Here is a 57,671-nt window from a genome sequence, read left to right as displayed (position 1 = left end):
CAAGCGGACAGTGCGGCGCCAGCGCCACATCGTAAGCTTCTGCCATTCCGGCAATTTTGTAGCATTCGGTGATGCCACCCGCGTGGGAGAGGTCCGGTTGCAGGATCGCAATGCCGCCCGCTTCCAGTACGCGTTTAAACTCGAAGCGCGAGAACATACGTTCCCCCGCCGCGATGGGAATGTGCGTCTGTTCAGCCAGTTTCGGATAGTATTCCGCCTGCTCGGCCAGCACCGGCTCTTCGATAAACAGCGGGCGATACGGCTCCAGCTCTTTGATCAGCACTTTGGCCATCGGCGCGCTGACGCGGCCATGGAAATCCAGGCCAAACTCGATCTCGTTGCCGAAAGCCTCGCGGATTTGCGCCACGGTATTCACCGCGCGGTCTACCGCACGTGAGTTGTCGATAACGCCCATCTCTTCGCAGCCGTTGAGCTTGAAGGTGTCAAAGCCGATGTTGCGCAGTTGCCGGATACCGTCGATCACTTCCGCAGGACGGTCGCCACCGACCCAGCTGTAGGCTTTGATTTTGTCACGCACCAGGCCGCCCATTAATTGCCAGACCGGGGCATTCAGCACTTTGCCTTTGATATCCCACAGCGCCTGGTCGATGCCAGCGATGGCGCTCATCAGGATCGGGCCGCCGCGGTAAAATCCCGCCCGGTACATCACCTGCCACAGGTCGTTGATGCGTGCCGGATCCTGACCAATCAGGTACTCGCCCAGCTCGTGCACCGCGGCTTCAACGGTGCGCGCACGTCCTTCAATCACCGGCTCGCCCCAGCCAACCACGCCTTCGTCGGTTTCGATTTTCAGGAACATCCAACGCGGGGGTAAACGGTACGTGGTGAGTTTGGTTATTTTCATTGCACTGCCTCTCGATACGCTTTCACAAATGCTGCCGCCTGCTGTGCGGTACGCTCTACGGGCTGCCCGGCACGATAGAGATCGCTGCCCAGCCCCGCGCCCACACAACCCGCGTTCATCCACTGCACCAGGTTTTCCGGCGTGACGCCGCCCACGGCAAAGACCGGCACGCTGGCGGGCAAGACCGCTTTCAGCGCTTTGATGTAATCCGGACCAAAGGCCGAGGACGGGAAAATTTTGAGCGACTGTGCGCCCGCATCGAGGGCAGTAAAGGCTTCTGTGGCGGTGGCGCAGCCCGGGCAGACTGTCATGCCGTAACCCACCGCGCGGCGGATCACCTCGGGGTTGATATTCGGTGTGACGATAAGCTTGCAGCCCATCTTCGCCAGTTCATCCACCTGCTCCGGCTGTAATACGGTGCCAGCGCCAATCAGCGCCTTATCACCGAACGCCTTCACAACTGCCGGAATGCTTTTTTCCCACTCCGGGGAGTTGAGCGGGATTTCCACCGCGTCGAACCCGGCGTCGATCACCGCGCCAACGTGCGCTATCGCCTCATCGGGGGTAATACCGCGCAAAATCGCGATCAGGGGAAGATCAGTTTGCCACTGCATGAGCGATGCTCCTTATGCCTGCCTGAAATGCCGTGTCGCCTTCCACCGCAGCAACATCCCGTCCGATAGCGTGGAACGCCTGGCGGTAACGAGACGTCAGCGATGAACCCGCGACGAGCGTGATGGTCTGCTGACCGGCGAACGTGTCGCTCAGGGTGGCGACTTCTGCGCCAATCAGCTGGCCGGACAGAAATTCGCTGACCTGTTCGCGCGGAAGGTTTCCCAGCACGTGCGAGGCGCGAACCTCAAAAAGTTGCGGCAAAATGGCAGGGGAGGCGATCCCGCGCTCAAGCCCGGCGGCAAACGCCTCCGGCGAAGGGGTCTGCTCCGGCAAACCGGCCCCCACCAGCGAATGCTTAAGCAGCAAATGGTGCAGTTCACCGGTCATCACGGTGCGAAAATCATGAATTTGCTCCGCATCCGCCTGGACCCATTTACAGTGCGTCCCGGGCATGACGTAGACAGCAGAAGGAGAAAGGGTGCGCGCCCCGAGCAGTTGCGTCTCTTCGCCGCGCATCACGTTATGGTTATCGTCGCGAGAGACGCATAAACCGGGAATAATCCAGACATTGTCGCCAACGGACGTTAACTGCTCGCCAATGGCAGTGAAATGTACCGGAACCGACAGATAAGGCGCGACCTTCCAGCCCACATTACTGCCAACCATTCCGGCCATGACCACCGGCGTGGTACCGTCGCGCCAGTTTTGTGTCACCTCTGCTAACACCGCTGCGGGGGATTTACCGTTCAGGCGCGTCACGCCTGCTTCTGATTGCCTGCTTTCCAGGCACTGCTCACCCTGGTAGAGCCAGGCGCGCAGATTGGTCGATCCCCAGTCAATTGCGATGTAGCGTGATGTCATGTGATTTCCTTCAACCTTCGTGTCGAGCTGGCGATCATGGTTAGCGCCGCCTGCTCTGCCGCATCGCCGTCCTGATGCCGTATCGCATCGAACAGCGCTTTATGTTCCTGAAGCGTTTTCGGCATGTTGGCCTCATCGCCCATCCAGGTACGTTCAAATACCGCTCGCTGTAGCGAGCTGATCGCTACGCTAAGCTGCTGTAAAACCGGGTTATGCACCGACTGCAATACCGCCTCGTGGTAGCGAATGTCCGCTTCGTTGAACGCCTCCCGGTTCTGGTTATTGGCGATCATGTCGTTTAAAGCCGACTCAATCTGTGCCAGGTCACCGGAGGTCGCGCGTTCCGCCGCCCAGCGGGCGATGGCCGGTTCCACCAGATTTCGCACCTCGCTCATCGCGCCGATAAGCCGTGGGTCGTAGTCGTTTTCCAGTACCCATTGCAGAACATCGGTATCGAGGTAGTTCCACTGGTTACGCGGGGCAACAAACGCGCCGCGATAGCGCTTCATTTCAATCAGCCGCTTCGCCATCAGCGAGCGGAACACTTCCCGGATGATGTTGCGCGAGGTTTCAAACTCTTCGCACAGTTCCGCCTCTGCGGGCAGCGGCGAACCGGGAACGTATTTGCCACCCACAATCTGAGTGCCCAGCGTGATGACAATGCGATCGGTTTTATTGAGTGTCATGGAGAGTCCTTGTGCTCTGTAAGTCCATCACTACTTTACCGCGACCGCTGAATTTCGCCTCACTTTTGCAGTACAAACGTGAGGCCTTTCGTCTTTGCCGTGCTGATAATGTAGTACAATCAATTAATGTTGTACTACAATCCAGATCACAAAAAGAACAATTTGATAAATTCAGGGCCAAAAAAAGCCCCGGTTAATAACCGGGGCTAATCTTTCAAAGCACTTGTTACGACAGAACGAATTTCTCGATCGCCCAAGCAACGCCGTCTTCCAGGTTAGATTTAGTCACGAAGTTCGCCACTTCTTTTACCGACGGGATAGCGTTATCCATCGCCACGCCCATGCCCGCATATTCGATCATCGCAATATCATTTTCCTGGTCGCCCAGCGCCATGATCTCCTCAGGCTTGATGCCCAGCGCATCGGCAAGCGATTTGACGCCCGTGCCTTTATTGACGCGTTTATCAAGGATTTCGAGGAAGTACGGCGCACTTTTCAGCACGGTGTATTTCTCTTTTACCTCAGCCGGAATGCGTGAGATGGCTTTGTCGAGAACCGCAGGTTCATCAATCATCATCACTTTCAGGAACTGGGTCGCCGGGTCCATTTTCTCCGCTTCGCAGAACACCAGTGGAATGGTTGCAACGTAGGACTCGTGCACCGTGTAGTAGCTGATATCGCGGTTGGCGGTGTAAAGCGTATTGCGATCGAGCGCGTGGAAGTGAGAGCCCACGTCGCGGGAGAGTTTTTCCAGGAAACGGTAGTCATCATAGCTCAGTGCAGTTTGCGCCACCGTGCTGCCATCGGCTGCCTTTTGCACCAGCGCGCCGTTATAGGTGATGCAGTAATCGCCAGGCTGGTTCATGTGCAGCTCTTTCAGGTAACTGTGCACCCCGGCATACGGGCGTCCGGTGGTGAGCACCACGTTCACGCCTTTTTCGCGTGCGGCGGCGATCGCATTTTTAACGGCAGGAGAGATAGTGTGGTCTGGCAGCAGCAGCGTGCCGTCCATATCGATTGCAATGAGTTTGATGGCCATGAGGTCCCCGGGATAAATGAGTGCTACCTCATGCTAACGCGATTAAGCACACAAAAATAGAGCTACCTTGCGCAACAAAAAGCCCCTTTTACGTTTATCCCGGGAACGGGAACTCACTCGCGGGTGAGAACGATTTTGCCAAACGCACCGCGATCCAGATGTTCAAGCGCCTGTTCCAGCTCGTCAAAGCGGTAGCGATGCTCAATCACCGGTTTTAACTCCGTGACATCAACAGCACGGACAAAATCTTCCAGCGCCCGGCGGTGTCCAACCCCAATCCCCTGAATGACGGGAGATTTCAGCAACAGCTCGCTTGCAGGCAGAGAAATTTCTGTCCCGGCCAGCACGCCAATGACCGATATCCGCCCATGAACGGCAACGGCGCGCAGGGAATGTCTCAGGTTCTCCCCACCCACCGTTTCGATAATATGGTCGATGCCGCGATCCTGCGTCAGTGCCAGCGTATTTTCAGCCCAGTCGCCTTTCAGTCGGTTGATGCCCTGGCTGGCCCCCAGCTTTTTGGCCCGCGCCAGTTTTTCATCACTCCCCGACGTAACAATAACCTCTGCGCCGTGCGCTTTTGCTATCTGCAAAGCGAATAGCGCCACACCGCCCGTCCCTTGTACCAGCACCGATTGCCCGGCGCGTAAATGACCGCGCTCCACCAACGCGAACCATGCGGTAAGCCCCGCGCAAGGAAGCGTGCTGGCCTCAGCGTCATCCAGGCTTTCCGGGGACGCCACCAGCGCGTTTTCACTCACAATCACATATTCGGCCAGCATGCCCTGGAAGTATCCACCGGACGTTTTATAGGGCAAATCGCGCGCGTCTGCCTGCGGCTTGCCGTCGATCCATTCCGGGAAGAAGGTTGAGATGACGCGTGCGCCGGGCTTGAAACGCGTAACGCCTTCGCCGATGCTGTCCACCACGCCTGCCATGTCAGATGCTGGGGTAAACGGGAAGGAAAGCGGAATCGGCATCGTGCCTTCAATCACCATTTTATCCCGGTAGTTGAGCGCAACGGCATTAACCCTTACGCGAACCTCCCCCGGGCCTGGCTGTGGAACAGGCTCCTGAACGAGCCTGAGGCTTTCACGACCAAGGGCATCCATTGACCAGCGTTGCATTGTTTCAGTCATTTTTTTCTCCTGTCATCAGATGATTTTCAGTTCTGACAGTCTATCGTTGACTCAGCGTCGCCAGTGGCGATAAGTTTTCCCTTCATTGATGACCAAATTGACACAATCCGTCCATGACCGATACGCTGAAAGATATTCCCGTTTTCGTTGCCTCCGTTGAGGCAGGAAGTTTTGCCCAGGCCGCCGTCCGTCTGCATTTGTCGCGCTCGGCGGTAGGAAAAAGCATTGCTCGTCTTGAAGAGAGGCTGGGGGTTCGTCTGTTTCATCGGACCACCCGCAGTCAGAGGCTGACCGATAACGGCGCGCTTTTTTATGAACGCTGCCTGCGCGCGCTGGAGGAGATCCGTGGCGCTGAATCGCAGCTTGAAACCGGAAAACATCAGGTCAACGGTCGGCTGCGTGTTGCCGTGCCGGTGCTGTTTGGTCGCCAGTGTATCGCCCCGCTGCTAATAGAGCTGGCGCAGGAGCATCCCGGGCTTGAGCTTGAAATGTCCTTCAGCGACCGCGTCGTGGATCTCGTGGAAGAAGGGTTTGATATGGCGGTGCGCAATGGCGCTCTGGCTGACAGCAGCGTGCTGGTCGCCAGAAGGCTGGGGGAGCACCGGATGGTGCTGTGCGCCGCGCCGGATTACCTGTTTAAGAATGGCCAGCCGCAAACCGTTGATGATCTACGCCAGCATACGGCCATTAACTACACGCGTGCGGGCAGAGTCCTACCCTGGCAGCTGATGGATTACGATGGCACGTCGCGCACGTTTATTCCCCGCTCATCGCTCAATATGGATGATTTGCAGGCGATCTGCGACGCGGCACTGGCCGGCCACGGCCTTGCATGGTTACCCTGCTGGATGGTCATTAAAGAAATTCAGCAGGGAGATCTTGTCCCGCTCTTAAAGCAGGCTCCGGATGTACGCTTCGACGTTCATGCCGTCTGGCAGCAGACGCCACACCTGCCGCTAAGGGTAAGAATTGCCATAGATATGCTGGTCAAACGTTTACCGGCAGTGATGTCGCTGGAGTTTCCTGCGTCCATAAAAAAGCCGCGCTGAAGCGCGGCCAGTTATGCTGTCGTAAAGCGACGATTAAATATCGATATTCGCCGCCTTCAGGGCGTTCTCTTCGATGAAGGCGCGACGTGGTTCAACCGCATCACCCATCAGGGTCGTGAACAGCTGATCCGCTGCGATTGCGTCTTTCACGGTGACGCGCAGCATGCGACGGCTTTCCGGATCCATGGTGGTTTCCCACAGCTGATCCGGGTTCATTTCGCCCAGACCTTTATAACGCTGAATAGAGAGACCACGACGGGACTCTTTCACCAGCCACTCCAGCGCCTGTTCGAAGCTGGCTACCGGCTGACGACGCTCGCCACGTTCGATGAACGCATCGTCTTCGATCAGGCCGCGCAGCTTCTCACCGAGGGTGCAGATACGGCGGTATTCCGGGCCGGTCACGAATTCGTGCTCCAGCGGGTAGTCGGTATCGACGCCGTGGGTACGGACGCGAACAATCGGCTCAAACTGCTGTGCCGCATTCTGCTGAACGTCGAACTTCCACTGGCTGCCGTGCTGCTCTTTCTCGTTCAGCTCGCTCACCAGGGTGTTCACCCAGCGGGTCACGGTCTGCTCGTTGCTCAGATCGGCTTCGGTCAGGGTCGGCTGGTAGATCAGCGCTTTCAGCAGCGCTTTCGGATAGCGACGCTCCATTCGGCCAATCATTTTCTGCGTGGCGTTGAATTCGGAAACCAGACGCTCCAGCGGCTCACCGGCCAGCGCTGGTGCGCTGGAGTTTGCGTGCAGGGTCGCACCATCAAGCGCGATCGCGATTTGGTACTGATCCATCGCGTCGTCATCTTTAATGTACTGTTCCTGCTTGCCTTTCTTCACTTTATACAGCGGTGGCTGGGCAATGTAGACGTGACCGCGTTCAACGATTTCCGGCATCTGACGATAGAAGAAGGTCAACAGCAGCGTACGAATGTGCGAGCCGTCGACGTCCGCATCGGTCATGATGATGATGCTGTGATAGCGCAGTTTGTCCGGGTTGTACTCGTCGCGACCGATACCGCAGCCGAGTGCGGTGATGAGCGTTGCCACTTCCTGAGAAGAGAGCATCTTGTCGAAGCGCGCTTTCTCAACGTTAAGGATTTTACCCTTCAGCGGCAGAATCGCCTGGTTCTTGCGGTTACGGCCCTGCTTCGCAGAACCGCCCGCGGAGTCCCCTTCCACAAGGTACAGTTCAGACAGCGCCGGGTCGCGTTCCTGACAGTCAGCCAGTTTGCCCGGCAGACCAGCAAGGTCCAGCGCGCCTTTACGACGGGTCATTTCACGGGCTTTACGCGCCGCTTCACGGGCACGCGCCGCATCGATAATTTTACCGACAACGATTTTCGCGTCGGACGGGTTTTCCAGCAGGTATTCGCTCAGCAGTTCGTTCATCTGCTGCTCAACCGCCGATTTCACCTCAGAAGAGACCAGCTTGTCTTTGGTCTGCGAGGAGAACTTCGGATCCGGCACCTTCACGGAGACCACGGCAATCAGGCCTTCACGGGCATCGTCACCGGTGGCGCTGACTTTCGCTTTTTTGCTGTAGCCTTCTTTGTCCATGTAGGCGTTCAGGGTACGGGTCATCGCCGCACGGAAGCCCGCAAGGTGAGTACCGCCGTCGCGCTGTGGAATGTTGTTGGTGAAGCAGTAGATGTTTTCCTGGAAACCGTCGTTCCACTGCAAGGCCACTTCCACGCCGATACCGTCTTTTTCGGTGGAGAAGTAGAAAATATTCGGGTGAATTGGCGTTTTGTTCTTGTTCAGATACTCAACGAACGCCTTGATACCGCCTTCGTAGTGGAAGTGGTCTTCTTTGTTGTCGCGTTTGTCGCGCAGACGAATCGACACGCCGGAGTTCAGGAACGACAGTTCACGCAGGCGTTTCGCCAGAATGTCGTACTCGAATTCGGTGACGTTAGTGAAGGTTTCAAGGCTCGGCCAGAAACGCACCATGGTACCGGTTTTGTCGGTATCACCCGTAACGGCCAGCGGGGCGTCAGGCACACCGTGCTGGTAGATCTGACGGTGAATTTTGCCTTCGCGCTGGATAACCAGCTCCAGCTTCTGCGACAGGGCGTTTACTACAGATACGCCTACGCCGTGCAGACCGCCGGAAACTTTATAGGAGTTATCATCGAACTTACCGCCTGCGTGCAGAACGGTCATGATCACTTCCGCAGCAGAGACGCCCTCTTCCGGGTGAATACCGGTTGGGATGCCACGGCCATCATCGGTAACGGAGACGGAGTTGTCCGCATGAATGGTGACCACGATGTCTTTACAGTGACCCGCGAGCGCTTCGTCGATAGCGTTATCTACCACCTCGAATACCATGTGGTGCAGACCGGTGCCGTCATCCGTGTCGCCGATATACATACCCGGGCGCTTACGCACCGCATCCAGCCCTTTCAGGACTTTGATACTGGAGGAGTCATAAGAATTCGACATCAACGTTTCTCGCTCATTTCAACTTGGGTTAATCCGTTATTTTACCCTTTTCCACGGTAAACATCTTCGAATTTTCGTCCGACATGTCTATAACGTGTTCAGCGCTAATGGCGCTGACGAAAACCTGCGACTGCGTGGCTTTTAAGCGGCTGGCAAGCAGCCCGCGCCGCGCGTCGTCAAGTTCCGAGGCAAAATCATCTATCAGGTACAGGCAGCGTCGCCCGCTCTCGCGAGTGAGGAACTCCCCCTGCGCCAGGCGCAGCGCGCACATCAGGAGCTTGAGCTGCCCACGCGACAGCGTGTCTTCTACCGGCGCACCGTCGGCACGAATGCGGAAATCCGCCTTGTGCGGGCCGTGCGCGGTGTAGGTCAACATGCGGTCGCGCTCGAAGCTTCTCTCTAACACCTCGGCATAATCCGTCTCTTTTTCCCAGCCACGCTGGAAAGAGAAGGTGAGAGAGAACTCGGGTAAAAACTGTTTGCAGGTGTCGGCCATGTCTTCGGCGATACCTGCGCTGTATTCGGCACGCCAGTTGCTGATCTGTTCCGCGAGAGGGATTAACTCCATGTCCCACGGACGCAGCTGGGCGTAACGGGTAACCTGGCGCAATGCGGCGTTACGCTGTTTAAGCAGACGCTTCAGGTTGCTCCAGGCGTTAAAGAAACCGGCTTCATTGTGAAAGCATCCCCAGTCAAGGAACGCTCTTCTGTATTTGGGGCCGCCGTTGAGTAAAGTAAACCCCTCGGGCGTAATCAGCTGCATCGGCATCAGCAGCGCCAGCTCCGCCACCTTGTGGCCATCGGTGCCGTCGATGCGCACCTTGCTGTCGCCCTGCTTGTCTTTGGTCAGGCCGATGGCGGTTTCCCGCTCTGTGCCCTGCAAACGCCCGTGCAGAACAAAGGATTCCTGCTCGTGGCGAATCACGCGACCAATCTGCAAACTGCGAAACGCCCGGCCATGGCCGAGCGTATAGATGGCTTCCAGCACGCTGGTTTTGCCGCTGCCGTTCGCGCCAACCAGGAAATTAAAGCCAGGGGATAAAGCGAGATCCGCGCTTTCGATATTACGAAAGTCGCGGATCAACAGACGGGTGAGCGACATTACAGTCTCATTGGCATGACAACATAAGCAGCCGACTGTGATGCGGCATCTTCAATCTGTACGCTTGAAACGGAGTCGGTCAGCAGGATGCGAACGTTCTCGCATTTCAGTGCATTCAGCACATCCAGCACATAGCTGACGTTGAAGCCGATTTCCATCTCAGCCCCGGCGTAGGTGACGTCCAGAATCTCTTCTGCCTCTTCCTGCTCCGGGTTGTTGGCGGTGATTTTGATCTGGTTTTCACTCACGTACAGACGTACACCGCGGAATTTCTCGTTAGAGAGAATAGCCGCGCGGGCAAATGCCTGCTTGAGGATATCGCAACCCGCCTCCAGCGTTTTGTCCGGGTTCTTCGGCAATACGCGGCGATAATCCGGGAAACGACCGTCAACCAGCTTCGATGTGAAGACAAAATCACCCACGTGGGCACGAATATTGTTGCTGCCGATCTGCACGCGCAGCGGGGTATCGCCGCCGTCGAGCATACGCATCAGTTCAATTACGCCTTTACGCGGTACGATCACCGAATGGTTTGGCAGTGAATCGCCAATCGGCATGGAACAGACCGCCAGACGGTGACCGTCGGTCGCCACGGTACGCAGCTCTTCACCTTCGGTTTCGAACAGCATGCCGTTTAAGTAGTAACGAACGTCCTGATGCGCCATGGAGAACTGCGTGGCCTCAATCAGACGCTTCATCGTCGCCTGCGGCAGGGTAAATTCAACTTCGCTCTGCCAGTCGTCCAGGTTCGGGAAATCCGCAGCAGGCAGCGTGGAGAGAGAGAAACGACTGCGGCCAGAGCGCACCAGCATGCGGTCGCCCTCCAGCTGCACGGCGATTTCAGCGCCTTCCGGCAGTCCACGGCAGATATCAAAGAATTTACGTGCCGGAACCGTGGTCGCGCCTGCGTCGTGCGGCTGAGTCAGCGTAACGCGCGCGATCATTTCCATTTCCAGATCTGTGCCGGTCAGCGACAGCGTACCGTCCGCGACCTGAAGCAGCAGGTTTCCAAGAATAGGCAGCGTTGGGCGGCCGCCTAACGGGCCACTCACCTGTTGCAGCGGTTTTAATAAATGTTCACGTTCAACGGTAAATTTCATAGCGTCACGATGATAATGTTCTGATTAAATTGGAAAAATCTTCTTTTATGTCGTGGCTTTCTTCCCGTAACTGCTCAATCTTGCGACAAGCGTGCAGCACGGTCGTATGGTCACGGCCACCAAACGCATCACCGATTTCCGGCAGGCTGTGGTTAGTTAGCTCTTTTGCCAGCGCCATCGCCATCTGACGCGGACGCGCCACCGAGCGGGAACGACGTTTAGACAGTAAATCTGCCACTTTGATCTTGTAGTACTCAGCCACCGTCTTTTGAATATTGTCGATAGTGACCAGTTTTTCCTGCAAAGCCAATAAATCGCGCAGCGCTTCACGCACAAAATCGATGGTGATCGCACGACCAGTGAAGTTGGCATTGGCGATAACGCGGTTCAGCGCCCCTTCCAGCTCACGCACGTTGGAGCGCAGACGCTTGGCAATGAAGAACGCCACTTCACCCGGCAGGCGAATGTCGTTCTCATCGGCTTTCTTCATCAGGATCGCGACGCGGGTTTCCAGCTCCGGTGGCTCGATCGCCACGGTCAGGCCCCAGCCGAAGCGGGATTTGAGACGATCTTCAACGCCGTTGATCTCTTTTGGATAACGATCCGAGGTCAAAATGATCTGCTGATTGCCTTCCAGCAGGGCGTTGAAGGTGTGGAAAAACTCTTCCTGAGATCGTTCTTTATTGGCAAAGAACTGAATGTCATCGATCAGCAGCGCATCAACGGAACGGTAGTAGCGTTTAAACTCTTCGATCGCGTTGTTTTGCAGGGCTTTTACCATGTCCTGAACGAAGCGCTCGGAGTGCATATACACCACTTTCGCGTTGGGCTTGCGCGCCATAATGCCGTTGCCCACCGCGTGTAACAGGTGCGTTTTACCCAGACCCGTGCCGCCATAGAGGAACAGCGGGTTGTAAGCACCACCGGGGTTATCGGCAACCTGGCGAGCCGCCGCGCGCGCCAGCTGGTTCGATTTACCTTCAACGAAGTTATCGAACGTGTGTTTCACGTTAACGTTAGAGCGGTAGGTTGGCTCTGCGGGTGCAGGGACGTTATCCCAGCCCTGACGAGCCGGTGCAACGCGAGGCGCAGGAGCGGGCGCCGCCTGTGCAGGGGCTGCCACATTGACAACTTCACGAACGGTTTGGGTGACCGGCTTTGTGCCCACTTCAAAACGCAGCTGTGGGGCATCTGACCCGCAGAAATCGTTCAGCAGTCCATTGATGTTATTAAGGTATTTATCCCTTACCCAATCGAGCACGAAACGGTTTGGCGCATACAAAGCCAGCGTGTTATCGCTCAGTTCCGCCTGCAACGGGCGGATCCACATACTGAATTCTGTGGCTGGTAACTCATCCTGCAATCGGGCAAGACACTGCTGCCAAAGCGAAAGTGACACGGCGGACTCCACTCGAACAATAAAAGAAAACTATTGAATATTCATGATTGTTGGCGCACATCGACATGACCCCATCAGGGTGATGTGCGAACCGCTATCTGCGGTTATACACGCTATCGTTGATACAACCTGAACGACGTTGTGTTTATGCCCGACCAGGATCGCTGGATCCCGATCGGGACCGCGGATCATAGCCTAAACTGAGCCAGAGATCTTCTGTTTCTCACAGATTCTTCCCGATTTATCCACAGGAAGATCCGGAATCGGGTAAGTGTAAACGATCCTGACGCGAGTGCCCCGCGATTTAGGCCGCATATTGGAAAATTTAATGAGGACAGACAATTTTTGGCTTAAATGATCTAACGAAGATCCGGGACGATCCTTGCGCTTTGTTGGCGAGGCCGTATAATCCTCGACCCGGCGCGTGATGCTCATCTTCCTGCGTCGTCCGTTGCTCATTTTCCACGCGAAATCGTGCGGAAATACGCGGGAAATAAGGAAAGAGAATTGACTCCGGAGTGTACAATTATTACAATCCGGCCTCTTTAATCACCCACGGCTTCGGCGTCCGTCATTCGAAACTCGGTCGGGCATCCGCAAAAGTCATGAATTTTTTCAAGTTTAGGTAGAAATCGCCATGAAACGCACTTTTCAACCGTCTGTACTGAAGCGCAACCGTTCTCACGGCTTCCGTGCTCGTATGGCTACTAAAAATGGTCGTCAGGTTCTGGCACGTCGTCGTGCTAAAGGCCGCGCTCGTCTGACCGTTTCCAAGTAATAAAGCTAACCCCTGAGTGGTTAAGCTCGCATTTCCCAGGGAGTTACGTTTGTTAACTCCCACTCATTTCACTTTCGTCTTCCAGCAGCCACTACGGGCTGGCACGCCGCAAATCACCATCCTCGGCCGCCAAAATTCGCTGGGGCATCCCCGCATCGGTCTCACAGTCGCCAAGAAAAACGTTAAGCGTGCGCATGAACGCAACCGGATTAAACGTCTGACGCGTGAAAGCTTCCGTTTACGTCAGCACGAACTGCCTTCTATGGATTTCGTGGTGGTGGCTAAAAAAGGGGTTGCCGACCTCGATAACCGTGCTCTCTCGGAAGCGTTGGAAAAATTATGGCGCCGCCACTGTCGCCTGGCTCGCGGGTCCTGATAGCCCTCATTCGGGTCTATCAACGCCTGATTAGTCCGCTACTCGGGCCACACTGCCGTTTCACGCCAACATGCTCAAGCTACGGAATTGAGGCATTGCGCAGGTTTGGAGTGATAAAAGGCAGTTGGTTGACGGTGAAACGCGTATTAAAATGCCACCCTTTACACCCAGGTGGAGACGACCCCGTCCCTCCAGGACCTTTTGATACCAGAGAACACTAACGATGGATTCGCAACGCAATCTTCTTATCATCGCTTTGTTGTTCGTGTCTTTCATGATCTGGCAGGCATGGGAGCAGGATAAAAATCCTCAACCCCAGCAGCAGACCACGCAGACCACGACCACCGCAGCGGGTAGCGCCGCCGACCAGGGCGTACCGGCCAGTGGCCAGGGGAAACAGATTACGGTTAAGACCGATGTGCTTGAGCTGACTATCAACACCCGTGGTGGTGATGTTGAGCAGGCGCTGCTGTTGACCTACCCGAAAGAGCTGAAGTCTACCGAACCGTTCCAGTTACTGGAAACCACGCCTGAATTTATCTACCAGGCGCAGAGCGGCCTGACCGGTCGTGATGGCCCGGACAACCCGGCTAACGGTGCGCGTCCACTGTATAACGTCGAGAATGACACGTTTGTAATGGCTGATGGCCAGAACGAACTGGTTATCCCGATGACCTACACCGACGCGGCAGGCAACACCTTCACCAAAACCTTCACCCTGAAACGCGGTGAGTATGCGGTGAACGTGGGCTACAGCGTACAGAACGCCGGTGCGAAACCACTGGAAATCTCTACCTTTGGTCAGCTGAAGCAGTCCATCAATCTGCCGTCTCACCGTGACACCGGAAGCAGCAACTTTGCGCTGCATACCTTCCGTGGCGCGGCATACTCCACGCCAGATACCAAGTACGAGAAATACAAATTCGACACCATTGCCGATAACGAAAACCTGAACGTCAGCTCTAAAGGCGGTTGGGTCGCAATGCTGCAACAGTATTTCGCGACGGCGTGGGTACCGAATAACGACGGTACGAATAACTTCTACACCGCGAACCTCGGCAACGGTATTGCAGCCATCGGCTACAAATCTCAGCCAGTTCTGGTGCAGCCGGGTCAAACCGGTAAACTGGCAAGCACCCTGTGGGTCGGCCCGGAAATCCAGGACAAAATGGCTGCCGTTGCGCCGCACCTGGATCTGACCGTTGATTACGGTTGGTTGTGGTTCATTTCTCAGCCGCTGTTTAAGCTGCTGAAGTTCATCCACAGCTTCCTGGGTAACTGGGGCTTCTCCATCATCGTTATCACCTTTATCGTTCGTGGCATCATGTACCCGCTGACTAAAGCGCAGTACACCTCCATGGCGAAGATGCGTATGCTACAGCCGAAGATTCAGGCTATGCGTGAGCGTCTGGGCGATGACAAACAGCGTCAGAGCCAGGAGATGATGGCCCTGTATAAAGCAGAGAAAGTGAACCCACTGGGTGGTTGCTTCCCGCTGCTGATTCAGATGCCAATCTTCCTTGCGCTGTACTACATGCTGATGGGTTCCGTTGAGCTGCGCCACGCGCCGTTCGCTCTGTGGATCCATGACCTGTCCGCACAGGACCCGTACTACATCCTGCCGATCCTGATGGGCGTGACGATGTTCTTCATTCAGAAGATGTCTCCGACCACCGTGACCGACCCGATGCAGCAGAAGATCATGACCTTTATGCCGGTCATCTTCACCGTGTTCTTCCTGTGGTTCCCGTCAGGTCTGGTGCTGTACTATATCGTCAGCAACCTGGTGACCATCATCCAGCAGCAGCTGATTTACCGTGGTCTGGAAAAACGTGGCCTGCATAGCCGCGAAAAGAAAAAGTCCTGATTCGGTAACTTAACGCTAAAATAAGGGCGGTCGATTGACCGCCTTTTTTATTTGTATTGAACGAGAACAACCATGAGCCATAACGACACTATCGTCGCCCAGGCAACCCCACCGGGACGCGGTGGTGTAGGCATTCTGCGCATCTCCGGCCTGAAGGCGCGTGAGGTGGCCGAAGCGGTGCTGGGTAAACTGCCAAAGCCGCGCTACGCTGATTATCTGCCGTTTAAGGATGCCTACGGCAGCCCGCTGGACCAGGGCATCGCGCTGTGGTTCCCCGGCCCAAACTCCTTTACCGGCGAAGACGTGCTGGAGTTGCAGGGTCACGGCGGCCCGGTGATCCTCGACCTGTTGTTAAAACGTATTCTGACCCTGCCTGGCCTGCGCATTGCGAAGCCGGGCGAGTTCTCCGAACGTGCCTTCCTGAACGATAAGCTCGACCTGGCGCAGGCCGAGGCGATTGCTGACCTGATCGACGCCAGTTCCGAACAGGCGGCCCGCTCCGCGCTGAACTCGTTGCAGGGGGCGTTTTCCGCACGCGTGAACCACCTTGTGGAAGCACTTACTCACCTGCGAATCTATGTTGAAGCAGCTATCGACTTCCCGGACGAGGAGATCGACTTCCTCTCCGACGGCAAAATCGAAGCTCAGCTCAACCAGGTGATGAACGATCTCGACGCCGTTCGCGCCGAAGCGCGCCAGGGCAGCCTGCTGCGTGAGGGGATGAAAGTGGTGATTGCTGGTCGCCCTAATGCCGGAAAATCGAGCCTGCTGAACGCCCTGGCGGGCCGTGAAGCGGCGATCGTGACCGACATTGCCGGTACAACCCGCGACGTCCTGCGCGAGCATATCCACATCGACGGGATGCCGCTGCACATCATCGACACCGCAGGCCTGCGCGATGCGAGCGATGAAGTCGAGCGTATCGGTATCGAACGCGCCTGGCAGGAGATCGAGCAGGCCGACCGCGTGCTGTTTATGGTAGATGGCACCACGACCGACGCCGTTGACCCGGCGGAGATTTGGCCGGACTTTATCGCCCGTCTGCCAGCCAAACTGCCGATCACCGTGGTGCGTAACAAAGCAGACGTAACCGGCGAAACGCTGGGCATCAGCGATGTGAATGGTCACTCACTAATTCGGCTGTCGGCCCGTACCGGGGAAGGCGTGGAAGACCTGCGTAACCATCTCAAACAGAGCATGGGCTTCGACACCAGTATGGAGGGCGGCTTCCTGGCGCGTCGCCGTCACTTGCAGGCCCTGGAAGAGGCGGCTCGCCACCTTGAGCAGGGCAAAGCCCAGCTGATTGGCGCGTGGGCGGGTGAACTGCTGGCGGAAGAGCTGCGTCTGGCGCAGCAGAACCTGAGCGAGATCACCGGAGAGTTTACGTCTGACGATCTGCTGGGACGGATTTTCTCGAGCTTCTGTATCGGTAAGTAATTCCCGCGCGTATAGGGTGATTTCCCCCTGGGAAATCACCATTGTCCAAATGGCAACTCGCTTAATCATTCCATGCCCCCTATCCTGCATGCCTGCATTTATGGGGGATTTATGGCTCGTTTTCTGTTTTGTAGTTTTGCGCTGGTTCTGCTGTATCCGTCCGGCATTGATATGTATCTGGTGGGATTACCGCATATTGCCCGCGATCTGGGTGCCAGCGAGGCGCAGCTGCACATCGCGTTTTCGGCCTACCTCGCGGGGATGGCGTCGTCGATGGTGTTTGCCGGGAAAATCGCGGATAAAGCAGGCCGTCAGCCCGTCGCCATTACAGGTGCGGTTATCTTTGCGCTGGCATCGGTACTCTGTTCAGTGGCTCAGGAAAGCACAATGTTCCTGTCAGGACGTTTTATTCAGGGCATTGGCGCGGGCGGCTGTTACGTGGTGGCGTTTGCCATTCTGCGCGATACCTTGAGCGCTCAGCGCCGCGCCAAAGTGCTGTCGATGCTGAACGGCATTACCTGCATCATTCCGGTGCTGGCACCGGTTGTAGGCTACCTGATCATGCTTAAATTTCCGTGGCAGAGCCTTTTCTGGACCATGGCCGCAATGGGCGCCATTGTCTTTATTCTGTCCGTGACGGTGCTGAAAGAGACCCATCCCGGTTCGCAACAGTCACACCACGCCGCAACCCTCCATCCGGCTGAAAAGCTGGTGAATCGCTTTTTTTTGAGTCGACTGGCAATCACCACGCTGAGCGTGGCGGTGATCCTTACCTATGTAAACGTTTCCCCGGTGTTATTGATGGAGACGATGGGCTTCGATCGCGGTGAGTATTCGACGGTGATGGCGCTAACCGCGATGGTCAGCATGGCGGTTTCATTCTCGACGCCCTTTGCCCTCAATCTCTTCCGCCAGCGCACGCTGATGCTTACCTCACAGGGGCTGTTTCTCGCCGCAGGCGTGATCCTGGCGACCGCCACCTCACACGCGGTGATGCTGGTGGGCATTACCCTGATTTGCGCCGGGTTCTCCGTTGGCTTTGGTGTGGCGATGAGCCAGGCGCTTGGCCCGTTCTCGCTGCGGGCAGGCGTGGCAAGCTCGGTGCTGGGCATTGCGCAGGTCTGCGGTTCGTCGCTTTGGATTTGGCTGGCGGCGGTGATCGGCCTTAACGCGCTGAATATGCTGATCGGGGTTCTGATTGGCTGTAGCATACTCTGCATTACCTTACTTATGGTCATCCAGCCCGCGGCGCACTATGAAGAAGCCCATCAGCAGTCTCGATCTTAATCTTTTACTTTGCCTGCAACTGTTGTTGCAGGAGCGCAGCGTCACCAAAGCCGCGAAGCGGATGAACGTGACGCCGTCCGCGGTAAGTAAATCGCTGGCGAAGCTGCGCGACTGGTTCGACGATCCGCTGTTTGTGAAAACACCTTTAGGGCTGCTGCCCACGCCCCTGACGGTGAGTCTGGAACAGGATTTGGCCGACTGGATGCAGATAGGCAACCAGATCCTCGATAAATTCCACCATAGCTCTCCTGGCGGGCTTAAGTTTGTGCTCGCCGCCGAAACACCGCTGATGCTGATCCGCTTTAACACCCTGCTGGAGCAGGTGAATGAGCGCTACCCACAGGCGACGGTGAAGCTGCGCCAATGGGATTACGATTCGCTGGACGCCATTACGCGTGGCGAAGTGGATCTGGGCTTTACGGGGCGTGAAACGCATCCTCGCTCGCGCGAACTGCTAAAGCTGATGCCGTGGTTTATCGACTACGAAATCCTGTTCAGTGACCGTCCGTGTGTGTATTTGCGCGAGGACCATCCCGCGCTCCAGGAAGTGTGGGATCTGGAGACATTTCTGCGCTACCCGCATATCAGCATCTTCTGGGAACGCAGCGATACCTGGGCACTCGACGAGGTGCTAAGAGAGATGGGCCGGGAGCGTAACATCGCCATGAGTTTGTCCGGATTCGAACAGTCGATGTTTATGGCGGCCCAGCCGGACCACAACTACATTGCCACTGCACCGCACTACTGCCATCACTATAATCAACTCCACCAGCGTAATCTGGTTTGCCTTCCCATTCCCATCGATGAGGCGCAGGCAGAAAAGCTTACCGTGCCCTTCACGCTGATCTGGCATAAACGGAACAGCCATAATCCGAAAATCCTCTGGCTACGCGAGACGATCAAAGCGCTGTATACCGCGCCAGGTCAGGTTTTTGCCTAAGATAATGTAAAGTTCGGTCCTCAGGCTTCTCTTATTTCCATTTACTGATTAAAACAAAAGCTGAGTTAAGCGATAATCATGTAACCGTTTAACCGACTACAACCATTATCAAGGAGCGAAAAATGGCTACGCACTTTGCACGAGGAACATTAACGGAAGGGCATCTCGTATCGGCCAGAATTTCTTCAGCCTGCCACAGTGAGGCACTCAAACTACCTGAACACCGCAGGACGCGGTTTTTAGCCTCCAGAGCGCTCCTCGCAGAACTGCTTTTTATGCTGTACGGCACCAGCGAATTACCGGATATACTCACCCAGCCAGAAGGTCGCCCGGTTTTTGCGGACCCGGCACTTCCCCATTTTTCCATTGCGTATACCGGCAACATCGTTGGCGTCGCGCTGACCACTGAAGGTGATTGCGGGCTGGATATGGAGCTACAACGCGTCACGCGTAGCTTCCATGGCGCTAACGCGCTCGATGAATATCCGCTCTCCAGCAATGAAAAGCTGTGGATACGTAACCAGAACGACCCCATTGAAGCCAGAGCGCAGCTCATCACCCTTCGCCAGAGTATCCGCAAACTGAGCGGCGCGGCGTCAGACGACGCCAGCCTGTTGCAGCTGCTTCCCGGATCCGGTCGCCTGCGCGCCACAAAAGCCTCGCTGGTAGAGGCACTCAGTGATGCTGAGGATGTACTGATCTGGTCTGTTGCGGTGAGCCCCGCCATCGAACGGCTGAAAATCTGGGAATTTGACAGTACTCGCGGTTGGCGTAGTCTTCCGGATGTCCCTGAGCGCGCCAACGAGCCAGCCGCGCGCCTGATGCGATTAACCAGTTTACCGGCAGAAAAAGCATACACCCATAGCTGATCCGTCCAGGGTCATCATGATGAAACAGGAGTAATCATGTCTGATACGTTGAAAGTTGTTACGTTACTGGGAAGCCTGCGCAAAGGTTCTTTTAACGGGATGGTTGCCCGTACGCTGCCGCAGCTGGCGCCTGCGGGAATGGAAATCAGCGCCCTGCCGTCCATTGGCGACATCCCGCTTTATGATGCTGACGTTCAGCAGGAAGAAGGTTTCCCGCAGAGTGTGGAAGCAATAGCCGAGCAGATCCGTCAGGCTGACGGCGTGGTGATTGTCACGCCTGAATATAACTACTCGGTACCGGGTGGTCTGAAGAACGCCATTGACTGGCTGTCCCGTTTGCCGGAGCAGCCCCTGTCAGGCAAACCGGTGCTGATCCAGACCAGCTCAATGGGCGCCATCGGCGGCGCGCGCTGCCAGTATCACCTGCGCCAGATCCTGGTGTTCCTGGATGCGATGGTGATGAACAAGCCGGAATTTATGGGCGGTGTGATTCAGAACAAAGTCGACCCGCAGACGGGTGAAGTGGTGGATCAGAGTACGCGTGACCATCTCTCTGGCCAATTGACCGCGTTTGGGGATTATATTAAGCGGGTTAAAGCCTGATAAAAAAGCCCGGTGGCGCTAGCGCTTACCGGGCCTGCACTCGTCAGTAGGTCAGGTAAGCGAAGCGCCACCTGACACCACAAACCGCACCTTAGTGCGCGTCAATAAACACAATCTTCAGCACAAACAGCAGCGCCACAATAATCACGCACGGGCTGAGTTCGCGGAAGCGGCCAGTGCCGATCTTCATAATGCAGTAAGAGATAAAGCCCAGCGCGATACCTTCGGTGATCGAGAAGCTGAACGGCATCATCACCGCGGTAATAAACGCCGGAACGGCTTCCGTTAGATCTTCCCACTTCACGCGCGCCAGGCTTGAGGTCATCAGTACGCCGACGTAGATCAGCGCGCCAGCTGCCGCGTACGGTGGTACCATCCCCGCCAGCGGAGAGAGGAAGATCACCAGCAGGAACAGCAGACCCACGACGACCGCCGTCAGGCCGGTACGGCCCCCCACGGAGACGCCGGAAGAAGATTCAATATAAGCGGTAACAGACGAGGTGCCGATGAAAGAGCCAGCAACGGACGAGATACTATCCACATACAGCGCCTGCTTCATGCGCGGGAATTTGCCTTTTTCATCCGCCAAACCCGCTTTGTCGGTCACGCCAATCAGCGTACCGGAGGAGTCAAACAGGTTGACCAGCATGAAGGAGAAAATCACCCCCGCCAGACCCAGGTTCAGGGAACCCGCCAGATCGACGTGACCAATCACGGTAGAGATGCTCGGTGGCGCAGAGACGATACCGCTGTAATGCACATCGCCCAGCATCCAGCCCAGCAACGTGGTTACGATGATAGAGACCAGCACCGCAGCATGGATGTTGTGTGAGGCCAGGATCGCGATGATAAAGAAGCCCAGCACGCCCAGCAGCACGCTGTGGGAGGTCAGGTTACCAATGCTCACCAGCGTTTCCGGGTTCGCCACGATCACACCGGCGTTTTTCAGACCCATCATGCCGATGAACAGACCGATACCGCTGGTGATGCCCACGCGCAGGCTCACCGGAATGTTTGCAATCATCCAGTAGCGCACGCGGAAGAGGGTCAGCAGCAGCAGGCCAACCGCACCCCAGAAAATAGCGCCCATCCCAACCTGCCACGGCAGGCCCATCGCCTGAACCACCACAAACGCGAAGAACGCGTTCAGACCCATCGCCGGGGCCAGCGCCACGGGCAGATTAGCGAAAACGCCCATCAGGATGCTGCCAAGGGCGGCGATCAGACAGGTGGTTACAAAGACGGCGCTGGTATCCATGCCAGCCACGCCCAGAATTTGCGGGTTCACAAAAACGATATAGACCATCGTCAGGAAGGTAGTAAAACCGGCGATCACTTCGGTGCGTGCCGTTGTGCCGTGCTCACGCAGTTTAAAAACGCGCTCAAGCAGCCCCTGACCAGACGTCTGGGTAGTGTGTTGTTGACTCATCATCAATTTCCGAACAAGGAGGGAAAATTCGTCGCTATCCTATACCAAAATGCGACAATAGTGGCGGTTACGGGATACTTTTTTCATTGATTTTGCTTATACGGCAACGATTGCGTCTCGTAAATCTGTCGTACGTAAACGTTAAACTTGTTAAAAGGGAAGGACATGTCCGGAATTGAAGCGGTATTTTTCGACTGTGACGGTACGCTGGTCGACAGTGAGGTCATTTGTTCCCGCGCGTATGTCGCCATGTTCCAGGAATTTGGCATTACGCTCGATCTCGAAGAGGTGTTCAAACGCTTTAAGGGCGTGAAGCTGTACGAGATCATCGACATCATTAACGAAGAACACGGGGTGGATCTGGCGAAAGCGGATCTGGAACCGGTGTACCGCGCCGAGGTCGCACGCCTCTTCGACGCCGAGCTGGAGGTTATCGCTGGCGCTGACGCGCTGCTGGATGCGATGACGGTGCCGATCTGCGTGGTTTCTAACGGCCCGGTCAGCAAAATGCAGCACTCGCTCGGCAAACTGGACATGTTGCATCACTTCCCGGAAAAACTGTTCAGCGGCTACGATATCCAGCGCTGGAAGCCCGATCCGGCGCTGATGTTCCATGCGGCGAAGGCGATGAACGTCAACGTGGAGAACTGCATTCTGGTGGATGACTCGTCTGCGGGCGCGCAGTCAGGGATTGATGCGGGGATGGAAGTGTTTTACTTCTGCGCCGATCCGCACAACAAGCCGATCGATCATCCAAAAGTGACGACCTTTACCGATCTGGCGCAGTTGCCTGAATTGTGGAAAGCACGCGGATGGAATATTACGCGTTAAGCTAACGTAGGGCGGGTAAGCGCCAGCGCCACCCGCCACAAACATCACTCTTTCGGATCTTTGCCCGCCAGCAGCTTGTCCAGCTCGTCGCCGCCCACGTGACGGAAGTCCTGACCTTTCACGAAGTAGAAAATGTATTCGCAAATGTTCTGGCAGCGGTCGCCGATACGCTCGATTGAGCGCGCGCAGAACAGCGCGGTCAGCACGCTTGGAATGGTACGAGAATCTTCCATCATGTAGGTCATCAGCTGACGCACAATGCCTTCGTATTCCTGGTCAACTTTCTTGTCTTCACGGTAGATGCGGACCGCTTCGTCCAGATCCATGCGCGCGAAAGCATCCAGCACGTCGTGCAGCATCTGCACGGTGTGGCGGCCAAGAGACTCCAGGCTCACCAGCAGCGGCTGGTGCTGCTGGGAGAATTTCTCCAGCGCGGTGCGGCAGATTTTATCCGCCACGTCACCGATACGCTCCAGTTCGGCGATGGTTTTGATGATCGCCATCACCAGACGCAGGTCGCTCGCCGTCGGCTGACGCTTCGCAATGATGCGCACGCAGGCTTCGTCGATGGCGACTTCCATCATATTGACGTTGTGGTCGCCTTCGATAACGCGCTTCGCCAGCTCGCTGTCCTGGTTGTGCATCGCCGTGATCGCATCAGAAAGCTGCTGCTCGACCATGCCGCCCATGGTCATCACCTGGGTGCGAATGCTTTCCAGCTCTGCGTTAAACTGGCCGGAAATGTGTTTATTAAGATTGAGGTTGTCCATGGTTTCTCCACATGCACTAAGGCAAATCAACCGTAGCGGCCAGTAATGTAATCTTCCGTTTGTTTCTTCGCAGGACGGGTGAACAGCGCGTCGGTATCGCTGAACTCAATCAACTCGCCCAGGTACATAAACGCCGTGTGGTCAGAACAACGTGCAGCCTGCTGCATGTTGTGGGTTACGATCACCACGGTGTAATCCTGCTTCAGCTCGGTGATCAGCTCTTCGATACGCCCGGTTGAGATCGGGTCCAGCGCTGAGCACGGCTCATCCAGCAGCAAGACTTCCGGGCGAATGGCGATACCGCGCGCAATGCACAGACGCTGCTGCTGACCACCGGAGAGAGAGTACCCGCTCTGGTGCAACTTATCCTTGGTTTCGTTCCATAATGCGGCCTTGGTCAATGCCCACTGCACGCGCTCATCCATATCCGCACGGGAGAGCTTCTCAAACAGACGCACGCCAAAGGCGATGTTGTCATAGATCGACATCGGGAACGGCGTGGGTTTCTGGAATACCATCCCCACTTTCGCACGCAGCAGGGCGATATCCTGGGTATTGGTCAGGATGTTGTCACCGTCCAGCAGAATTTCACCTTCTGCACGCTGCTCCGGATAGAGCGAATACATTTTGTTAAAGGTGCGCAGCAGCGTGGATTTGCCACAGCCGGACGGACCGATGAATGCCGTCACCTGGTTCTTCGCGATATCCAGGTTGATATTCTTCAGGGCATGGAATTTGCCGTAGTAGAAGTTCAAATCACGAACCTGAATCTTACCCGGGGCAGTATCAACCATACTCATTGACTCATTTCCTCATTCGGCGCCGCGAGCTGCCGCGCCGTAAAAAATTAACCGTGTTTCTTCTTCGCGAAAATGACGCGCGCCAGAATGTTCAGCAACAGTACGCAAAGGGTGATGATCAGCACCCCGGCCCAGGCCAGCTGCTGCCATTCCGCGAATGGGCTCATCGCAAATTTAAAGATCGTCACCGGCAGGTTGGCGATCGGCTGCATCATGTCCGTGCTCCAGAACTGATTGGAGAGGGCGGTAAACAGCAGCGGTGCGGTTTCACCGGCGATACGAGCGATAGCCAGCAGGATACCGGTCATAATCCCCGAGACGGACGCTTTCAGGGTGATCGCCGAAATCATCTTCCATTTTGGCGTACCCAGCGCGTAAGCAGCTTCACGCAGGCTGTCCGGTACCAGTTTCAGCATGTTTTCAGTGGTGCGAATAACGATAGGCACCTGCAACAGCGCCAGCGCAATCACACCCGCCCAGCCGGAGAAGTGTTCCATTTGCGCCACCACGATGGTGTAAACAAACAGACCCACGACAATCGACGGGGCAGAAAGCAGAATGTCGTTGATAAAGCGGATGACTTCAGCGATCCAGGATTTACGCCCATACTCCGCCAGATAGATACCCGCCATGATGCCCAGCGGCGTACCAAAGACCGTCGCCCACAGGATCAGCAGGCCACTGCCCGCGAGGGCGTTTGCCAGCCCCCCACCCGCCGTGTTCGGCGGCGGCGTCATTTCGGTGAACAGCGCCAGGGACATTCCATCAATACCACGGGTGATGGTGGACATCAGGATCCAGATCAGCCAGAACAGGCCGAATGCCATCGTCGCCATGGATAGCGTCAGCGCAATGCGGTTTTTAATCCGGCGCTTTGACTGCATTTTGCGACGGGATTCCGCAAGCTGAGCGGTGTTTTGCATGTCGAGAGTCGCCATTAGCGTGCCCCCTCGTTTTTAGCCAGACGCATAATCATCAGCTTGGAGATAGCCAGCACAATAAAGGTGATAACAAACAGGATCAGACCCAGTTCCATCAGCGCGGCGACGTGCAGCCCGGATTCCGCTTCGGCAAATTCGTTCGCCAGCGCAGAGGTAATACTGTTCCCCGGCATATAGAGCGAGGCACTGTCGAGCTGGTAGGTGTTGCCGATGATAAAGGTCACGGCCATGGTTTCACCCAGCGCGCGGCCTAAGCCCAGCATAATGCCGCCAATCACCCCATTTTTGGTGAACGGAAGGACGATACGCCAGATAACTTCCCAGGTGGTGCAGCCGATGCCATAGGCCGACTCTTTCATCATCACCGGGGTTTGTTCGAAGACATCACGCATGACCGCCGCAATGTACGGAATAATCATGATGGCGAGGATCACACCTGCCGCCAGAATGCCGATACCGAATGCCGGGCCGGAGAACAGCGCCCCCACAAACGGAATGGCAGAAAGCACGTTACCGACCGGCTCCTGGAAGTACGTCGCAAACAGCGGCGCAAAGATAAACAGGCCCCACATGCCGTAAACGATACTTGGGATGGCGGCCAGCAGTTCAATGGCGATACCCAGCGGGCGTCGCAGCCAGCCGGGTGCCAGTTCCGTCAGAAACAGGGCAATACCGAAGCTCACCGGAACCGCAATCAGCAGGGCGATAAACGAGGTCACCAGCGTGCCGTAAATCGGCACCAGCGCACCGTAAATATCGTTCGGCGCATCCCACTCTTTGGTCCACAGGAAGGCGAAACCAAATTTTTGAATGCTCGGCCAGGAGGAGAAAATCAGGGACACGATAATGCCGCCCAGCAGCAATAGCACAATCAGCGCAGCCAGTTTCACCAGCACGCTGAAAATCATGTCACCTTTTTTACCCGGAGGGTTAAATGCAGGCTTGGTTGCAGCCATAAATTACTCTTCTGTTTGAGACGTTTTTACGAATATGCCCGGTGGCGCTGACGCTTACCGGGCCTACAGAGTAAACCGTAGGGCGGGATCGCTGCGCGACACCCGCCATCTTCGTTAAATATATCCTGTTAGTACAGCGCTTTACCGCTGCTGTCTTTCACGTTGGTTTTCCATGCAGCACGGATCTGCTCAACCACGCTGTCTGGCAGGCTGGCGTAATCCAGGTCGTTAGCCTGTTTGCCGCCGTTTTTGTATGCCCAGTCGAAGAACTTCAGCACTTCAGCACCCTGCTCAGGCTTCTTCTGCTCTTTGTGGACCAGAATGAAGGTGGTAGACGTGATCGGCCATGCATCGTCGCCTTTCTGGTTGGTCAGGTCCTGCGCGAAAGATTTGCTCCAGTCAGCGCCTTTCGCGGCGTTGGCGAAGTTCTCTTCGGTCGGGCTAACCGGTTTGCCGTCGGCAGAAACCAGTTTGGTGTAAGCCAGGTTGTTCTGCTTAGCGTAGGCGTACTCTACGTAGCCGATAGAGCCAGGCAGACGCTGTACGAAGGCAGCGATACCGTCGTTGCCTTTACCGCCCAGACCGGTTGGCCAGTTAACGGTAGAGCCGGAACCGACTTTCGATTTCCACTCTTCGTTCACTTTCGCCAGGTAGCTGGTGAAGACGAAGGAGGTACCAGAGCCGTCAGCGCGACGAACCACAGCGATGTTCTGCGAAGGCAGCTTAACGCCCGGGTTCAGTTTGGTGATGGCTTCGTCATCCCATTTTTTAATTTTACCCAGGTAGATGTCACCCAGGGTTTTGCCGTCCAGCACCAGCTCGCCTGATTTCAGGCCAGGGATGTTAACAGCCAGCACAACGCCGCCGATTACGGTCGGGAACTGGAACAGGCCTTCCTGATTCAGTTTCTCATCAGACAGCGGAGCGTCGGATGCGCCGAAATCAACGGTATTTGCGGTAATTTGTTTTACGCCACCGGAGGAGCCGATACCCTGATAGTTAACCTTGTTGCCGGTTTCTTTCTGGTAGGTATCCGCCCATTTGGCATACACCGGCGCAGGGAAGGTTGCACCAGCGCCAGTCAGGCTTGCTGCTGCAAAGGCAGAGAAAGCGCTCAGAGATAAGGTCGCGGCGACAACAGTTGCGACAGTGGTACGCATAACTTTCATAATGTCTCCTGCAAGGATTTCGTAAATCATTGTTTAAGTGGCTACGATGAGCAAAATAGGACAAACAGGTGACAGATAAATGTACGAAATATGACAGTTTTATGACAATGAAAATTTCACTTAAAGAAAAACAAAAATAACTATATTTATCATATTGTTAGATGGAAACATGACGGCAGGATTTCAGTAATATTTTCTTTATGTGACACTAAAAAAATAGCTGAAAATGACAGGTTGTCATAAAAAAACTCCACCCGAAGGTGGAGTCTGAAGGGATTATTCTACGGTAACGGACTTCGCCAGATTTCGCGGCTGGTCAACGTCGGTGCCTTTGATCAGCGCGACGTGATAAGCCAGTAGTTGCAGCGGAACGGTGTAGAAGATCGGTGCAATTACCTCTTCCACATGCGGCATCTCGATGATGTGCATGTTGTCGCTGCTGGCGAAACCGGCATCTTTATCCGCAAAGACGTACAGTACACCGCCACGGGCGCGCACTTCTTCGATGTTAGATTTCAGCTTTTCCAGCAGTTCGTTGTTCGGTGCCACCACGATAACCGGCATATCCGCGTCGATCAGCGCCAGCGGGCCATGTTTCAGCTCGCCCGCCGCGTAGGCTTCCGCGTGAATGTAAGAGATCTCTTTCAGCTTCAGCGCGCCTTCCAGCGCTATCGGATACTGATCGCCACGCCCCAGGAACAGGGAGTGATGTTTGTCAGAGAAATCTTCCGCCAGTGCCTCAATGCGTTTGTCCTGAGACAGCATCTGCTCAATACGGCTCGGCAGTGCCTGAAGGCCATGCACGATGTCATGTTCAACGGAAGCATCCAGACCTTTCAGACGCGCCAGTTTCGCCACCAGCATCAGCAGAACGGTCAGCTGTGTGGTGAACGCCTTGGTGGAGGCCACGCCGATTTCGGTGCCCGCTTTGGTCATCAGCGCCAGATCGGATTCACGTACCAGTGAAGAGCCAGGCACGTTACAGATCGCCAGCGAGCCCAGGTAACCCAGTTCTTTAGACAGACGCAGCGCTGCCAGGGTATCTGCCGTTTCACCAGACTGGGAAAGGGTGATCATCAGGCTGTTACGACGGACCGCAGATTTGCGATAGCGGAACTCAGAGGCGATTTCCACATCACACGGCACGCCTGCCAGGGATTCAAACCAGTAGCGCGAGACCATGCCGGAGTTGTACGAGGTACCGCAGGCCACGATCTGAATATGCTCGACTTTGCCCAGCAGCTCGTTGGCGTTGGCACCCAGCTCGCTCAGATCCACTTCGCCGTGGCTGATGCGCCCGGTCAGCGTGTTTTTAATGGCGTTTGGCTGCTCGTAGATCTCTTTCTGCATGTAGTGACGGTAAGCGCCTTTGTCGCCCGCGTCGTATTGCAGGTTTGATTCGATCTCCTGACGCTTAACCTGCTCGCCTTTGGTATCGAAGACGGTCACGCTGCGACGTGTCACCTCGGCAATGTCTCCCTCTTCCAGGAAGATAAAGCGACGGGTTACTGGCAGCAGCGCCAGCTGGTCGGAAGCGATAAAGTTTTCACCCATGCCCAGACCAATCACCATCGGGCTACCGGAACGCGCGGCCAGCAAGGTGGACGGATCGCGGGAATCCATGATCACCGTACCGTAAGCACCGCGCAGCTGAGGGATCGCACGCAGCACCGCATCACGCAGTGTACCGCCCTGTGCCAGCTCCCAGTGCACCAGGTGAGCAATTACTTCGGTGTCGGTTTCAGAGACGAAGGTATAGCCGCGCGCTTTCAGTTCTTCGCGCAACGGTTCGTGGTTTTCGATAATGCCGTTATGTACCACCACGATGTGTTCAGACACATGCGGGTGCGCGTTACCTTCAGACGGTTCGCCGTGGGTCGCCCAGCGGGTGTGCGCAATACCGGTACCACCGTGCAGCGGATGTTCTTCCGCGGCCTGGGCCAGCATCTGCACTTTACCGAGACGGCGCAGACGGGTCATATGCCCTTCTGCATCGACAACAGCCAGACCGGCAGAGTCGTAACCACGGTATTCCAGACGACGTAAACCTTCGAGAAGGATTTCAGCAATATCACGCTGCGCAACTGCGCCAACAATTCCACACATAGTTAGATTTCCTGATTATGGCGTTATGCCATGCGTTGTCGCTGACCTGTATTTACCCTGCGTCTTTCACGCTGCGGCTGCGTTGGCTTCTCGTACTCGCCACGGTCACTTACTTAAGTAAGCTCCCATGGACTCATACGCTTGCCGCCTTGCCACAACGCGAAATCCTTTGGGTAACGCCCTTTCCGGGCACCCCGAGCCTTGTAGAGAGTGGGGTTATAGTTATGGGTACTACCTGTGGGGGGGGAGGATTATGTTATCCCCTCACCCCGGCCCTCTCCCCAAAGGGGCGAGGGAGAAAAACACCGCACCGTTCAGTTCCACTCTCCCCTTTGGGGAGAGGGTCAGGGTGAGGGGTGTATATTATTGTTACTTCTTCTTCACCGGGCGTTTCCAGCCCTGCTTGCTGACCTGCGGCACACGGCTTAACACCAGCTCGTTCTCCGCTACATCGCGCGTGACGGTGGTACCGGCGGCAATGGTCACGCCGTTGCCTACGGTAACTGGCGCCACCAGCTGGGTGTCGGAGCCTACAAACACGTCATCGCCGATGATGGTTTTAAACTTGTTGGCACCGTCATAGTTACAGGTGATCGTCCCTGCACCAATGTTTACGTTGTCGCCAATTTCCGCATCGCCCAGATAGGTCAAATGGCCCGCTTTGGAGCCTTTGCCCAGACGCGCCTTTTTCATTTCGACGAAGTTACCTACGTGAGCACCTTCCAGCAGCTCAGCGCCAGGACGCAGGCGCGCAAACGGGCCGATAGTACACGCCGCATCAAGACGCGCATCTTCCACCACGCTATACGGGCTGATTTCGCAGTCGTCACCGATAACGCTGTTTTTAATCACACAGCCGGTGCCGATTTTGACGCGATTGCCCAGCGTGACGTTACCTTCCAGGATAACGTTAGTATCAATTTCAACGTCACGCCCGTGGATCAGCGTACCGCGCAGATCGAAACGAGCCGGATCGCGCAGCATGACGCCCGCGAGCAACAGTTTTTCTGCCTGCTCGGACTGATAAATGCGCTCAAGGCGGGAAAGCTGGAGACGGTTGTTTACCCCGTCCGTTTCGCTAATACGCGCCGGATGAACGGCGGCAATCTCACGCCCTTCCTGGTACGCCATCGCGATAATATCAGTGATGTAATACTCACCCTGCGCGTTATTGTTATTAAGCTTAGACAACCAGCGCTTCATATCCGCACCGTTTGCAATCAGGATGCCGGTGTTGATCTCCTGAATCTGGCGCTGTTCGTCAGTGGCATCTTTATGCTCAACAATCCCCGTCACGTTGCCGTTTTCACGCGTAATGCGGCCATAGCCGGTTGGATCGTCCAGCACGACGGTTAACAACCCAATACCACCCTGCGGTTTGGCTTCACGCAGGCGAGAGAGGGTTTCAACGGAGATCAGCGGGACGTCGCCGTAGAGCATCAGGATATCTTCATCATCAGAGAAGAAGGGGGTAGCCTGCTGCATTGCATGACCCGTACCCAGCTGTTCTGCCTGAAGCACCCAGTTGAGATTGTCGTCACGCAGCGTTTTTTTCAGCAGATCGCCGCCATGTCCATATACCAGATGCACCTGGCTGGCGCCTAATGCAGTAGCTGCATCAATAACATGCTGCACCATTGGCTTTCCTGCCAGCGTGTGAAGCACTTTAGGCAGATCGGAATACATGCGGGTACCTTTGCCTGCGGCAAGGATCACCACGCTCATCGCACTGTTTAACATACGCATCCTGACGGTAGTTTGTGTGAGAAGTAAAAACGTTTGATGCTTAAAATTCTACATCTTTTTCATCATGAATTAAGGCCGAAAAAAAAAGCCAGCCTGGGATCCAGACTGGCTTTTGTGCTTTTCAAGCCGGTGTTACATCGCTTTTTTGGTCAACTCGATAACGCGCAGTTTCGCGATCGCTTTGGCCAGCTCCGCAGACGCCTGAGCGTAATCCACGTCACCATGAGAGCTGCTAATGTGCTCTTCAGCCTTACGCTTCGATTCCAGGGCTCGCGCTTCGTCGAGATCCTGGCCACGAATAGCGGTATCGGCCAGAACGGTCACACTGCCTGGCTGCACTTCAAGAATGCCGCCGGACAGATAGATAAACTCTTCATGACCGAACTGTTTAACGATGCGGATCATACCAGGCTTAATGGCGGTGAGCAGCGGTGCGTGACCCGGGAAAATACCCAGTTCACCTTCACTACCCGTTACCTGGATTTTCTCGACCAGACCAGAGAACATTTGTTGCTCTGCGCTGACGACGTCCAGGTGGTAAGTCATTGCCATATCACCCTCCGATTAAGGCGTTAAAGTTTTTTGGCTTTTTCCACGGCTTCTTCGATGGAACCAACCATGTAGAACGCCTGCTCTGGCAGGTGATCGTATTCGCCTTCCATGATGCCTTTAAAGCCACGGATGGTGTCTTTCAGGGAAACGTATTTACCCGGAGAACCGGTGAATACTTCCGCAACGAAGAACGGCTGGGACAGGAAGCGCTGGATCTTACGCGCACGTGCTACCACCAGTTTGTCTTCTTCAGACAGTTCATCCATACCCAGGATGGCGATGATGTCTTTCAGTTCCTGGTAACGTTGCAGCAGGGACTGTACGCCACGCGCGGTGTCGTAGTGTTCCTGGCCAACAACCAGTGGATCCAGCTGACGGCTGGTGGAGTCCAGCGGGTCAACGGCCGGGTAGATACCCAGAGACGCGATCTGACGGCTCAGTACCACGGTTGCATCTAAGTGAGCAAAGGTGGTGGCTGGAGATGGGTCAGTCAAGTCATCCGCAGGTACGTATACCGCCTGAACGGAGGTGATAGAACCGGTTTTGGTCGAGGTGATACGTTCCTGAAGAACACCCATCTCTTCCGCAAGCGTTGGCTGATAACCTACCGCTGAAGGCATACGACCCAGCAGTGCAGATACTTCCGTACCGGCCAGGGTGTAACGATAGATGTTATCGACGAACAGCAGAACGTCACGGCCTTCGTCACGGAACTTCTCAGCCATCGTCAGGCCAGTCAGCGCAACGCGCAGACGGTTTCCTGGTGGCTCGTTCATCTGGCCGTAAACCAGGGATACTTTGTCCAGAACGTTGGAGTCGGTCATTTCGTGGTAGAAGTCGTTACCCTCACGAGTACGTTCACCCACACCCGCAAACACGGAGTAACCGGAGTGCTCGATCGCGATGTTACGGATCAGCTCCATCATGTTTACGGTTTTACCTACACCCGCACCACCGAACAGACCAACTTTACCGCCCTTCGCAAACGGACACATCAGGTCGATAACTTTGATGCCGGTTTCCAGCAGTTCCTGAGAGCTGGACAGCTCTTCGTAGGAAGGTGCCGCGCGGTGGATAGCCCAACGCTCTTCTTCACCGATGTCGCCTTTCATGTCGATTGGCTGACCCAATACGTTCATGATACGACCCAGCGTTGCTTTACCTACCGGGACTTCGATCGGGTGCTCAAGGTCTTTCACTTCCAGACCACGACGCAGACCGTCGGAAGAACCCATGGCGATGGTACGCACGATACCGCCGCCGAGCTGCTGCTGAACTTCCAGCACCAGGCTCTCGTTACCATTCTGTACCTCAAGCGCGTCGTACACGCGTGGTACGGCGTCCTGAGGGAACTCGACGTCCACCACGGCGCCGATTACCTGGACAATCTTTCCAGTAGCCATCTTGAATCCTCTACGTAATTCGTAAACCTGGTTAAACCGCGGCGGCCCCCGAGACGATCTCGGTGAGTTCCTGAGTAATGCTGGCCTGACGAGCTTTGTTGTAAACCAACTGCAGCTCTTTAATCAGGCTGCCGCCATTATCGGTCGCGGCTTTCATCGCCACCATTCGTGCGGCCTGCTCGCTGGCCAGGTTTTCTACAACGCCCTGATAAACCTGAGATTCAACGTAACGACGCAGCAGGGTATCCAGCAGCGGTTTCGGATCGGGTTCATACAGGTAATCCCAGGCTTTCTGCTTCAGCTCGTCATCTTCTGATGCCGGTAACGGCAGCATCTGAGTGAGCGTTGGAACCTGAGACATGGTGTTAATAAATTTGTTGCTGACAACGTACAGTCTGTCCAGACGGCCTTCATCGTAGGCCTGCAACATCACTTTAACCGGGCCGATCAGTTCGGACAGGGACGGGTTGTCACCCATACCGGTCACCTGAGCGACAATGTTGCCACCAACGGAGTTAAAGAAAGAGACGCCTTTAGAGCCAATCAGTGCCAGATCGCACTGAACGCCTTTATCGGACCATGCTTTCATATCCGCCAGCAGTTTTTTGAACAGGTTAATGTTCAAGCCGCCACACAGACCACGGTCAGTCGACACCACCAGGTAGCCCACGCGCTTAACGTCGCGTTCTTCCAGGTAAGGGTGCTTATATTCCAGATTACCGTTTGCAAGGTGACCAATCACTTTGCGCATGGTCTCTGCATAAGGACGGCTGGCCGCCATGCGATCCTGCGATTTACGCATTTTGGAAGCGGCGACCATCTCCATCGCTTTAGTGATCTTTTGCGTGTTCTGGACGCTTGCGATCTTACTACGTATCTCTTTTGCGCCGGCCATGAGCTTCTCCTCAATGCCAGACGGCTTGTCCTGAGACAAGCCGCCGGACGATTACCAGGATTGGGTTGCTTTGAAGGAATCGAGGATAGCTTTCAGCTTGCCTTCGATTTCGTCGTTATAGCCACCGGTCTGGTTGATCTCTTGCATCAGCGGAGCGTGATCACGGTCGACGTAAGCCAGCAGAGCGGCTTCGAAGCTACCGATTTTCGCCAGTTCCACATCTTCGAGGTAACCGCGTTCAGCCGCGAACAGTACCAGACCCTGCTGAGCAACAGACATTGGCGCGTACTGTTTCTGCTTCAGCAGCTCGGTCACTTTCTGACCGTGGCTCAGCTGTTTACGGGTTGCTTCGTCCAGATCGGATGCGAACTGAGAGAACGCAGCCAGTTCACGATACTGTGCCAGCGCGGTACGGATACCACCGGACAGTTTCTTGATGATCTTGGTCTGAGCAGCACCACCCACACGGGATACGGAGATACCCGGGTTAACCGCCGGACGAATACCGGAGTTAAACAGGTTGGTTTCCAGGAAGATCTGACCATCGGTAATGGAGATTACGTTGGTCGGAACGAACGCAGAAACGTCACCCGCCTGGGTTTCAATGATCGGCAGAGCGGTCAGAGAACCTGTTTTACCCTTCACTTCACCTTTGGTGAAGTTCTCGACATATTCCGCGTTAACGCGGGAAGCACGCTCCAGCAGACGAGAGTGGAGGTAGAATACGTCGCCCGGGAATGCTTCACGTCCTGGTGGACGACGGAGCAGCAGGGAAACCTGACGATAAGCAACGGCCTGTTTAGACAGGTCATCGTATACGATCAGCGCATCTTCACCGCGGTCACGGAAGTATTCGCCCATTGCGCAACCGGCGTATGGTGCCAGGTATTGCAGTGCAGCAGATTCAGACGCGGTTGCTACCACAACGATGGTGTTAGACAGTGCGCCGTGCTCTTCCAGTTTACGAACCACGTTGGAAATGGTGGACGCTTTCTGGCCGATAGCCACGTACACACATTTGATGCCGGAATCACGCTGGTTGATGATGGCGTCGATTGCCATCGCGGTTTTACCGGTCTGACGGTCACCGATGATCAGTTCACGCTGACCACGACCGATTGGGATCATGGCGTCAACGGACTTATAACCCGTCTGTACGGGCTGATCAACGGACTGACGGTCGATAACGCCTGGTGCGATAACTTCGATTGGGGAGAAGCCATCGTGCTCAACCGGACCTTTACCGTCGATTGGCGCACCCAGGGTGTTAACAACGCGACCCAGCAGGCCACGGCCAACCGGCACTTCCAGAATACGACCCGTACACTTAACCTTCATGCCTTCGGCGAGGTCAGCGTATGGACCCATCACAACGGCACCTACGGAGTCGCGCTCCAGGTTCAGTGCGATAGCGTAACGGTTACCCGGCAGGGAAATCATCTCACCCTGCATACAATCGGCCAGGCCGTGGATGCGGATAACACCGTCACTTACAGAAACAATAGTACCTTCGTTGTGAGCTTCACTCACAACACTGAACTGAGCAATGCGCTGCTTGATCAGTTCGCTGATTTCGGTGGAATTCAGTTGCATGCTCCAGTCCCCTTAAGACTGCAAGACGTCTGCAAGGCGCTCAAGACGGCCGCGTACGCTGCCATCAATGACCATATCACCCGAGCGGATGATTACGCCTGCCATTACAGACTTATCGATTTTGCAATTCAGCTTAACTTTGCGTGACAGACGTTTTTCCATCGCGGCGGTGATTTTCGCAAGCTGTTCGTCACTCAGTTCAGTCGCGGAAGTCACTTCGACTTCGGCAGTGGCTTCACTGAGGGCACGTAAGTGCTCAAACTGCTCGAGAACATCCGGGAGCACACGGAGACGACCATTTTCTGCCATCACCTTAATCAGGTTCTGGCCGTTGGCATCCAGTTGCTCTCCGCACACGGCGATAAACGACGCGGCGAGGGTTTCAGGCGCTAACGCACCGGAAAGCAACTCAGCCATTTGTTCGTTTTTCGTCACCTCAGCGGCAAACGCCAGCATGTTCTGCCAGCGATCGACATTTTGGTGTTCGACAGCAAAGTCAAAAGCTGCTTTGGCGTAGGGGCGAGCTACCGTAACAAATTCAGACATCAGCCCCTCCCTCCTTACAGTTCAGCGACAAGTTTGTCCACGATGTCGCTGTTAGCAGCTTCATCCACGGAACGTTCGATGATCTTCTCGGCGCCAGCAACAGCCAGAATCGCAACCTGCTTACGCAGTTCTTCACGAGCACGTTTACGCTCAGCTTCAATTTCAGCCTGAGCCTGTGTCACGATCTTAGTACGTTCCTGTTCTGCTTCAGCTTTGGCTTCGTCCAGGATCTGAGAACGGCGTTTGTTAGCCTGTTCAATGATTACCTGAGCTTCAGCTTTCGCTTTTTTCAGCTGGTCTGTCGCGTTGGCCTGTGCAAGGTCCAAATCTTTCTTAGCGCGTTCTGCGGAAGCCAGACCGTCAGCAATTTCTTTCTGACGTTTTTCGATGGCAGCCATTAAAGGCGGCCATACATACTTCATGCAGAACCAGACAAAGAGAATAAACGCGATGGCCTGGCCGAGGATTGTTGCGTTCATGTTCACAGCACAATACCTCTTAAATTTCTGTGGCTTGGGGTTTTAAAACAACTACTACGCGACAGCAAACATCACGTACAGACCCAGACCTACAGCGATCATTGGGATTGCATCCACCAGACCCATAACGATAAAGAACTGAGTACGCAGCAGAGGAATCAGATCAGGTTGACGCGCTGCGCCTTCCAGGAATTTACCTCCGAGGATGCCGATACCGATCGCAGCACCGATAGCCGCCAGACCCATCATCACAGCGGCAGCCATGTACAGCAGATCCATATTCAGGTTTTCCATGACAGTCTCCAGTTTGTTTCAATTAAAACGTAGTAGTGTTGGTAAAAAATCAGTGCTCTTCAGACGCCATCGACAGATAGACGATCGTCAGAACCATGAAGATAAAGGCTTGCAGCGTAATGATCAGGATGTGGAAAATGGCCCATGGCACATTCAGAATCCACTGTGACCACCACGGCAGAAGACCCGCGATCAGAATGAAAATCAGCTCACCCGCATACATGTTGCCGAACAGTCGCAGACCCAGTGAAACAGGTTTCGACAGCAGGCTAACGCCTTCCAGGATCAGGTTGACCGGAATAAACGCCCAGTGGTTGAACGGCTGCAAGGTAAGCTCTTTCACAAAGCCGCTTACGCCTTTCATTTTGATGCTGTAGAACAGAATGAGGATAAATACGCCCAGCGCCATCGACAGGGTGATGTTCACGTCGGCAGACGGAACCACGCGCAGTGCAGGCAGGCCAAGTACGTGCTCACCGATCCAAGGTAAGAAATCGATAGGCAGAAGGTCCATCAGGTTCATCAGGAAGACCCAAACGAACACGGTCAGGGCCAGCGGCGCAATCAGCTTGCTCTTACCATGGTACATGTCTTTCACGCTGCCATGGACGAAGCCGATGATCATCTCGATGAACGTCTGGAATTTCCCTGGAACACCGCTGGTCGCCTTTTTAGCAACGCTGCGGAACATGGCCAGGAACAGAAGACCCAAAACCACCGAGAAGAACATGGAGTCGATGTTGATCGTCCAGAAGGTGGCCGGGGGGTTATGTGGATCCACCAGCGAGAATGTACGCAGGTCCAGCTGAAGGTTATTCAGATGGTGACCTATGTAATCCTGCGGCGTCATATTTTCTGAAGCCATGATGCCTTTTACCCTTTGTTATTGATTACAGCTGGAGCCAGAACTTGTACCACCAGCACCAAAACCCACGTTGCTATCAGCGGCATGAATACCACTTTCAAAACCGCCAGCGCCATCACCAGTAGAGCAAAGGTCAGCAACACCTTACACACTTCGCCGAGAGCGAAGGACCAGGCCACGCGGCCTTTGGCGGGTGTATGCGCCTGATGACGCCAGGCAAAAATCATAAACAACACGTTTGGCAGAACCACCGCCAAACCTCCGCACGCGGCGGAGATGCCCCAGAAGGGGTCTTTGAGGCTAAACAGCAGTCCACTTGCTATCACAGCCAGAAACTGAATGAACAGAAGCTTACGAGCAACGTTTCTACTCAAGAGCGACACAGACATCACGTTTTTACTCCTGCTCCCTTCGAGGTATGCCGCGTGTCGTATAAAACGTCCTTTAAGGCTCAGAGTCAAGCATCAAAAAGCGGTCAAATTATACGGTGCGTACCCGTGATTTCAAACATTAAGTAGCGAAAAGGTGAATAAATGTTTAAATATTTTTCCCCAGCGCTATTTTTCAACTTTTGACCAAAGCGTTGACCTTCAGGCGAAACTGCAAACAGCGCGAAAACGTTGGCGATAAAGCGTGCACGAGATCACAAAATGCACATTTGCGATAAAGTTGTATTTATCAAAGACGTAAAACGTTTTATTTCATCTTCATGAATTTAAAGCCAAAAAATCGCAACTATTTTTAAAACAGCCCTGTATACAACAAAAACCTTTTATTGACATTCTTAATAAATATTTAACATTGCATTCTGGTTGCTTCAGCCCACTTTTAGCAGGCTGATATTTTCATTGTTGATTATCTTCATGGTGAATGAATCACCTCAGGTTAACCGCAAGAAAATCCATGGTAACAACAAGGTTAAATTTACAACGGCCAAATCAGCGTGGATGTGCTGCTTTTTAACACGATCAGAACAGCACAAATTCCACATTTTTTATTAATTTTTTAAAAAGAGTTTGGCTTAATTATCACCAGATGTCGCTCACCCTCGAGCTGAGGGATCTGGAGTTTCTCAATGGATTCGACAGCAAAACCGTCGGGAAGCTGCTCGATTTCGTCTCCCGGAAGTTGCCCTTTCAGCGCATAAAACCGTCCTTTCTCTGCTGGCAGGTGTTTGCACCAGCTCACCATGTCATTGAGTGAGGCAAACGCGCGGCTGATCACGCCGTCAAACGGTGGCTCTGCCGGGAACTCCTCTACCCTGCTCTGCACGGGCGTGATGTTTTCCAGCTTCAGCTCATGCTGAACCTGGCGTAAAAAGCGTACACGCTTGCCCAGGCTGTCCAGCAGGGTGAAATGACTCTCTGGTCGAACAATTGACAACGGAACGCCCGGCAAGCCCGGGCCAGTGCCCACGTCGATAAACCGTTCACCGTTCAGATACGGTGCCACCACGATGCTATCGAGAATATGGCGTACCAGCATCTCGTTGGGGTCGCGCACAGACGTCAGGTTGTACGCTTTATTCCATTTGTTCAGCATATCGACATAGGCCACCAGCTGGTTTTTCTGGTGATCGGTGAGCGAAATACCTGCCTGATCCAGCAGACGAGAGAGTTTATTGAGCACGGTGAATACCTGTTGAGAAACTTAAGTGGCGGGTGGCGCTTCGCTAACCCGCCCTACGGGTTCAGTAGGCCCGGTAAGCGCAGCGCCACCGGGCAATTTTCAGAGCATTACGCGCTGCGGCGCAGCATGCCCTGCTTTTTCAGCCACACCAGCAGAATCGAAATCGCGGCAGGTGTGACGCCGGAGATACGTGAGGCCTGGCCAATCGACACAGGTTTGTGATCGTTCAGCTTAGCGATCACTTCGTTGGAAAGGCCCGTCACCTGACGATAGTCCAGCATTTCCGGCAGCAGCGTATTTTCGTTGCGCTGCTGTTTTTCGATCTCATCCTGCTGACGCGCAATGTAACCTTCGTATTTCACCTGAATTTCGACCTGCTCAGCCGCTTCCGCGTCTTCAAGGCCCGGTGCGAACGCGGTCAGTTTGACCAGATTTTCGTAGGTGACTTCAGGACGGCGCAGCAGATCTTCGCCACTGGCTTCGCGCGAAAGCGGTGCTGTTAAGTGAGCGTTCACTTCAGCAGCAGTATCCGCCTGCGGGTTCACCCAGGTGGTTTTCAGGCGCTGACGTTCCTGTTCGATACGCTCGAGCTTCTCGTTGAAGCGCGCCCAACGGTCGTCATCCACCAGACCCAGCTCGCGACCGATTTCGGTCAGACGCAGATCGGCGTTGTCTTCGCGCAGCATCAGGCGATATTCCGCACGAGAAGTAAACATGCGGTACGGTTCTTTGGTCCCCAGCGTGCAGAGATCGTCGACCAGAACGCCCAGGTAAGCCTGAGAACGCGCCGGTGCCCAGCCCTCTTTCTCGGCAGAGAAGCGAGCAGCGTTCAGACCGGCCAGCAGCCCTTGCGCGGCAGCTTCTTCGTACCCGGTGGTGCCGTTAATCTGGCCTGCGAAGAACAGACCCTGGATGAATTTGCTTTCCAGCGTCGGCTTCAGGTCACGCGGATCGAAGAAATCGTACTCAATAGCGTAGCCAGGACGAACGATCTTCGCGTTTTCCATCCCCTGCATTGAACGCACAATCTGCATCTGCACGTCGAACGGCAGGCTGGTGGAGATGCCGTTCGGGTAAATTTCGTTAGAGGTCAGCCCTTCCGGTTCGAGGAAGATCTGGTGCTGGTTACGATCGGCAAAGCGCATGACTTTGTCTTCGATCGACGGGCAGTAGCGCGGGCCGATCCCTTCGATCACGCCAGCATACATTGGGCTGCGATCGAGGTTATTGCGGATCACGTCATGGGTTTTTTCATTGGTGTGCGTGATGTAGCACGGCACCTGCTGCGGATGTTGCGCCGCATTGCCCATGAACGAGAACACCGGCATCGGGTTATCGCCATGCTGCTGTGCCAGTACGCTGAAATCAATGGTGCGCGCATCAATACGCGGTGGTGTACCGGTTTTCAGGCGGCTTACGCGCAGCGGCAACTCACGCAGACGGCGGGACAGAGGAATTGACGGCGGATCGCCAGCACGGCCACCGCTGTAGTTGTCCAGACCAATATGGATCTTACCGTCCAGGAATGTCCCGACGGTCAGCACCACCGCTTTTGCACGGAACTTCAGACCCATCTGGGTCACGGCGCCGACAACACGATCGTTCTCCACGATAAGATCTTCAACTGCCTGCTGGAAGATCATCAGGTTCGGCTGGTTCTCCAGCGCAGTACGTACAGCCTGGCGGTACAGCACGCGGTCTGCCTGTGCACGGGTGGCGCGAACAGCCGGACCTTTACTCGCGTTTAGTATCCTAAACTGAATACCGGCATGATCGATCGCTTTCGCCATCAGGCCGCCAAGTGCATCCACTTCTTTTACCAGGTGTCCTTTCCCAATGCCGCCAATCGCCGGATTACAGGACATTTGTCCCAGCGTGTCGATATTGTGTGTCAAAAGCAGGGTCTGCTGACCCATTCGCGCTGCGGCCATTGCGGCCTCAGTGCCTGCGTGACCCCCGCCAATGATGATGACGTCAAAAGGATCCTGATAAAACATGGTGGTCTGCCTCGCGTAAAGCGGTATGAAAATGGATTGAAGCCCGGGCCGTGGATTCTACTCAACTTTAGTCTTTCGAGAAAGCATTGGGATCTTGGGCTATTAAAAAGAAGATCTTTTTATTTAGAGATCTGTTCTATTGTGATCTCTTATTAGGATCGCAGACCTTTGTGGATAAGTCCGATCCCATAAATAAGATCATGCAGTTAGGAAGGATCGTTTGCTGTGAATGATCGGTGATCCTGGACCGTATAAGCTGGGATCAGATCGCCCCTTTATCCACAGGTCAAAAACTAAGCCAACGTTATTCTTTGGATAACTACGGCTTAATACGAGCTTTTAACCAGAGTTATCCACATCTGATCGCACGATCTTTAATCGTTTTTGAGTAAATTTTTCCATTCCGCGAGCCAGATCTCGGCTGGATCTTCCGGAATATCATGATCGAGGATGTTGATCTTCAGCGTTTCACCCAGCTGTTTTGCTCCGCAGGCGGTTACCGCAGCGTCTACTTTCTCTATTGCGCCACAGAACGTGTCATATTCACGGCTGCCGATCCCCACAGCGCCAAACCGGACGTTTGACAGGTCGGGCTGCTGTTCCAGCAGTTCGTCATATAAAGGTTGCAGGTTATCCGGCAGATCGCCCGCGCCGTGCGTGGAGGTGATCAGCAGCCAGACCCCGTCAGTCGGGAGATCTTCCAGCAGCGGTCCGTGCAGCGTTTGTGTAGAAAAGCCCGCATCTTCCAGCTTCTCAGCCAGATGTTCCGCTACATATTCCGCACCGCCCAGGGTGCTGCCGCTGATAAGGGTAATGTCCGCCATTGATCGCTCGCTCAGGTAAAGAGGCGGCCATTGTACGCTGTGAACGAGCTGGGATCTACCTGTGGAAAATGTGGGAATGAAATTGCCCGATCACGGGCGGATGGTACGCATGATCGGGTTTTGCAGGGAGATCAGGGTTTCGGTGGACTGAATTTCATCGATTGTTTGGATCTTGTTGATAAGTACCTGCTGGAGGGCATCGATGGATCGGCACATCACCTTTATAAAGATGCTGTAGTGCCCGGTGGTGTAGTACGCCTCGGTGACTTCATCCAGCGCGTTCAGTTTCTCCAGCGCGGAGGGATAATCTTTGGCGCTTTTCAGAATAATGCCAATGAAGCAGCAGACGTCGTAGCCGAGTTGCTTCGGGCTGACATCAATGCGTGCGCCGGTGATGATCCCGGCCTGCTTCATTTTCTCTACGCGAACGTGAATGGTCCCCGGGCTGACGCCAAATTGTTTCGCCAGTTCGGCATAGGCGGTGCGCGCATTAGCCATTAGCGCTTCCAGGATGCCGCGGTCCAGATTGTCGATCTGATAATTTTCCATAGGTTTTTCTTATGAAGATTAATGAATACGTCTATTCTAGCGCCTTATTTTAACGAATCAAAAGTGAAGGCGGCTTTTTGTTGATGGGTTATTGAATTAGACCCCGGTTCTGTTGCTTAATCATTATCAACAGGATGCAGGAGTATAAATAATGAAAACCGCTTACATCGCAAAACAACGCCAGATCAGTTTCGTAAAATCCCATTTTTCTCGCCAGCTGGAAGAGAAGCTTGGCCTTATTGAAGTTCAGGCGCCGATTCTGAGCCGCGTGGGTGACGGGACGCAGGATAACTTGTCTGGTTGCGAAAAAGCGGTACAGGTAAAAGTGAAAACACTGCCAGACGCCCAGTTCGAAGTGGTTCATTCCCTGGCGAAGTGGAAGCGTCAAACCCTGGGACAACACGACTTCAGCGCGGGCGAAGGGCTTTACACGCACATGAAAGCCCTTCGCCCTGATGAAGACCGTCTCTCCCCAATTCACTCTGTTTACGTTGATCAGTGGGACTGGGAACGCGTAATGGGTGATGGTGAGCGTCACGTCGGTACGCTGAAATCCACCGTAGAGGCGATCTACGCGGGGATCAAAGCAACCGAAGCGGCCGTGAGCAAAGAGTTTGGTCTGGCACCGTTCCTGCCGGAAACGATCCACTTTGTTCACAGCCAGGAACTGCTGAGCCGTTTCCCGGATCTGGATGCCAAAGGCCGCGAGCGGGCGATCGCCAAAGAGCTGGGCGCGGTATTCCTGATCGGCATTGGCGGAAAATTGTCTGATGGTAAACGTCACGACGTCCGTGCGCCGGATTATGATGACTGGAGCACCGTGGGTGAAAGCGAATATGCCGGTCTGAACGGCGATATTCTGGTCTGGAACCCGGTTCTCGAAGATGCGTTTGAACTCTCTTCGATGGGGATCCGCGTGGATGCTGAAGCCCTGAAGCGTCAGCTGGCGGTGACCGGGGATGAAGATCGTCTGCAACTGGAGTGGCACCAGGCGCTGCTGCGCGGTGAGATGCCGCAAACCATCGGCGGTGGTATCGGCCAGTCCCGTCTGACCATGCTGCTGCTGCAACTGTCCCATATCGGTCAGGTGCAGTGTGGTGTCTGGCCGCAGCAGGTACGTGAAAGCGTCGGTACTCTTCTTTAATTAACGCCGCCAGCGTCTGAGCAGGCGGCTACGCAACCCGGTATCAAAGCGCCAGATGTGATCGAAAATGCGCATGATGCCGGGTTTTCCATGTGCGGACATCGCAACGGCATGGAAACGGTGCTGATGTACCCGCTGTAACTCCTTCACCTTACTCACGACGTCATCCGGCAGCCGCTGGGCAATAAAATCGGAAATCACCACCGCGTCGGCGTCGTACCAGTCACCGCCCTGCATACGCTCAATGATGCTGCGAAAACAGCTGGCCAGATCGGTGCCGCCGCGAAAACGCTGGCTTAAAAAGCGGATCGCCTGCTCCAGACCCTGTGGGCTGGTCAGTTCATACCCCACCACTTCGCTGGAAAAGAGCATGATGTAGCAGCGACGACGATCGGCGAGCGCCACGCGCATCAGGGCCAGGCAGAACGCTTTTGCACACTGTTCATTAAACCCCCCCATCGATCCGGACGTATCGACGCAAACAATAAAAGGCCCGCGCGGTTGCTCGTCAAAATCCTGATGCACCACCGGGCGCTGGCTGATCTTCTCGCGCCAGGCTTCACCGTGCAGCCGGTAGGTAAGAAGCTGCTTTTCCACCAGCCGACGATAAAACTCATACTCCAGTTCGGTCATTCCCAGCGTGCTGAGTTCCGTAGGCAGCAGGCGCAGGATGTCATCGCTTTGCTGTAACCCGTCCACCTGCTCCGGCACGGTGGAGGGTTCGCGTACCAGCGTACGGAAGGTTTCCATCGGCGCATCTTTCTTTGGGACCGACCGGGCCTCCCGGGACCGGCCAAGCTGTTCTGCGAGCTTCATCAGCTCCGACTGTTGTGCCAGAAAGTCGCCGTACTTCACAATCAGTTGATAATCGCCACGTTTTAACTGACCGGCACTCATGTCCCAGAGTCGACCGGCGGCGTTTTCATTTTCCACCAGCACCTGTTCTAACTGGCCGCTCAGGGTCATTCGCTCCTGGACTTCACTGAGCAACTGTTCGCGCTCTTCATCCAGCAACTGCTGATTAAGGGCCGTGGCCTGGACCACAAGACTCAGTCGCCAGCGCTGTAAAAACAGGGTATGCAGGGCGGGAGTGAAGCTGGGATTGTCCGTGACCAGCGCTCTGGCCTGGCTGGCAAACGGGGAGTGAACGTTATCAAGCAGCGTCAGGGTTTGCTGAAGCTGAGCAATAAACTGCGGCGTTGAAAGCCGCTGGCACTGCTGGTAACCAGCCACTTCCTCTGTCAGTTCCGGCGGGACTTCCGTCTCCTTAAACCGCTGTCGCAGGTTATTGCGCCAGTGGGGCAGATCGTCCGTCATTGCCTTTCTGAGCTTCGGGAATTTTTCAAAGAAAGCCGCCAGCTGCGGTGACGCAAGAAGGGTAATGACAACCTCCTCGATCAATCCTTCCTCGCTAACCGCCAGCATGACGTTAAGCGTGTCCAGCGTTAGCATTGACGCGCCTGTTTGATCTGCGCGCTGACATCCTGCAAGCTGGCTTCAATACGACCTAACCAGTCGCTATGGATAAAGAGGCATTTCTGCTGCTCGCTGAAGCGCGTGTGCTGCTGATGCCATTCGTTATCCAGCGCTTCGAGCTGCTGTTTGATCTCCTCCGGAAGACTCTCGGAGGCGGTGCCCGGCAGCGCCAGGCGCGATCCCTGAAGGCTGACGTCGCGGATCACAAGGTGCTGGCTGCTGTCGACTTCCATCGACAGCGGCTGTGCAAAGCCAATACCGTTGAGTTTACCGCGGATCTCGCCGCCCTTATCCAGCCACTGAACCAGCGCAACGCGTTCGATCGTCACGTGCACCACCTGCATATCATGAAGCTTCAGCGGCTGCTGAAGAAGAAGCGTGAGCGAGGCGTCAGTCAGCTCGGCTGGCAGTTCATAGTGCGGTTTACGGGCAAACATCCCGCCAAGACGGTTCACTTTCAGCGCGGTTTTGTCACTTTGCTGCTGCTGGAGCTGAAGGCGACGTTGGGCAATCGCACCCAGTTGATTAAGCATAGATTGCTGGCCCCACGCGTGTCCGGTCATCAAAACGTCCAGCTGCTGCTGCATCAGATTCATCCCTTCTGCGTCGTGCCACAGACAGTCTTTCAGCAGGATCAGATCGACAGGGGCGACAGCATCGCGGCCGCTGAACAGGGCGCTTGCCTGGAGCAGGCGAATGGCTTTTTTCCAGCGACGGTCAGAGACATACGGCGCAGAAGGCAGTAAATCAAGCTGCTGGCGCAGCATGAAGATCAGCTCAAAAACGGCATCGGGCAGTTTTATCTTGCCGATCTCCTCCTGCCACTGGTGGTATTCCTCGTCCGTGACCTGTAATGACGCTGCCACCGGGTTTTCGTTTTCGTCCTGCTGGCTCACCAGCATGGAGCGGAAGTTTGATTTATCCTGGACTTTATCCAGCCACAGGCGGATCAGCATACGGTCATACAGCGCTTCCAGGCTGCTGTCGGCTTCGGGCAGTTCGTTTGACGCGGCCACCAGCAGGCGCATGGGGATCTTCTCTTCGCTGGCGCCGTTGCGGAAGCGGCGTTCGTTAATTGCCGTCAGCAGGGTATTCAGAATGGCCGGGCCAGCTTTCCAGATCTCATCAAGAAAGACGATTTCCGCTTCCGGGAGATAGCCCGCCGTCAGACGTTCATAGCGTCCCTCATCTTTTAACGCCTGAATGGAGAGCGGGCCGAACACTTCTTCCGGCGTGGAGAAGCGCGTCATCAAATACTCAAATGCGCGCGCGTTCTGGAAAGCGAATTTGAGGCGGCGTGCGATCAGACTTTTGGCAATGCCCGGTGGGCCAAGCAGAAACACGCTTTCCCCGCTCAGCGCCGCCAGTAAACAGAGGCGAATGGCGTGGCTACGCTCGTAAAGGCCTTTCTCCAGCGCGCTGCTGAGGCGGGAAATTCTTTCTGCTAATAAATGTGAGTGAGCCATAATAGTTTTGCATCCTTTCGCCGTCGTGGCGGCTAATTGAAGCGAGTATAGACGTTTCGGTCTGGCCTGGTAATAGGCTGAAGTGCGGCGCTATTTTCTTTGCGCTACATTAATGCGGCTGCATTTAGGGGTACGATTTTGCATTGAATCGTGCATACTGTGCGCTTTTTGTGGGCCAAGGGACTAAGCACACATTTGTTATTCAAACGAAAAGACTAGTCTATGAGCACTGATAATAAGCAATCATTACCCGCAGTAACGCTTGCGGCGATCGGGGTTGTCTACGGTGATATCGGCACCAGCCCGCTTTATACGCTTCGTGAATGTCTGTCCGGTCAGTTTGGTTTTGGTGTAGAGCGTGACGCCGTCTTTGGTTTTCTCTCGCTCATCTTCTGGCTGCTGATCCTGGTGGTCTCCCTTAAGTATCTCTCTTTCGTTATGCGGGCTGATAACGCGGGCGAGGGCGGTATTCTGACCCTGATGTCCCTTGCCGGGCGCAATACGTCTGCAAGAATGACCTCCGTGCTGGTCATCATTGGCCTGATTGGCGGCAGCTTCTTCTATGGGGAAGTGGTGATTACGCCAGCGATTTCGGTGATGTCAGCCATAGAGGGGCTGGAGATTGTCGCGCCACAGCTTGATACGTGGGTGGTGCCACTCGCTATTATCGTGCTGACGTTGCTGTTTGCTATACAAAAACACGGTACCGGGCTGGTGGGTAAGCTGTTCGCGCCTATTATGCTGGCCTGGTTCCTGATCCTGGCGGCGCTGGGCTTACGCAGCATTATCGCCAACCCGGATGTCCTGCACGCGTTGAACCCAATGTGGGCGGTGCATTTCTTCCTTGAATATAAAGTGGTGTCGTTTGTGGCCCTGGGCGCGGTGGTGCTTTCCATTACCGGTGTTGAAGCGCTGTATGCGGATATGGGCCACTTCGGGAAACTCCCTATTCGCGTCGCCTGGTTTAGCGTGGTCTTGCCTTCACTGGTGCTGAATTACTTCGGTCAGGGCGCGCTGCTGCTTGCGCACCCTGAAGCGATTAAAAACCCGTTCTTCCTGCTGGCGCCGGACTGGGCGCTGGTTCCGATGCTGATCCTGGCGACGCTGGCGACGGTCATTGCCTCTCAGGCTGTCATTTCCGGCGTCTTCTCCCTGACGCGTCAGGCCGTGCGTTTGGGTTATCTCTCCCCAATGCGCATTATCCATACCTCGGAGATGGAGTCTGGCCAGATCTACATTCCGTTCGTCAACTGGCTGCTCTATTTCGCGGTGGTGATTGTTATCGTCAGCTTTGAGCACTCCAGTAACCTGGCGGCGGCGTACGGTATTGCGGTGACCGGAACGATGGTGTTGACCTCTATTCTCTCCACTACCGTGGCGTACCGTAACTGGCACTGGAATAAGTTCCTCGTGGGGCTGATCCTGGTGGGCTTCCTCTGCATCGACGTGCCGCTGTTCTCTGCAAACCTCGACAAGATTGTCTCCGGTGGCTGGTTGCCGCTGACGCTGGGCCTGGTGATGTTTATCGTGATGACGACGTGGAAGAGCGAACGTTTCCGCCTGCTGCGTCGCATGCATGAGCACGGTAACTCTCTGGAGGCGATGATCGCCTCGCTGGAGAAATCTCCGCCGGTGCGCGTGCCGGGCACGGCGGTGTATATGTCTCGTGCGCTGAACGTGATCCCGTTTGCGCTGATGCATAACCTCAAGCACAACAAAGTGCTGCACGAGCGCGTGATCCTGCTGACGCTGCGTACCGAAGATGCGCCGTATGTTCACAACGTGCGTCGCGTACAGATTGAACAGCTATCGCCGACCTTCTGGCGCGTGGTGGCAAGCTACGGCTGGCGCGAAACCCCGAATGTGGAAGAGGTATTCCACCGCTGCGGTCTGGAAGGTCTGAGTTGCCGCATGATGGAGACGTCGTTCTTTATGTCCCACGAGTCGCTGATCATCGGCAAGCGCCCATGGTATCTGCGTCTGCGCGGCAAGCTGTATCTTATCCTGCAACGTAACGCCCTGCGTGCGCCTGACCAGTTTGAAATCCCGCCGAATCGCGTAATTGAGCTGGGGACGCAGGTCGAGATTTAAGTCCTTCTGAAAATGCCGGGTGACGCTGCGCTTACCCGGCCTACCAAACCCTCAACACACCCGCCTGAATTACCTCCACGTTTCACTTAGCGAAACGTTTCGACGTTGATCACAAATCCGTTACGTCATGATGGTTTTCTGAACACTTCTGCGGCTACACTGTTTTTAGCGAAACGTTTCGCTAGTGGAGCAAAAAATGAAGAAAGGCACAGTACTCAACTCAGAAATCTCATCGGTGATTTCCCGTCTTGGGCATACCGATACGCTGGTGGTTTGCGATGCAGGCTTACCAGTTCCGCGCAGCACAACCCGTATCGATATGGCGTTAACGCAGGGCGTACCCTCGTTCATGCAGGTACTGGAAGTGGTCACTGCGGAGATGCAGGTTGAGGCGGCCATTCTCGCGGCGGAAATCAAACAACATAATCCGCAACTCCACGAAACGTTGCTCAGCCACATTGAGCAACTGCAACAGCACCAGGGAAACACCATAGAAATTCGTTACACAACGCACGAGCAGTTCAAACAACAAACCGCAGACAGTCAGGCGGTGATTCGCAGCGGGGAGTGTTCCCCGTATGCGAATATCATTCTCTGTGCTGGCGTCACCTTCTGAGGCCATCATGGACGCATTACTGCAACTCAAAGGGATCGATAAGTCGTTCCCGGGCGTAAAAGCCCTCTCCGGCGCGGCGCTGAACGTCTATTCCGGGCGCGTCATGGCGCTGGTGGGCGAGAACGGCGCGGGCAAATCCACCATGATGAAAGTGCTGACCGGGATCTATCAACGCGATGCCGGTTCGCTGCTGTGGCTGGGTAAAGAGACCACCTTCAACGGCCCGAAATCTTCTCTGGAAGCGGGCATCGGCATCATCCACCAGGAACTGAACCTGATCCCGCAGCTCACCATTGCGGAGAACATCTTCCTCGGCCGTGAGTTCGTGAACCGCTTTGGCAAAATCGACTGGAAAACCATGTACGCCGAAGCGGACAAACTGCTGGCGAAGCTGAACCTGCGCTTTAAGAGCGACCGCCTGGTGGGCGACCTCTCTATCGGCGATCAGCAGATGGTGGAAATCGCGAAGGTGCTGAGCTTTGAGTCAAAGGTCATCATCATGGATGAACCGACCGATGCCCTGACCGACACCGAAACCGAATCCCTGTTCCGCGTGATCCGCGAACTGAAATCCCAGGGGCGCGGCATTGTTTATATCTCTCACCGCATGAAAGAGATCTTCGAGATCTGCGATGACGTCACCGTGTTTCGCGACGGGCAGTTTATTGCCGAGCGTGAAGTGGCCACCCTGACCGAAGATTCGCTTATCGAAATGATGGTGGGGCGTAAACTCGAAGACCAGTATCCGCGTCTGGATAAAGCGCCGGGAGAGATCCGCCTGAAGGTGGATAACCTCTGCGGGCCGGGCGTCAACGACGTCTCCTTTACCCTGCGCCAGGGCGAGATCCTCGGCGTCGCGGGCCTGATGGGCGCGGGGCGTACCGAACTAATGAAAGTGCTCTACGGCGCACTGCCGCGCACCAGCGGTTACGTTACTCTCGACGGCCATGAAGTGGTCACCCGCTCGCCGCAGGATGGCCTGGCGAACGGCATTGTCTATATCTCCGAAGACCGTAAGCGCGACGGCTTAGTGCTGGGCATGTCGGTGAAAGAGAACATGTCCCTGACGGCGCTACGCTATTTCAGCCGCAGCGGCGGCAGCCTGAAACACAAAGATGAACAGCAGGCGGTCAGCGATTTTATCCGTCTCTTTAACGTCAAAACCCCGTCGATGGAGCAGGCGATTGGCCTGTTGTCCGGCGGGAATCAGCAGAAAGTGGCAATTGCCCGCGGGCTAATGACGCGCCCGAAAGTGTTGATCCTCGATGAGCCAACCCGTGGCGTGGACGTGGGGGCGAAAAAAGAGATCTATCAGCTGATTAACCAGTTCAAGGCTGACGGTCTGAGCATCATTCTGGTCTCTTCCGAGATGCCAGAGGTATTAGGCATGAGCGATCGCATTATCGTCATGCATGAAGGGCATCTCGGCGGTGAATTCACTCGCGAGCAGGCCACCCAGGAAGTTCTGATGGCTGCCGCTGTGGGCAAGCTTAATCGCGTGAATCAGGAGTAAGAAGATGACTACCCAGGCTGTTTCTGGTCGCCGCTATTTCACAAAGGCATGGCTGATGGAACAAAAATCGCTGATTGCCCTGCTGGTGCTTATCGCGATTGTCTCGACCATGAGTCCGAACTTTTTTACCGTCAATAACCTGTTCAATATTCTTCAGCAGACCTCCGTCAACGCCATTATGGCGGTGGGGATGACGCTGGTGATTTTGACTTCGGGTATCGATCTGTCCGTCGGTTCCCTGCTGGCCCTTACTGGTGCTATCGCCGCGTCGATTGTCGGCATTGAAGTTAACGCGCTGGTGGCCGTTGCCGCTGCGCTGGCGGCTGGGGCGGCAATTGGTGCCGTAACCGGCGTGATTGTGGCGAAAGGCCGCGTTCAGGCGTTCATCGCTACGCTGGTAATGATGCTGCTGCTGCGCGGGGTGACCATGGTCTACACCAACGGCAGCCCGGTTAATACCGGTTTTACCGATAACGCCGATCTGTTTGGCTGGTTCGGTATCGGTCGCCCGCTGGGTGTTCCGACCCCGGTCTGGATCATGGCTATCGTCTTCCTGGCGGCGTGGTACATGCTGCACCACACCCGTCTGGGCCGTTATATCTATGCGCTGGGCGGTAACGAAGCGGCAACGCGTCTGTCCGGTATCAGCGTTAATAAAGTCAAAATTATCGTTTACTCCCTGTGCGGCCTGCTGGCGTCTCTGGCGGGCATCATTGAAGTGGCGCGTCTCTCTTCCGCACAGCCAACGGCGGGTACGGGCTATGAGCTGGATGCCATCGCGGCAGTGGTTCTGGGCGGTACGAGCCTGGCGGGGGGTAAAGGTCGTATTGTTGGGACATTGATCGGCGCACTGATCCTCGGTTTCCTGAATAATGGTTTGAATTTGTTAGGTGTTTCCTCCTATTACCAGATGATCGTTAAGGCAGTGGTGATTTTGCTGGCGGTACTGGTAGACAACAAAAAACAGTAACTGACGACACTACAGGACATCTTAGATATGAACATGAAAAAACTGGCTACCCTGGTTTCTGCTGTCGCGCTGAGCGCAACCGTAAGTGCTAACGCCATGGCGAAAGACACCATCGCGCTGGTTGTCTCTACTCTGAACAACCCGTTCTTTGTCTCGCTGAAAGATGGTGCGCAGAAAGAAGCAGACAAACTGGGCTACAACCTGGTGGTGCTGGATTCTCAGAACAACCCGGCGAAAGAGCTGGCGAACGTGCAGGACTTAACCGTTCGTGGTACTAAAATTCTGCTGATCAACCCAACGGATTCCGACGCGGTCGGTAACGCCGTGAAGATGGCAAACCAGGCGAAGATCCCGGTAATCACCCTGGACCGTCAGGCAACGAAAGGGGATGTGGTCAGCCACATTGCGTCTGATAACGTCCTGGGCGGTAAAATCGCCGGTGACTACATCGCGAAGAAAGCCGGTGAAGGCGCGAAAGTGATCGAATTGCAGGGTATCGCCGGGACTTCCGCGGCCCGTGAACGTGGTGAAGGCTTCCAGCAGGCTGTAGCGGCGCACAAATTCAACGTGCTGGCGAGCCAGCCGGCAGACTTCGACCGTACAAAGGGTCTGAACGTTATGCAGAACCTGCTGACCGCGCATCCTGATGTGCAGGCGGTATTTGCCCAGAACGATGAAATGGCGCTCGGTGCGCTGCGTGCCCTCCAGACTGCGGGTAAATCAGATGTGATGGTTGTCGGATTTGACGGCACGCCGGATGGTGAAAAAGCAGTAAATGATGGCAAACTGGCTGCGACCATCGCTCAGTTGCCTGAGCAGATTGGCGCGACTGGCGTGCAAACTGCCGATAAAGTGCTGAAGGGCGAAAAAGTTCAGGCCAAATATCCTGTTGACCTGAAACTGGTCATTAAGCAGTAAAGGCGATTCAGGCAGTCGCTGGCTGCCTGAGGGACACCAAATAAAAGAAAAGTGTGGCATACGCCACCGGGTAATACCGGTGGCGCTCTCAGATGGACACCTCAATACATGAAAACCGCAGGCAATCTCGTCGTCCTTGGCAGTATCAATGCCGATCACATTCTTAACCTTGAAACGTTCCCCACTCCGGGCGAAACCGTCACTGGCAATCAGTATCAGGTGGCGTTCGGCGGTAAGGGCGCAAACCAGGCGGTAGCTGCCGGGCGCAGCGGGGCGAATATCGCGTTTATCGCCTGTACGGGTGATGACGATACCGGCGAGCGCGTACGCAAACAGCTGGCAAGCGACAACATCGACATCGCGCCAGTCAGCGTGGTTGCCGGGGAATCAACCGGCGTGGCGCTGATTTTCGTCAATGCGGAAGGTGAGAATGTCATCGGTATTCATGCAGGGGCGAATGCTGCGTTAACGACTGAACGCGTCGAAGCACAACGCGGAATCATCGCCGCAGCGGAAGCCCTGCTGATGCAGCTGGAGTCACCGGTGGAAAGCGTGCTGGCCGCTGCGAAAATTGCGCATGAAAATCATACCTCTGTCGTACTTAACCCTGCGCCTGCCCGTGTATTATCAGACGAGCTGCTGGCGCTGGTGGATATCATCACCCCGAACGAAACCGAAGCGGAAAAGCTGACGGGTATCCGTGTCGAAAATGATGACGATGCAGCGCGTGCGGCGTTTGCACTGCATGAAAAAGGCATTGGCACCGTCATCATCACCCTCGGCAGCCGTGGGGTGTGGGCTAGCGTCAATGGCGAAGGCCGTCGTATACCGGGCTTTAAGGTCAAAGCCATTGATACCATCGCCGCAGGAGATACCTTTAACGGTGCGCTGGTAACGGCGCTGCTGGAAGGAAAAGCAATGGATGACGCGATCCGCTTCGCGCATGCCGCCGCCGCGATTGCGGTGACGCGTAAAGGCGCTCAGCCTTCTGTTCCATGGCGTAAAGAGATTGATGAATTCTTAAGTCAGCAGGGGTAACGCTTGGCCACAATGAAAGATGTCGCCCGTATGGCGGGCGTTTCTACCTCGACTGTCTCCCACGTAATCAATAACGATCGCTTCGTCAGCGAGGCGATTCGGGAGAAAGTTGACGCTGCAATTAAAGAACTCAACTATGCGCCGTCTGCGCTGGCCCGCAGCCTGAAGCTTAACCAGACGCGCACCATCGGCATGCTGATCACGGCCAGTACCAACCCTTTTTATTCTGAACTGGTGCGCGGCGTGGAGCGCAGCTGCTTCGAGCGCGGCTACAGCCTGGTGCTGTGCAATACCGAAGGCGACGAGCAGCGCATGAACCGTAACCTGGAGACGCTGATGCAAAAACGCGTCGATGGGCTGTTGCTGCTCTGTACCGAAACGCATCAACCCTCGAAAGAGATCATTCAGCGCTACCCTTCTATTCCCACGGTCATGATGGACTGGGCGCCGTTCGACGGCACCAGCGATCTGATCCAGGATAACTCGCTGCTGGGCGGCGATATGGCCACTCAGCATCTGATCGATAAAGGTCATACCCGCATTGCCTGTATTACCGGCCCGCTGGACAAAACCCCGGCGCGCTTGCGTCTGGAAGGCTATCTTTCAGCAATGGAACGGGCGGGGCTTGCCATTCCTGATGGCTATCGCATCACCGGCGATTTTGAGTTTAACGGTGGATTTGAAGCAATGCAGAAACTGCTGGCGCAAGAGCCACGCCCGCAGGCGGTGTTTATCGGTAACGATGCGATGGCATTCGGCGCTTATCAGGCGCTGTATCAGGCGGGACTGCGTGTTCCGGACGACATGGCGATCGTCGGTTACGATGACATCGAACTTGCGCGCTACATGACGCCGCCGCTGACTACCATCCATCAGCCGAAAGATGAACTGGGTGAGCTGGCCATTGATGTGTTGATCCACCGGATGGCGCAGCCCACGCTGCAACAGCAACGTTTGCAGCTTACTCCTGTTCTGATGGAACGCGGTTCGGTTTAGCCTTCTCTTTGTGACGCTCTTTAATCAGGTTCCGGCCGTCTTTTGGTTTTAACAACATAAAGACCACCGCCGATACCACGGTAAGTGCGCCCATAGTGATAAAGGTATAGTGGAACTGCTCAACGGTATTCGTACCGTCAAACCCTTCATAAAACCGCAGTACCGCTGCGCTCACGGCAACCCCGAGGCTGATCGACAGCTGTTGGGTGACCGCCAGTACGCTGTTACCGCTGCTAGCGTTTTCGTCGGTGAGGTCTGCAAGGGTGATGGTGTTCATTGACGTGAATTGCGTCGACATGGCCATCCCAAGTACAAACAGCGGCAGGATCAGCATCCAGATGGGTAACGCCGCAGATTGCAGGGAGAACTGTGCAATCATCAATCCGATAAAGACCGTCACGCCAACCAACGTCTTACGATAGCCAAACCAGCGCAGCACCTGCGTGACCGTCGATTTTGCCAGAATCGAGCCCATTGCCGTGGGGGCCATCATGCAGCCAGCAATCAGGGCCGGATAGCCGAAACCGACCTGGAGCATCAGCGGCATCAGGAACGGTACGCAGCCCGTGCCCAGACGTGAGGCAATGTTGCCCGCGATCCCGACGGAAAACGTTCGGGTGTTAAACAGAGATAAAGAGATAAGCGGTGTCGGATGGCGACGCGCATGACGTATATATAGAAGGAACAACAGAATACCGCTGAGGATGACGGCCAGCGCCAGCCATGTCGCTACGATTTTCTCGCCAAACAGCTCCATCCCGCTGGAGAACAGAACCAGGCTCAGGCCAAACAGGAAGAAGCCGCCCATATCGAAGCTGCGTCTTGGCGTGGTGAAGTTCGGCATATATTTGCGGGCATAAATCAGCCCTGCCACACCAATCGGAATATTAATCAGGAAGATCCAGTGCCAGCTTGCCCAGGTCACCAGTACGCCACCGAGAACTGGGCCAAGTATCGGGCCGACCAGCCCCGGCATCGTCACGAAGTTGAGTACCGGGAGCAGTTCGCTGCGCGGATAGGCGCGCAATAATGCCAGACGCGCGACGGGCATCATCATCGCGCCGCCTATTCCCTGTAGAACGCGGAAGATAACCAGTTCCGTCAGAGAGGTGGAGAGGGCGCAAGCCAGAGAACCGAGGGTGAACAGCGTCACCGCCAGCATGAACACTTTACGCGTACCGAAACGATCGGCCAGCCAGCCGCTGACCGGAATAAGCATCGCCACCGTCAGGGTATAACTGATGATGGCGGACTGCATCGCCAGCGGGGAGCGGTTAAGGCTTTGGGCTATTGCGGGAAGGGCGGTATTGAGGATAGTGGCATCCAGTGCCTGCATAAAGAACGCCATGGCTGCAATCCACGGCAATCCGGCCATACTGCGTGCTTTTTTCTCTGTCATTTATTTACCTGCTGGTGGGTTGGCGCGGCCAGCAACGCCTGGCACGCACTCAGGGCTCGCTGCCCGTCGCTCTCCTGGATGGCATCGACTATCGCCTGATGCAGATCCAGCTTCACCACCTCATCCTGTGTGATAGAGGTAAAGTAAGTGTGGTACACAGAATGGAATAAAGAAGCAAAGGAGGTCAGGAAAGGATTGGCGCTCATATTATAGATATGTTCATGCCAGGCCATATCGACCTCTATCCAGCGCTCGCGGTTAAAATGCTTTTTCAGATCCACCATCTCTTCCATAAGCGTATTGAGCTGCGCTTTTTGCTCTGCCGTACCGAGCGTGGCGGCAAGCAGGCAGGCCTGAGGCTCAAGACTGCTGCGCATGACCAGAAAGTGATCGACGACCTGATTAAAGTTATCTTCGGTCATCCACCAGGTGAGTAACTCCTGATCGAGAAAGTTCCAGTTTCCCTGAGGCATAACGCGGGTGCCAATGCGCGGGCGTGGAAGCACCATTCCTTTCGCCGTTAATGTTTTTACCGCTTCGCGAACGGCGGTCCGGCTTACGCCAAACTGCTCGCCCAGTTCCATCTCGCTGGGCAGGATGCTACCTGGCGCATATTTACCCGCTAAGATCAGCTGCGCCAGTTTCTCTGCCAGCACATACGACAGGTTTTTTTGGGCTGCCAGCTGTTGTGCGCTTAATGGCATCGCTTTTATTCCTTAAATAGTGATGCGGCTAATTATGCCATCTCAGGTGTGATTGTGGTTGCAGATACATCAAATAGAACAATTTGTAGCTTGATCTCATCGCTTTTGGTGAAAAAAAACACGGTCAGAAACTTTTTTTAAATTTCCTCTTGTCACTTCAGAAGAACTCCCTATAATGCGCCTCCACTGACACGGAACAACGGCACGCAAGCCGCCGGGTCAGCAGAGAAAAGCAAAATAAACGCTTGACTCTGAAGCGGGAAAGCGTAATATGCACACCCCGCGCCGCAGCGAAAACGAAGCGGCACTGCTCTTTAACAATTTATCAGACAATCTGTGTGGGCACTCAAAGTGACATGGATTCTTAACGTCGCAAGACGAAAAATGAATACCAAGTCTCTGAGTGAACATACGTAATTCATTACGAAGTTTAATTCACGAGCATCAAACTTAAATTGAAGAGTTTGATCATGGCTCAGATTGAACGCTGGCGGCAGGCCTAACACATG

Annotated in this window: 54 protein-coding genes (1 of these 54 running past the window's edge); 19 read left to right on the top strand and 35 right to left on the bottom strand. The window is 55.1% G+C overall.

Translation table 11 applies throughout. The annotated features are described in order from the left end of the window. The 6 genes from dgoD to ACOTX7_RS15340 all read right to left on the bottom strand — a co-directional run. Positions 1-865: the 5' portion of a galactonate dehydratase gene (gene dgoD, locus ACOTX7_RS15365; RefSeq protein ID WP_205922045.1), read on the bottom strand. 284 nt of this gene lie to the left of the window's left edge; the window shows 865 of its 1,149 coding nt (coding positions 1-865); its start codon is at positions 863-865; its stop codon lies off the left edge, out of view. Then, the gene (locus ACOTX7_RS15360) at positions 862-1,479 is read right to left on the bottom strand and encodes a 2-dehydro-3-deoxy-6-phosphogalactonate aldolase (RefSeq protein ID WP_221256701.1); all 618 of its coding nucleotides are present in this window, start codon (positions 1,477-1,479) and stop codon (positions 862-864) included. The genes dgoD and ACOTX7_RS15360 overlap by 4 nt, the downstream gene beginning before the upstream one ends. After that, on the bottom strand, positions 1,463-2,341 hold the full coding sequence (locus tag ACOTX7_RS15355) for a 2-dehydro-3-deoxygalactonokinase (protein WP_221256700.1): 879 nt from the start codon (positions 2,339-2,341) through the stop codon (positions 1,463-1,465). Before ACOTX7_RS15355 ends, ACOTX7_RS15360 begins: the two co-directional genes overlap by 17 nt. Next, on the bottom strand, positions 2,338-3,027 hold the full coding sequence (gene dgoR / locus ACOTX7_RS15350; RefSeq protein WP_003861109.1) for a D-galactonate utilization transcriptional regulator DgoR: 690 nt from the start codon (positions 3,025-3,027) through the stop codon (positions 2,338-2,340). Before dgoR ends, ACOTX7_RS15355 begins: the two co-directional genes overlap by 4 nt. Before the next feature lie 226 nt (positions 3,028-3,253). Beyond that, a complete protein-coding gene (yidA, locus tag ACOTX7_RS15345; RefSeq protein ID WP_023295661.1) occupies positions 3,254-4,066 on the bottom strand; it encodes a sugar-phosphatase in 813 nt (270 codons plus the stop codon). A gap of 113 nt (positions 4,067-4,179) precedes the next feature. Further along, entirely contained in the window at positions 4,180-5,205 is a 1,026-nt protein-coding gene (locus ACOTX7_RS15340; RefSeq protein WP_017694027.1) for a zinc-dependent alcohol dehydrogenase family protein, read from the bottom strand. A gap of 113 nt (positions 5,206-5,318) precedes the next feature. Here ACOTX7_RS15340 and ACOTX7_RS15335 point away from each other — a divergent pair, with 113 nt between their 5' ends. Beyond that, the gene (locus ACOTX7_RS15335) at positions 5,319-6,254 is read left to right on the top strand and encodes a LysR family transcriptional regulator (RefSeq protein ID WP_047354912.1); all 936 of its coding nucleotides are present in this window, start codon (positions 5,319-5,321) and stop codon (positions 6,252-6,254) included. A 33-nt stretch (positions 6,255-6,287) separates the two neighbouring features. On the opposite strand, the gene gyrB is transcribed toward ACOTX7_RS15335, so the two are convergent. From gyrB to dnaA, 4 genes are read right to left on the bottom strand one after another with little or no spacing between them, the layout of a single operon-like run. Then, positions 6,288-8,699: a DNA topoisomerase (ATP-hydrolyzing) subunit B gene (gyrB, locus tag ACOTX7_RS15330; protein ID WP_221256699.1), complete on the bottom strand. Its 2,412-nt coding sequence runs from the start codon at positions 8,697-8,699 to the stop codon at positions 6,288-6,290. A gap of 28 nt (positions 8,700-8,727) precedes the next feature. Continuing rightward, positions 8,728-9,801 (bottom strand): DNA replication/repair protein RecF, encoded by a 1,074-nt coding sequence (recF, locus tag ACOTX7_RS15325; protein ID WP_115876768.1) that lies wholly within the window; start codon positions 9,799-9,801, stop codon positions 8,728-8,730. Beyond that, entirely contained in the window at positions 9,801-10,901 is a 1,101-nt protein-coding gene (dnaN, locus tag ACOTX7_RS15320) for a DNA polymerase III subunit beta (protein ID WP_003861122.1), read from the bottom strand. The genes recF and dnaN overlap by 1 nt, the downstream gene beginning before the upstream one ends. Before the next feature lie 4 nt (positions 10,902-10,905). Continuing rightward, entirely contained in the window at positions 10,906-12,300 is a 1,395-nt protein-coding gene (gene dnaA / locus ACOTX7_RS15315; protein ID WP_003861124.1) for a chromosomal replication initiator protein DnaA, read from the bottom strand. 637 nt (positions 12,301-12,937) lie between these two features. Here dnaA and rpmH point away from each other — a divergent pair. From rpmH to ACOTX7_RS15270, 9 genes are all read left to right on the top strand, one after another. Continuing rightward, on the top strand, positions 12,938-13,078 hold the full coding sequence (gene rpmH, locus ACOTX7_RS15310; protein ID WP_000831330.1) for a 50S ribosomal protein L34: 141 nt from the start codon (positions 12,938-12,940) through the stop codon (positions 13,076-13,078). Between the two features lie 16 nt (positions 13,079-13,094). Beyond that, complete coding sequence (gene rnpA, locus ACOTX7_RS15305) at positions 13,095-13,454, top strand: ribonuclease P protein component (protein ID WP_006808764.1); 360 nt, start codon at positions 13,095-13,097, stop codon at positions 13,452-13,454. Beyond that, complete coding sequence (gene yidD / locus ACOTX7_RS15300; RefSeq protein WP_001307474.1) at positions 13,418-13,675, top strand: membrane protein insertion efficiency factor YidD; 258 nt, start codon at positions 13,418-13,420, stop codon at positions 13,673-13,675. Before rnpA ends, yidD begins: the two co-directional genes overlap by 37 nt. Before the next feature lie 2 nt (positions 13,676-13,677). Next, positions 13,678-15,321 (top strand): membrane protein insertase YidC, encoded by a 1,644-nt coding sequence (gene yidC / locus ACOTX7_RS15295; RefSeq protein ID WP_006808763.1) that lies wholly within the window; start codon positions 13,678-13,680, stop codon positions 15,319-15,321. Positions 15,322-15,393: 72 nt separating this feature from the next. Beyond that, entirely contained in the window at positions 15,394-16,758 is a 1,365-nt protein-coding gene (gene mnmE / locus ACOTX7_RS15290) for a tRNA uridine-5-carboxymethylaminomethyl(34) synthesis GTPase MnmE (RefSeq protein ID WP_221813588.1), read from the top strand. A gap of 111 nt (positions 16,759-16,869) precedes the next feature. Continuing rightward, positions 16,870-18,045 (top strand): MFS transporter, encoded by a 1,176-nt coding sequence (locus ACOTX7_RS15285; RefSeq protein WP_032673477.1) that lies wholly within the window; start codon positions 16,870-16,872, stop codon positions 18,043-18,045. After that, positions 18,014-18,985, top strand: a complete 972-nt coding sequence (gene yidZ, locus ACOTX7_RS15280) for an HTH-type transcriptional regulator YidZ (protein WP_221256697.1) — start codon at positions 18,014-18,016, stop codon at positions 18,983-18,985. The genes ACOTX7_RS15285 and yidZ overlap by 32 nt, the downstream gene beginning before the upstream one ends. Before the next feature lie 122 nt (positions 18,986-19,107). Further along, a complete protein-coding gene (locus tag ACOTX7_RS15275) occupies positions 19,108-19,854 on the top strand; it encodes a 4'-phosphopantetheinyl transferase family protein (RefSeq protein WP_205922037.1) in 747 nt (248 codons plus the stop codon). Between the two features lie 36 nt (positions 19,855-19,890). Next, positions 19,891-20,457 (top strand): NADPH-dependent FMN reductase, encoded by a 567-nt coding sequence (locus ACOTX7_RS15270; RefSeq protein ID WP_003861147.1) that lies wholly within the window; start codon positions 19,891-19,893, stop codon positions 20,455-20,457. A 91-nt stretch (positions 20,458-20,548) separates the two neighbouring features. Here ACOTX7_RS15270 and adeP read toward each other — a convergent pair whose 3' ends face one another. Further along, complete coding sequence (gene adeP / locus ACOTX7_RS15265) at positions 20,549-21,886, bottom strand: NCS2 family permease (protein ID WP_221257188.1); 1,338 nt, start codon at positions 21,884-21,886, stop codon at positions 20,549-20,551. Positions 21,887-22,051: 165 nt separating this feature from the next. Between adeP and yieH the strand changes: the two genes are divergently transcribed. Next, positions 22,052-22,717, top strand: a complete 666-nt coding sequence (gene yieH, locus ACOTX7_RS15260) for a 6-phosphogluconate phosphatase (RefSeq protein ID WP_221256696.1) — start codon at positions 22,052-22,054, stop codon at positions 22,715-22,717. A gap of 44 nt (positions 22,718-22,761) precedes the next feature. On the opposite strand, the gene phoU is transcribed toward yieH, so the two are convergent. From phoU to asnC, 20 genes are all read right to left on the bottom strand, one after another. Then, positions 22,762-23,487, bottom strand: a complete 726-nt coding sequence (gene phoU / locus ACOTX7_RS15255) for a phosphate signaling complex protein PhoU (RefSeq protein ID WP_003861153.1) — start codon at positions 23,485-23,487, stop codon at positions 22,762-22,764. Positions 23,488-23,513: 26 nt separating this feature from the next. After that, a complete protein-coding gene (pstB, locus tag ACOTX7_RS15250; protein WP_003861154.1) occupies positions 23,514-24,287 on the bottom strand; it encodes a phosphate ABC transporter ATP-binding protein PstB in 774 nt (257 codons plus the stop codon). A 47-nt stretch (positions 24,288-24,334) separates the two neighbouring features. Beyond that, entirely contained in the window at positions 24,335-25,225 is an 891-nt protein-coding gene (gene pstA, locus ACOTX7_RS15245; RefSeq protein ID WP_003861156.1) for a phosphate ABC transporter permease PstA, read from the bottom strand. Continuing rightward, on the bottom strand, positions 25,225-26,184 hold the full coding sequence (pstC, locus tag ACOTX7_RS15240; protein ID WP_006808756.1) for a phosphate ABC transporter permease PstC: 960 nt from the start codon (positions 26,182-26,184) through the stop codon (positions 25,225-25,227). Before pstC ends, pstA begins: the two co-directional genes overlap by 1 nt. A 128-nt stretch (positions 26,185-26,312) precedes the next feature. Beyond that, positions 26,313-27,353 (bottom strand): phosphate ABC transporter substrate-binding protein PstS, encoded by a 1,041-nt coding sequence (gene pstS, locus ACOTX7_RS15235; protein ID WP_022649876.1) that lies wholly within the window; start codon positions 27,351-27,353, stop codon positions 26,313-26,315. Positions 27,354-27,629: 276 nt separating this feature from the next. Continuing rightward, complete coding sequence (gene glmS / locus ACOTX7_RS15230; RefSeq protein WP_006808754.1) at positions 27,630-29,459, bottom strand: glutamine--fructose-6-phosphate transaminase (isomerizing); 1,830 nt, start codon at positions 29,457-29,459, stop codon at positions 27,630-27,632. A gap of 369 nt (positions 29,460-29,828) precedes the next feature. Beyond that, the gene (glmU, locus tag ACOTX7_RS15225) at positions 29,829-31,199 is read right to left on the bottom strand and encodes a bifunctional UDP-N-acetylglucosamine diphosphorylase/glucosamine-1-phosphate N-acetyltransferase GlmU (protein ID WP_221256695.1); all 1,371 of its coding nucleotides are present in this window, start codon (positions 31,197-31,199) and stop codon (positions 29,829-29,831) included. 138 nt (positions 31,200-31,337) lie between these two features. Beyond that, positions 31,338-31,757 carry a F0F1 ATP synthase subunit epsilon gene (locus ACOTX7_RS15220; protein ID WP_006177560.1) on the bottom strand — a complete coding sequence of 140 codons (420 nt, stop codon included), beginning with the start codon at positions 31,755-31,757 and terminating at the stop codon, positions 31,338-31,340. 20 nt (positions 31,758-31,777) lie between these two features. After that, entirely contained in the window at positions 31,778-33,160 is a 1,383-nt protein-coding gene (atpD, locus tag ACOTX7_RS15215; protein ID WP_003862362.1) for a F0F1 ATP synthase subunit beta, read from the bottom strand. Positions 33,161-33,191: 31 nt separating this feature from the next. Further along, positions 33,192-34,055, bottom strand: coding sequence for a F0F1 ATP synthase subunit gamma (gene atpG / locus ACOTX7_RS15210; RefSeq protein ID WP_032673476.1), 864 nt, complete (start codon positions 34,053-34,055; stop codon positions 33,192-33,194). A 51-nt stretch (positions 34,056-34,106) separates the two neighbouring features. Beyond that, complete coding sequence (gene atpA / locus ACOTX7_RS15205) at positions 34,107-35,648, bottom strand: F0F1 ATP synthase subunit alpha (RefSeq protein ID WP_006808751.1); 1,542 nt, start codon at positions 35,646-35,648, stop codon at positions 34,107-34,109. 12 nt (positions 35,649-35,660) lie between these two features. Then, the gene (gene atpH, locus ACOTX7_RS15200) at positions 35,661-36,194 is read right to left on the bottom strand and encodes a F0F1 ATP synthase subunit delta (protein WP_003862369.1); all 534 of its coding nucleotides are present in this window, start codon (positions 36,192-36,194) and stop codon (positions 35,661-35,663) included. 14 nt (positions 36,195-36,208) lie between these two features. After that, a complete protein-coding gene (gene atpF, locus ACOTX7_RS15195; RefSeq protein ID WP_003862370.1) occupies positions 36,209-36,679 on the bottom strand; it encodes a F0F1 ATP synthase subunit B in 471 nt (156 codons plus the stop codon). A 48-nt stretch (positions 36,680-36,727) separates the two neighbouring features. Then, positions 36,728-36,967, bottom strand: a complete 240-nt coding sequence (gene atpE / locus ACOTX7_RS15190; RefSeq protein ID WP_000429386.1) for a F0F1 ATP synthase subunit C — start codon at positions 36,965-36,967, stop codon at positions 36,728-36,730. 49 nt (positions 36,968-37,016) lie between these two features. Beyond that, positions 37,017-37,832 (bottom strand): F0F1 ATP synthase subunit A, encoded by an 816-nt coding sequence (atpB, locus tag ACOTX7_RS15185; protein WP_003862373.1) that lies wholly within the window; start codon positions 37,830-37,832, stop codon positions 37,017-37,019. A gap of 8 nt (positions 37,833-37,840) precedes the next feature. Next, complete coding sequence (gene atpI, locus ACOTX7_RS15180) at positions 37,841-38,221, bottom strand: F0F1 ATP synthase subunit I (RefSeq protein WP_003862375.1); 381 nt, start codon at positions 38,219-38,221, stop codon at positions 37,841-37,843. Between the two features lie 616 nt (positions 38,222-38,837). Beyond that, on the bottom strand, positions 38,838-39,461 hold the full coding sequence (gene rsmG / locus ACOTX7_RS15175) for a 16S rRNA (guanine(527)-N(7))-methyltransferase RsmG (RefSeq protein WP_006808749.1): 624 nt from the start codon (positions 39,459-39,461) through the stop codon (positions 38,838-38,840). Between the two features lie 107 nt (positions 39,462-39,568). Further along, the gene (mnmG, locus tag ACOTX7_RS15170; protein ID WP_006808748.1) at positions 39,569-41,458 is read right to left on the bottom strand and encodes a tRNA uridine-5-carboxymethylaminomethyl(34) synthesis enzyme MnmG; all 1,890 of its coding nucleotides are present in this window, start codon (positions 41,456-41,458) and stop codon (positions 39,569-39,571) included. Positions 41,459-41,832: 374 nt separating this feature from the next. Next, positions 41,833-42,282 (bottom strand): FMN-binding protein MioC, encoded by a 450-nt coding sequence (mioC, locus tag ACOTX7_RS15165; protein WP_006808747.1) that lies wholly within the window; start codon positions 42,280-42,282, stop codon positions 41,833-41,835. A 90-nt stretch (positions 42,283-42,372) separates the two neighbouring features. Continuing rightward, positions 42,373-42,831 carry a transcriptional regulator AsnC gene (gene asnC, locus ACOTX7_RS15160; protein ID WP_003862383.1) on the bottom strand — a complete coding sequence of 153 codons (459 nt, stop codon included), beginning with the start codon at positions 42,829-42,831 and terminating at the stop codon, positions 42,373-42,375. 151 nt (positions 42,832-42,982) lie between these two features. On the opposite strand from asnC, the gene asnA reads away from it, so the two are divergent. After that, positions 42,983-43,975, top strand: a complete 993-nt coding sequence (gene asnA, locus ACOTX7_RS15155; RefSeq protein WP_221256692.1) for an aspartate--ammonia ligase — start codon at positions 42,983-42,985, stop codon at positions 43,973-43,975. On the opposite strand, the gene viaA is transcribed toward asnA, so the two are convergent. Both viaA and ravA read right to left on the bottom strand, forming a co-directional pair. Next, on the bottom strand, positions 43,976-45,427 hold the full coding sequence (gene viaA / locus ACOTX7_RS15150; protein WP_221256691.1) for an ATPase RavA stimulator ViaA: 1,452 nt from the start codon (positions 45,425-45,427) through the stop codon (positions 43,976-43,978). Next, entirely contained in the window at positions 45,421-46,917 is a 1,497-nt protein-coding gene (gene ravA / locus ACOTX7_RS15145; RefSeq protein ID WP_047354902.1) for an ATPase RavA, read from the bottom strand. Before ravA ends, viaA begins: the two co-directional genes overlap by 7 nt. A gap of 222 nt (positions 46,918-47,139) precedes the next feature. On the opposite strand from ravA, the gene kup reads away from it, so the two are divergent. The 7 genes from kup (at position 47,140) to rbsR (ending at position 55,059) form a co-directional block, all read left to right on the top strand. Continuing rightward, positions 47,140-49,008: a low affinity potassium transporter Kup gene (gene kup, locus ACOTX7_RS15140; RefSeq protein WP_006808744.1), complete on the top strand. Its 1,869-nt coding sequence runs from the start codon at positions 47,140-47,142 to the stop codon at positions 49,006-49,008. A gap of 196 nt (positions 49,009-49,204) precedes the next feature. After that, positions 49,205-49,624, top strand: a complete 420-nt coding sequence (rbsD, locus tag ACOTX7_RS15135) for a D-ribose pyranase (protein WP_003862392.1) — start codon at positions 49,205-49,207, stop codon at positions 49,622-49,624. Positions 49,625-49,631: 7 nt separating this feature from the next. Next, positions 49,632-51,137 carry a ribose ABC transporter ATP-binding protein RbsA gene (rbsA, locus tag ACOTX7_RS15130; RefSeq protein WP_221256690.1) on the top strand — a complete coding sequence of 502 codons (1,506 nt, stop codon included), beginning with the start codon at positions 49,632-49,634 and terminating at the stop codon, positions 51,135-51,137. A gap of 4 nt (positions 51,138-51,141) precedes the next feature. Continuing rightward, a complete protein-coding gene (gene rbsC, locus ACOTX7_RS15125) occupies positions 51,142-52,107 on the top strand; it encodes a ribose ABC transporter permease (RefSeq protein WP_006808742.1) in 966 nt (321 codons plus the stop codon). A gap of 27 nt (positions 52,108-52,134) precedes the next feature. Further along, complete coding sequence (gene rbsB, locus ACOTX7_RS15120; RefSeq protein ID WP_003862397.1) at positions 52,135-53,025, top strand: ribose ABC transporter substrate-binding protein RbsB; 891 nt, start codon at positions 52,135-52,137, stop codon at positions 53,023-53,025. A 108-nt stretch (positions 53,026-53,133) separates the two neighbouring features. Further along, on the top strand, positions 53,134-54,063 hold the full coding sequence (gene rbsK / locus ACOTX7_RS15115) for a ribokinase (protein WP_221256687.1): 930 nt from the start codon (positions 53,134-53,136) through the stop codon (positions 54,061-54,063). Positions 54,064-54,066: 3 nt separating this feature from the next. Next, entirely contained in the window at positions 54,067-55,059 is a 993-nt protein-coding gene (gene rbsR, locus ACOTX7_RS15110) for a ribose operon transcriptional repressor RbsR (protein WP_003862402.1), read from the top strand. On the opposite strand, the gene mdtD is transcribed toward rbsR, so the two are convergent. Together mdtD and ACOTX7_RS15100 are read right to left on the bottom strand one after the other, a co-directional pair. After that, entirely contained in the window at positions 55,025-56,458 is a 1,434-nt protein-coding gene (gene mdtD / locus ACOTX7_RS15105; protein ID WP_063452027.1) for a multidrug transporter subunit MdtD, read from the bottom strand. The two genes, rbsR and mdtD, sit on opposite strands and share 35 nt — an antisense overlap. Further along, positions 56,455-57,162, bottom strand: a complete 708-nt coding sequence (locus ACOTX7_RS15100) for a FadR/GntR family transcriptional regulator (RefSeq protein ID WP_006808737.1) — start codon at positions 57,160-57,162, stop codon at positions 56,455-56,457. The genes mdtD and ACOTX7_RS15100 overlap by 4 nt, the downstream gene beginning before the upstream one ends. Between the last annotated feature and the right edge of the window lie 509 nt (positions 57,163-57,671).

It is taken from the genome of Enterobacter cloacae complex sp. IR5418 (assembly GCF_049238105.1).
In the GTDB taxonomy this organism is placed as follows: Bacteria; Pseudomonadota; Gammaproteobacteria; order Enterobacterales; family Enterobacteriaceae; genus Enterobacter; species Enterobacter hormaechei.
The sequence above is the reverse complement of the archived record's forward strand: the minus strand, read 5'-3'. Positions and strand labels throughout refer to the sequence as shown.

What these genes read in the sequence shown, in the direction of transcription:
- atpD (WP_003862362.1), bottom strand. Translation starts at nt 33,160, where the DNA reads ATGGCTACTGGAAAGATTGTCCAGGTAATCGGCGCCGTGGTGGACGTC.
- atpB (WP_003862373.1), bottom strand. Translation starts at nt 37,832, where the DNA reads ATGGCTTCAGAAAATATGACGCCGCAGGATTACATAGGTCACCATCTG.
- pstC (WP_006808756.1), bottom strand. Translation starts at nt 26,184, where the DNA reads ATGGCTGCAACCAAGCCTGCATTTAACCCTCCGGGTAAAAAAGGTGAC.
- kup (WP_006808744.1), top strand. Translation starts at nt 47,140, where the DNA reads ATGAGCACTGATAATAAGCAATCATTACCCGCAGTAACGCTTGCGGCG.
- glmS (WP_006808754.1), bottom strand. Translation starts at nt 29,459, where the DNA reads ATGTGTGGAATTGTTGGCGCAGTTGCGCAGCGTGATATTGCTGAAATC.
- atpE (WP_000429386.1), bottom strand. Translation starts at nt 36,967, where the DNA reads ATGGAAAACCTGAATATGGATCTGCTGTACATGGCTGCCGCTGTGATG.
- asnC (WP_003862383.1), bottom strand. Translation starts at nt 42,831, where the DNA reads ATGGAAAATTATCAGATCGACAATCTGGACCGCGGCATCCTGGAAGCG.
- yieH (WP_221256696.1), top strand. Translation starts at nt 22,052, where the DNA reads ATGTCCGGAATTGAAGCGGTATTTTTCGACTGTGACGGTACGCTGGTC.
- ACOTX7_RS15285 (WP_032673477.1), top strand. Translation starts at nt 16,870, where the DNA reads ATGGCTCGTTTTCTGTTTTGTAGTTTTGCGCTGGTTCTGCTGTATCCG.
- mnmE (WP_221813588.1), top strand. Translation starts at nt 15,394, where the DNA reads ATGAGCCATAACGACACTATCGTCGCCCAGGCAACCCCACCGGGACGC.
- ACOTX7_RS15275 (WP_205922037.1), top strand. Translation starts at nt 19,108, where the DNA reads ATGGCTACGCACTTTGCACGAGGAACATTAACGGAAGGGCATCTCGTA.
- ACOTX7_RS15100 (WP_006808737.1), bottom strand. Translation starts at nt 57,162, where the DNA reads ATGCCATTAAGCGCACAACAGCTGGCAGCCCAAAAAAACCTGTCGTAT.
- ACOTX7_RS15270 (WP_003861147.1), top strand. Translation starts at nt 19,891, where the DNA reads ATGTCTGATACGTTGAAAGTTGTTACGTTACTGGGAAGCCTGCGCAAA.
- yidZ (WP_221256697.1), top strand. Translation starts at nt 18,014, where the DNA reads ATGAAGAAGCCCATCAGCAGTCTCGATCTTAATCTTTTACTTTGCCTG.
- ACOTX7_RS15360 (WP_221256701.1), bottom strand. Translation starts at nt 1,479, where the DNA reads ATGCAGTGGCAAACTGATCTTCCCCTGATCGCGATTTTGCGCGGTATT.
- pstB (WP_003861154.1), bottom strand. Translation starts at nt 24,287, where the DNA reads ATGAGTATGGTTGATACTGCCCCGGGTAAGATTCAGGTTCGTGATTTG.
- dnaN (WP_003861122.1), bottom strand. Translation starts at nt 10,901, where the DNA reads ATGAAATTTACCGTTGAACGTGAACATTTATTAAAACCGCTGCAACAG.
- ravA (WP_047354902.1), bottom strand. Translation starts at nt 46,917, where the DNA reads ATGGCTCACTCACATTTATTAGCAGAAAGAATTTCCCGCCTCAGCAGC.
- atpA (WP_006808751.1), bottom strand. Translation starts at nt 35,648, where the DNA reads ATGCAACTGAATTCCACCGAAATCAGCGAACTGATCAAGCAGCGCATT.
- yidA (WP_023295661.1), bottom strand. Translation starts at nt 4,066, where the DNA reads ATGGCCATCAAACTCATTGCAATCGATATGGACGGCACGCTGCTGCTG.
- rbsA (WP_221256690.1), top strand. Translation starts at nt 49,632, where the DNA reads ATGGACGCATTACTGCAACTCAAAGGGATCGATAAGTCGTTCCCGGGC.
- ACOTX7_RS15355 (WP_221256700.1), bottom strand. Translation starts at nt 2,341, where the DNA reads ATGACATCACGCTACATCGCAATTGACTGGGGATCGACCAATCTGCGC.
- pstA (WP_003861156.1), bottom strand. Translation starts at nt 25,225, where the DNA reads ATGGCGACTCTCGACATGCAAAACACCGCTCAGCTTGCGGAATCCCGT.
- phoU (WP_003861153.1), bottom strand. Translation starts at nt 23,487, where the DNA reads ATGGACAACCTCAATCTTAATAAACACATTTCCGGCCAGTTTAACGCA.
- atpH (WP_003862369.1), bottom strand. Translation starts at nt 36,194, where the DNA reads ATGTCTGAATTTGTTACGGTAGCTCGCCCCTACGCCAAAGCAGCTTTT.
- adeP (WP_221257188.1), bottom strand. Translation starts at nt 21,886, where the DNA reads ATGAGTCAACAACACACTACCCAGACGTCTGGTCAGGGGCTGCTTGAG.
- rpmH (WP_000831330.1), top strand. Translation starts at nt 12,938, where the DNA reads ATGAAACGCACTTTTCAACCGTCTGTACTGAAGCGCAACCGTTCTCAC.
- rbsB (WP_003862397.1), top strand. Translation starts at nt 52,135, where the DNA reads ATGAACATGAAAAAACTGGCTACCCTGGTTTCTGCTGTCGCGCTGAGC.
- dgoR (WP_003861109.1), bottom strand. Translation starts at nt 3,027, where the DNA reads ATGACACTCAATAAAACCGATCGCATTGTCATCACGCTGGGCACTCAG.
- ACOTX7_RS15220 (WP_006177560.1), bottom strand. Translation starts at nt 31,757, where the DNA reads ATGGCAATGACTTACCACCTGGACGTCGTCAGCGCAGAGCAACAAATG.
- rbsD (WP_003862392.1), top strand. Translation starts at nt 49,205, where the DNA reads ATGAAGAAAGGCACAGTACTCAACTCAGAAATCTCATCGGTGATTTCC.
- glmU (WP_221256695.1), bottom strand. Translation starts at nt 31,199, where the DNA reads ATGTTAAACAGTGCGATGAGCGTGGTGATCCTTGCCGCAGGCAAAGGT.
- atpG (WP_032673476.1), bottom strand. Translation starts at nt 34,055, where the DNA reads ATGGCCGGCGCAAAAGAGATACGTAGTAAGATCGCAAGCGTCCAGAAC.
- rbsK (WP_221256687.1), top strand. Translation starts at nt 53,134, where the DNA reads ATGAAAACCGCAGGCAATCTCGTCGTCCTTGGCAGTATCAATGCCGAT.
- yidC (WP_006808763.1), top strand. Translation starts at nt 13,678, where the DNA reads ATGGATTCGCAACGCAATCTTCTTATCATCGCTTTGTTGTTCGTGTCT.
- mioC (WP_006808747.1), bottom strand. Translation starts at nt 42,282, where the DNA reads ATGGCGGACATTACCCTTATCAGCGGCAGCACCCTGGGCGGTGCGGAA.
- ACOTX7_RS15335 (WP_047354912.1), top strand. Translation starts at nt 5,319, where the DNA reads ATGACCGATACGCTGAAAGATATTCCCGTTTTCGTTGCCTCCGTTGAG.
- recF (WP_115876768.1), bottom strand. Translation starts at nt 9,801, where the DNA reads ATGTCGCTCACCCGTCTGTTGATCCGCGACTTTCGTAATATCGAAAGC.
- atpI (WP_003862375.1), bottom strand. Translation starts at nt 38,221, where the DNA reads ATGTCTGTGTCGCTCTTGAGTAGAAACGTTGCTCGTAAGCTTCTGTTC.
- yidD (WP_001307474.1), top strand. Translation starts at nt 13,418, where the DNA reads ATGGCGCCGCCACTGTCGCCTGGCTCGCGGGTCCTGATAGCCCTCATT.
- viaA (WP_221256691.1), bottom strand. Translation starts at nt 45,427, where the DNA reads ATGCTAACGCTGGACACGCTTAACGTCATGCTGGCGGTTAGCGAGGAA.
- mnmG (WP_006808748.1), bottom strand. Translation starts at nt 41,458, where the DNA reads ATGTTTTATCAGGATCCTTTTGACGTCATCATCATTGGCGGGGGTCAC.
- rbsC (WP_006808742.1), top strand. Translation starts at nt 51,142, where the DNA reads ATGACTACCCAGGCTGTTTCTGGTCGCCGCTATTTCACAAAGGCATGG.
- gyrB (WP_221256699.1), bottom strand. Translation starts at nt 8,699, where the DNA reads ATGTCGAATTCTTATGACTCCTCCAGTATCAAAGTCCTGAAAGGGCTG.
- asnA (WP_221256692.1), top strand. Translation starts at nt 42,983, where the DNA reads ATGAAAACCGCTTACATCGCAAAACAACGCCAGATCAGTTTCGTAAAA.
- ACOTX7_RS15340 (WP_017694027.1), bottom strand. Translation starts at nt 5,205, where the DNA reads ATGACTGAAACAATGCAACGCTGGTCAATGGATGCCCTTGGTCGTGAA.
- pstS (WP_022649876.1), bottom strand. Translation starts at nt 27,353, where the DNA reads ATGAAAGTTATGCGTACCACTGTCGCAACTGTTGTCGCCGCGACCTTA.
- mdtD (WP_063452027.1), bottom strand. Translation starts at nt 56,458, where the DNA reads ATGACAGAGAAAAAAGCACGCAGTATGGCCGGATTGCCGTGGATTGCA.